This window comes from Arthrobacter sp. UYP6, from assembly GCF_040547315.1.
In the GTDB taxonomy this organism is placed as follows: Bacteria; Actinomycetota; Actinomycetes; order Actinomycetales; family Micrococcaceae; genus Arthrobacter_B.
On sequence record NZ_JBEPPM010000027.1, the window covers coordinates 1 to 43998 of the forward strand.

Annotated in this window: 47 protein-coding genes; 24 read left to right on the forward strand and 23 right to left on the reverse strand. The window is 63.1% G+C overall.

Going from position 1 to position 43998, the window contains the following annotated elements:
• Positions 1-329: 329 nt before the first annotated feature.
• From otsB to ABIB35_RS17645, 4 genes are all read right to left on the reverse strand, one after another.
• A complete protein-coding gene (gene otsB, locus ABIB35_RS17630) occupies positions 330-1106 on the reverse strand; it encodes a trehalose-phosphatase (RefSeq protein WP_354183035.1) in 777 nt (258 codons plus the stop codon).
• Between the two features lie 83 nt (positions 1107-1189).
• Positions 1190-1474 carry a hypothetical protein gene (locus ABIB35_RS17635; RefSeq protein ID WP_354183036.1) on the reverse strand — a complete coding sequence of 95 codons (285 nt, stop codon included), beginning with the start codon at positions 1472-1474 and terminating at the stop codon, positions 1190-1192.
• Between the two features lie 162 nt (positions 1475-1636).
• On the reverse strand, positions 1637-1840 hold the full coding sequence (locus ABIB35_RS17640) for a hypothetical protein (protein ID WP_354183037.1): 204 nt from the start codon (positions 1838-1840) through the stop codon (positions 1637-1639).
• A 75-nt stretch (positions 1841-1915) separates the two neighbouring features.
• Positions 1916-3202 carry an MFS transporter gene (locus ABIB35_RS17645; protein WP_354183038.1) on the reverse strand — a complete coding sequence of 429 codons (1287 nt, stop codon included), beginning with the start codon at positions 3200-3202 and terminating at the stop codon, positions 1916-1918.
• A gap of 38 nt (positions 3203-3240) precedes the next feature.
• Between ABIB35_RS17645 and ABIB35_RS17650 the strand changes: the two genes are divergently transcribed.
• Complete coding sequence (locus ABIB35_RS17650) at positions 3241-3819, forward strand: ArsR/SmtB family transcription factor (RefSeq protein ID WP_354183039.1); 579 nt, start codon at positions 3241-3243, stop codon at positions 3817-3819.
• A 48-nt stretch (positions 3820-3867) separates the two neighbouring features.
• On the opposite strand, the gene ABIB35_RS17655 is transcribed toward ABIB35_RS17650, so the two are convergent.
• From ABIB35_RS17655 to ABIB35_RS17675, 5 genes are all read right to left on the reverse strand, one after another.
• On the reverse strand, positions 3868-4323 hold the full coding sequence (locus tag ABIB35_RS17655; protein WP_354183040.1) for an ATP-binding protein: 456 nt from the start codon (positions 4321-4323) through the stop codon (positions 3868-3870).
• 154 nt (positions 4324-4477) lie between these two features.
• Positions 4478-5341, reverse strand: a complete 864-nt coding sequence (locus ABIB35_RS17660) for a hypothetical protein (protein ID WP_354183041.1) — start codon at positions 5339-5341, stop codon at positions 4478-4480.
• Between the two features lie 86 nt (positions 5342-5427).
• Positions 5428-6102 carry a response regulator gene (locus ABIB35_RS17665; RefSeq protein ID WP_354183042.1) on the reverse strand — a complete coding sequence of 225 codons (675 nt, stop codon included), beginning with the start codon at positions 6100-6102 and terminating at the stop codon, positions 5428-5430.
• Positions 6099-7283, reverse strand: a complete 1185-nt coding sequence (locus ABIB35_RS17670) for a sensor histidine kinase (protein WP_354183043.1) — start codon at positions 7281-7283, stop codon at positions 6099-6101. Before ABIB35_RS17670 ends, ABIB35_RS17665 begins: the two co-directional genes overlap by 4 nt.
• Positions 7284-7910: 627 nt before the next feature.
• Positions 7911-8330 carry an NUDIX domain-containing protein gene (locus ABIB35_RS17675; RefSeq protein WP_354183044.1) on the reverse strand — a complete coding sequence of 140 codons (420 nt, stop codon included), beginning with the start codon at positions 8328-8330 and terminating at the stop codon, positions 7911-7913.
• Between the two features lie 234 nt (positions 8331-8564).
• Here ABIB35_RS17675 and ABIB35_RS17680 point away from each other — a divergent pair, with 234 nt between their 5' ends.
• From ABIB35_RS17680 to ABIB35_RS17700, 5 genes are all read left to right on the forward strand, one after another.
• The gene (locus ABIB35_RS17680; RefSeq protein WP_354183045.1) at positions 8565-9092 is read left to right on the forward strand and encodes a PadR family transcriptional regulator; all 528 of its coding nucleotides are present in this window, start codon (positions 8565-8567) and stop codon (positions 9090-9092) included.
• Complete coding sequence (locus ABIB35_RS17685) at positions 9089-9796, forward strand: ABC transporter ATP-binding protein (RefSeq protein WP_354183046.1); 708 nt, start codon at positions 9089-9091, stop codon at positions 9794-9796. Before ABIB35_RS17680 ends, ABIB35_RS17685 begins: the two co-directional genes overlap by 4 nt.
• Positions 9793-12048 carry an FtsX-like permease family protein gene (locus ABIB35_RS17690; protein WP_354183047.1) on the forward strand — a complete coding sequence of 752 codons (2256 nt, stop codon included), beginning with the start codon at positions 9793-9795 and terminating at the stop codon, positions 12046-12048. Before ABIB35_RS17685 ends, ABIB35_RS17690 begins: the two co-directional genes overlap by 4 nt.
• 955 nt (positions 12049-13003) lie before the next feature.
• Positions 13004-13555 carry an RNA polymerase sigma factor gene (locus ABIB35_RS17695; RefSeq protein ID WP_354183048.1) on the forward strand — a complete coding sequence of 184 codons (552 nt, stop codon included), beginning with the start codon at positions 13004-13006 and terminating at the stop codon, positions 13553-13555.
• A complete protein-coding gene (locus ABIB35_RS17700; RefSeq protein ID WP_354183049.1) occupies positions 13521-14579 on the forward strand; it encodes a CU044_5270 family protein in 1059 nt (352 codons plus the stop codon). Before ABIB35_RS17695 ends, ABIB35_RS17700 begins: the two co-directional genes overlap by 35 nt.
• A 320-nt stretch (positions 14580-14899) precedes the next feature.
• Here ABIB35_RS17700 and ABIB35_RS17705 read toward each other — a convergent pair whose 3' ends face one another.
• Positions 14900-15301: a GntR family transcriptional regulator gene (locus tag ABIB35_RS17705; protein ID WP_354183050.1), complete on the reverse strand. Its 402-nt coding sequence runs from the start codon at positions 15299-15301 to the stop codon at positions 14900-14902.
• Positions 15301-15933 carry a hypothetical protein gene (locus tag ABIB35_RS17710; protein ID WP_354183051.1) on the reverse strand — a complete coding sequence of 211 codons (633 nt, stop codon included), beginning with the start codon at positions 15931-15933 and terminating at the stop codon, positions 15301-15303. The genes ABIB35_RS17705 and ABIB35_RS17710 overlap by 1 nt, the downstream gene beginning before the upstream one ends.
• 658 nt (positions 15934-16591) lie before the next feature.
• On the opposite strand from ABIB35_RS17710, the gene ABIB35_RS17715 reads away from it, so the two are divergent.
• The 3 genes from ABIB35_RS17715 (at position 16592) to ABIB35_RS17725 (ending at position 19651) form a co-directional block, all read left to right on the forward strand.
• On the forward strand, positions 16592-17167 hold the full coding sequence (locus ABIB35_RS17715) for a recombinase family protein (protein WP_354183052.1): 576 nt from the start codon (positions 16592-16594) through the stop codon (positions 17165-17167).
• An 88-nt stretch (positions 17168-17255) separates the two neighbouring features.
• Positions 17256-18686 (forward strand): lipase maturation factor family protein, encoded by a 1431-nt coding sequence (locus ABIB35_RS17720; RefSeq protein ID WP_354183053.1) that lies wholly within the window; start codon positions 17256-17258, stop codon positions 18684-18686.
• Positions 18687-18775: 89 nt separating this feature from the next.
• Positions 18776-19651 carry an alpha/beta hydrolase gene (locus tag ABIB35_RS17725; protein WP_354183054.1) on the forward strand — a complete coding sequence of 292 codons (876 nt, stop codon included), beginning with the start codon at positions 18776-18778 and terminating at the stop codon, positions 19649-19651.
• Between the two features lie 9 nt (positions 19652-19660).
• On the opposite strand, the gene ABIB35_RS17730 is transcribed toward ABIB35_RS17725, so the two are convergent.
• The 4 genes from ABIB35_RS17730 to ABIB35_RS17745 form a co-directional block, all read right to left on the reverse strand.
• Complete coding sequence (locus ABIB35_RS17730) at positions 19661-20482, reverse strand: pullulanase X25 domain-containing protein (protein WP_354183055.1); 822 nt, start codon at positions 20480-20482, stop codon at positions 19661-19663.
• A 58-nt stretch (positions 20483-20540) separates the two neighbouring features.
• Entirely contained in the window at positions 20541-21311 is a 771-nt protein-coding gene (locus tag ABIB35_RS17735; RefSeq protein WP_354183081.1) for a lipoate--protein ligase family protein, read from the reverse strand.
• 67 nt (positions 21312-21378) lie between these two features.
• Positions 21379-22167 (reverse strand): thioesterase family protein, encoded by a 789-nt coding sequence (locus ABIB35_RS17740; RefSeq protein WP_354183056.1) that lies wholly within the window; start codon positions 22165-22167, stop codon positions 21379-21381.
• Between the two features lie 118 nt (positions 22168-22285).
• Positions 22286-23122: an aldo/keto reductase gene (locus tag ABIB35_RS17745; protein WP_354183057.1), complete on the reverse strand. Its 837-nt coding sequence runs from the start codon at positions 23120-23122 to the stop codon at positions 22286-22288.
• A 158-nt stretch (positions 23123-23280) separates the two neighbouring features.
• Here ABIB35_RS17745 and ABIB35_RS17750 point away from each other — a divergent pair, with 158 nt between their 5' ends.
• The gene (locus ABIB35_RS17750; protein ID WP_354183058.1) at positions 23281-24249 is read left to right on the forward strand and encodes an aldo/keto reductase; all 969 of its coding nucleotides are present in this window, start codon (positions 23281-23283) and stop codon (positions 24247-24249) included.
• Between the two features lie 16 nt (positions 24250-24265).
• Here the strand turns inward: ABIB35_RS17750 and ABIB35_RS17755 are convergent, their stop codons facing one another.
• Positions 24266-25051, reverse strand: coding sequence for an SOS response-associated peptidase (locus ABIB35_RS17755; protein WP_354183059.1), 786 nt, complete (start codon positions 25049-25051; stop codon positions 24266-24268).
• Between the two features lie 72 nt (positions 25052-25123).
• On the opposite strand from ABIB35_RS17755, the gene ABIB35_RS17760 reads away from it, so the two are divergent.
• Positions 25124-25462 (forward strand): hypothetical protein, encoded by a 339-nt coding sequence (locus ABIB35_RS17760; RefSeq protein ID WP_354183060.1) that lies wholly within the window; start codon positions 25124-25126, stop codon positions 25460-25462.
• Between the two features lie 119 nt (positions 25463-25581).
• A complete protein-coding gene (locus ABIB35_RS17765; RefSeq protein ID WP_354183061.1) occupies positions 25582-26562 on the forward strand; it encodes an NAD-dependent epimerase/dehydratase family protein in 981 nt (326 codons plus the stop codon).
• A gap of 27 nt (positions 26563-26589) precedes the next feature.
• Here the strand turns inward: ABIB35_RS17765 and ABIB35_RS17770 are convergent, their stop codons facing one another.
• From ABIB35_RS17770 to ABIB35_RS17780, 3 genes are all read right to left on the reverse strand, one after another.
• Positions 26590-28020, reverse strand: a complete 1431-nt coding sequence (locus tag ABIB35_RS17770; RefSeq protein WP_354183062.1) for a CAP and S-layer homology domain-containing protein — start codon at positions 28018-28020, stop codon at positions 26590-26592.
• Between the two features lie 160 nt (positions 28021-28180).
• Positions 28181-28327: a toxin-antitoxin system HicB family antitoxin gene (locus ABIB35_RS17775; RefSeq protein ID WP_354183063.1), complete on the reverse strand. Its 147-nt coding sequence runs from the start codon at positions 28325-28327 to the stop codon at positions 28181-28183.
• 122 nt (positions 28328-28449) lie between these two features.
• Positions 28450-30036 (reverse strand): GH25 family lysozyme, encoded by a 1587-nt coding sequence (locus ABIB35_RS17780; protein ID WP_354183064.1) that lies wholly within the window; start codon positions 30034-30036, stop codon positions 28450-28452.
• 423 nt (positions 30037-30459) lie between these two features.
• On the opposite strand from ABIB35_RS17780, the gene ABIB35_RS17785 reads away from it, so the two are divergent.
• From ABIB35_RS17785 to ABIB35_RS17795, 3 genes are all read left to right on the forward strand, one after another.
• Positions 30460-30828 (forward strand): SdpI family protein, encoded by a 369-nt coding sequence (locus ABIB35_RS17785; RefSeq protein ID WP_354183065.1) that lies wholly within the window; start codon positions 30460-30462, stop codon positions 30826-30828.
• A gap of 158 nt (positions 30829-30986) precedes the next feature.
• Positions 30987-31550, forward strand: a complete 564-nt coding sequence (locus ABIB35_RS17790; protein ID WP_354183066.1) for a TM2 domain-containing protein — start codon at positions 30987-30989, stop codon at positions 31548-31550.
• Between the two features lie 104 nt (positions 31551-31654).
• The gene (locus ABIB35_RS17795; protein WP_354183067.1) at positions 31655-32485 is read left to right on the forward strand and encodes an SDR family oxidoreductase; all 831 of its coding nucleotides are present in this window, start codon (positions 31655-31657) and stop codon (positions 32483-32485) included.
• Between the two features lie 127 nt (positions 32486-32612).
• On the opposite strand, the gene ABIB35_RS17800 is transcribed toward ABIB35_RS17795, so the two are convergent.
• Positions 32613-33995: a CoA transferase gene (locus ABIB35_RS17800; protein ID WP_354183068.1), complete on the reverse strand. Its 1383-nt coding sequence runs from the start codon at positions 33993-33995 to the stop codon at positions 32613-32615.
• 97 nt (positions 33996-34092) lie between these two features.
• Between ABIB35_RS17800 and ABIB35_RS17805 the strand changes: the two genes are divergently transcribed.
• Positions 34093-34737, forward strand: coding sequence for an FMN-binding negative transcriptional regulator (locus ABIB35_RS17805; RefSeq protein ID WP_354183069.1), 645 nt, complete (start codon positions 34093-34095; stop codon positions 34735-34737).
• Positions 34734-36212: an amidohydrolase gene (locus ABIB35_RS17810; protein WP_354183070.1), complete on the forward strand. Its 1479-nt coding sequence runs from the start codon at positions 34734-34736 to the stop codon at positions 36210-36212. Before ABIB35_RS17805 ends, ABIB35_RS17810 begins: the two co-directional genes overlap by 4 nt.
• 93 nt (positions 36213-36305) lie before the next feature.
• Here ABIB35_RS17810 and ABIB35_RS17815 read toward each other — a convergent pair whose 3' ends face one another.
• A complete protein-coding gene (locus ABIB35_RS17815; RefSeq protein ID WP_354183071.1) occupies positions 36306-37397 on the reverse strand; it encodes a hypothetical protein in 1092 nt (363 codons plus the stop codon).
• 127 nt (positions 37398-37524) lie between these two features.
• Between ABIB35_RS17815 and ABIB35_RS17820 the strand changes: the two genes are divergently transcribed.
• The gene (locus ABIB35_RS17820) at positions 37525-37971 is read left to right on the forward strand and encodes a MarR family winged helix-turn-helix transcriptional regulator (RefSeq protein ID WP_354183072.1); all 447 of its coding nucleotides are present in this window, start codon (positions 37525-37527) and stop codon (positions 37969-37971) included.
• Between the two features lie 8 nt (positions 37972-37979).
• Here ABIB35_RS17820 and ABIB35_RS17825 read toward each other — a convergent pair whose 3' ends face one another.
• Both ABIB35_RS17825 and ABIB35_RS17830 read right to left on the reverse strand, forming a co-directional pair.
• Positions 37980-38177, reverse strand: a complete 198-nt coding sequence (locus ABIB35_RS17825) for a hypothetical protein (RefSeq protein WP_354183073.1) — start codon at positions 38175-38177, stop codon at positions 37980-37982.
• A 19-nt stretch (positions 38178-38196) separates the two neighbouring features.
• Positions 38197-38895: a M15 family metallopeptidase gene (locus tag ABIB35_RS17830; protein WP_354183074.1), complete on the reverse strand. Its 699-nt coding sequence runs from the start codon at positions 38893-38895 to the stop codon at positions 38197-38199.
• Between the two features lie 105 nt (positions 38896-39000).
• Between ABIB35_RS17830 and ABIB35_RS17835 the strand changes: the two genes are divergently transcribed.
• From ABIB35_RS17835 to ABIB35_RS17860, 6 genes are all read left to right on the forward strand, one after another.
• Positions 39001-39384, forward strand: a complete 384-nt coding sequence (locus tag ABIB35_RS17835; RefSeq protein WP_354183075.1) for a serine/threonine protein phosphatase — start codon at positions 39001-39003, stop codon at positions 39382-39384.
• 1 nt (position 39385) lies between these two features.
• The gene (locus ABIB35_RS17840) at positions 39386-39934 is read left to right on the forward strand and encodes a DUF1697 domain-containing protein (protein ID WP_354183076.1); all 549 of its coding nucleotides are present in this window, start codon (positions 39386-39388) and stop codon (positions 39932-39934) included.
• Between the two features lie 65 nt (positions 39935-39999).
• Complete coding sequence (locus ABIB35_RS17845) at positions 40000-40566, forward strand: MOSC domain-containing protein (RefSeq protein WP_354183077.1); 567 nt, start codon at positions 40000-40002, stop codon at positions 40564-40566.
• Between the two features lie 131 nt (positions 40567-40697).
• A complete protein-coding gene (locus tag ABIB35_RS17850) occupies positions 40698-41072 on the forward strand; it encodes a DUF6507 family protein (RefSeq protein ID WP_354183078.1) in 375 nt (124 codons plus the stop codon).
• A 2-nt stretch (positions 41073-41074) separates the two neighbouring features.
• Positions 41075-43264 (forward strand): alpha/beta hydrolase, encoded by a 2190-nt coding sequence (locus tag ABIB35_RS17855; RefSeq protein WP_354183079.1) that lies wholly within the window; start codon positions 41075-41077, stop codon positions 43262-43264.
• A gap of 52 nt (positions 43265-43316) precedes the next feature.
• On the forward strand, positions 43317-43823 hold the full coding sequence (locus ABIB35_RS17860) for a hypothetical protein (RefSeq protein ID WP_354183080.1): 507 nt from the start codon (positions 43317-43319) through the stop codon (positions 43821-43823).
• The last annotated feature ends 175 nt before the right edge of the window (positions 43824-43998 follow it).

Sequence of the window (43998 nt, forward strand, 5' to 3'; positions counted from 1 at the left end):
TCAGCCCCGTGGACTTTGAGCTGGAATACTCATCACAGGGCGCAGGGATCGACCTCGCCGCTTAGCCCCTGTCCACCATCCGGGGTCAAGGCCACAAGAAGAAGGCGGGGCCCTATATGGCGGGTGCCCCTGCGGACAAGAATATGGTTCGCTGTCACGATCTTGGGCGGGTTGCTTATGGGCTGGGGTATAGTTTGGCTGCTCACTGGCGAGATTTCTTGGCCCCTCGCTGCAGTGTTTCTGCTCGTTGGTGCAGTGTTGCTCGTCCTCGTTTATCGCTACAGAGGTCAGTGGAGGGACGAGACGGATCCATGTCCGGACAGCCCTCGCTATCGCATTGCGTCGCTGAGTTGCTGCAGCCAGGCCTGAAACTGTTCGGGGCTGTCGAAGTGGGCTCCGGCTATCTTGCTTACGTCCGGAGCGATGTCAGGGGCATCAATGACTAGCGCATGCCCTCCAGCTGCGGTTGCCGCTTCGAATGCCGGCATGTCTCCTCGATCATCACCTGCGTATGCGACCGCCTGGATATTCCTAGTGCTGATGATCCTTTGAAGGGCAGTGCCTTTGTCCTGTTTCAGGGGCATTCGGAGTTCCTCGACAAACTTGCCGGGTTCGTGGCGCAGTCCATGAGTACTGATCATTTCCTGAACGAGCGGTGCGATTCGTTTCGTGGCGCTGTCACGGTCTGGTACGCGCCGCCAGTGGACGGCGACCGCGAGGGACTTGTCTTCGACGTAAATGCCTTCAATATCGTCTAGTTCTCGGTGCAACGCCTGAGTGGCTGCGCTCACTGCTGTCATCCACTGTTGGGCTTCGGGGTCAACCTCGATGCCGTTTTCAGTGAGGTGTTCAAGACCGTAGGAACCATAAAGTTCTACCCCTGGGATGGATGCCCGCGCCGCGAGGAAGCCGGCAGGTCGTCCGGAGAGGAGCGCGACAACCGAGAGTCTGGTCGCCAAGCCGGCGAGGATTTCCTTGGTGCCTGGCAGCAACTCGCTGGCATCGGGATCATCGGTTATTCGAGAGAGAACGCCGTCGAAATCCATGACCAGCCCAGCGTTCTCATTGGCTGTCAGAGCTTGTATCGCTGCGGTCGCTGCATCCATACACCCACACTAACCGAGAGCATGCAGCGTTACTCGACTGACATCAGGAGCCCGCTGGGCGATCCCCCTGAGCGGGATTCTATCTAATAGGTCATTCCGGCCCAGGCTGGCCAGGATTCAGCATTTGCGTCCAGATCAATCCCCTGGAGACGTATAAGGCAGACATTACCCGGAGACCGTGTAGTGACCCAAAGGCTGTACGACCGGCCGCTGGCTGTGGAACGTATCCATTCGAGCACCTCGTAAAGGTCCGCTCCTGAGAGCTCCCACTCTTCTTTGGCTCCGTCTTCAGTCCAGAAGTACACCCGGTAGGAGGGAGTATCGATCTGCAGGGTTTGGTCCCGCGGGTCAATCAGTTCTGCTCGCATTCATCGACAGTACCGCCAGGCAAATAATCGCGCGGTAGCGTGCCTGTCAGCCTGTGAATCGTCACACGCTCTGGTGTCCGTTCCGGGATCGACTTACGGGCGCCGCCACGGAGATTGACCCTGACGCGACGTCGAAGTGCAGCTCTTCATCACAGGTCAAGATCAAGCCGACTTCCACGCGAAGGTCACATAACCGGCAACGTCTCCACCCACCTCTGTGAGCACGGCGTAACGGGTCTGTGAAACATGATCCTGGTGGTACCGCTCGAACAACGTGACCGGCTTTTCCCAGCCAACAGCCGTGAACGCTGCATGCAGTCTGGCTGGGTCACCAGGGTTGAAGGGGCGGATCACGATTCTGCTCATACCCGAAATCAAAGCAGTTCTACTTTTCACAAGCGGATCCCCCACCGCAGCAGGATTCTGTCTCAAAATTTGGTTTTAGTCGCTTGCCTCGGCAGCAGTGATTGCGTTGTCTGTCAGGATGGGCATCGCCACCAGTAGTGCGAGGGTTAGTGATCCCATAATGCCGAACATGGCTTGTAATCCCAGCCATTGTGCCAGCAGTCCCCCGGCTGCCGCCCCAAGGGGCATGGTTCCCCACGCCAGAAGGCGGTAGGCGCTGTTAACACGGCCCAATAAACGGTTCGGGGCGATACGTTGACGCAGCGAGACTGTGATGACGTTCCACAGCACAATTAGCATGCCGCCCACGAAGAGAATGGGCCCTAAGACATAGGGGTTACTGGTTAGTGCTGGTGCTCCGACGAACAGTGCGCAACCAAGGATGGTGAGCGCCAGGGATTTGGATCGGCCCAGTTTCGCTTCCACCGATTCCGCGATGAACGAACCCACGAAGGCACCGGCAGCGGACGTCGTCAGAAGTAGGCCAAACCCGGCTTCGGAGAGCCCCATTTCTGAGCCGGGCCCGACGGCGAACAGAACGAGGACGGCGAAGGCCGCGCTGGACGCGAAGTTGACGACCCCGGTCATCAGCGCAAGTGTGCGAAGAATCTTCTGATTCCAGAGGAACTTCAGTCCTTCCCTGACGTCGAACCGCAGTGTCGTCTTTTGTTCTCGTTCTATCCGGAAGCTGCCCTGCAGCAGGAGCAAACCACCGACCGCCGCAAGCCATAGGGCTGCCGGAACGGCGAAGCCCGCAACCACGCCAATGCCCACCAGCAGCCCACCCAATGGCGGTCCAAGGAACTGATTAGCGGTGAGTTCAACGGCGTAGAGCCGGCCATTGGCGCGTGAAAGCTGATCTTTGTCCACCACTTGGGGCAGGATCGACTGCGCCGAGGTGTCGTACATGGTTTCAGCCACCCCCACCATCAGCGCGACGACGTATAGAGCCCAGATCGACCCGAGGTCGAGAAGAATCACCGCTATCAGCAAAGCGGGCAGGACAGCACGACCAAGGTTGGCCCACAGCATCAGCTTCCGACGGTCTAATCGGTCTGCCAGTGCTCCGGCGGTCAACGCGAAGAGAAGCCACGGAAGGGTTGCGGCGACAGTGAGTCCAGCGATCAGCGTCGGGGACTGTGTGAGCTGAATCGCCATCAGCGGTAGCGCGATCTTGAAGACCCCATCCGCAAGGTTGGACAGCCCCGATGAGGTCCACAGCTTCCAAAAGGAAGCCCCGAGGGACAACCCACCCGTCGTTTTCGCTTGCGGTGCGCTATTTGTCATGCCCTGAACCATGACACACTGATTTATAAAGTTCAAGGGGGTTGATTTTACTAAACAACATCTAGGATGAGGGTATGACCGACTCGAAACGGCGGGACGCGAAACGGAAGAATCCCGCTGCCAACGCTCAGGAAATCAAGGCGCTGGCTCATCCGCTGCGCCTGAGAATACTTCGCTTGTGCGAGCTCCATGAGCTGACGAATAAGCAGCTCGCTGACCGCTTAGGACACGATCCGGGGACAGTTCTTTATCACGTGCGACAGCTGCTCGCCGCGGGATTCCTTGAACCTGCCAAGGTCCGTACAGGCGTCAGCGGTGCACTGGAGAAGCCATATCGCTCGACAGGGCGATCGTGGAACCTGGATAGGGCTCTACATGATGCAGGCCCAGAAGGACCTCTTGCCCCGTTGGACGCATTGCGCGAGGAGTTGACCGAAGCAGGTCCGGATGCACTCGCCACCCTTTCACGCTTCGCACTGCACCTCTCGCCGCAAGATGCCGAGGATCTCAGCACCCGGATCTTCGCCGTGCTCAGCGAATACACAGACACCGACCAGCAGCGTTCCGACCAGCCCTCTTACGGAGGCCTATTCATTCTTCACAAAGCAGCGGGCCAGGTTGACGACCAAAGCGAAGCAGCGGCCGAAGAATAAACGGACTACACCGAGATGGCCCCCCCGTAAGCCGATCCTCCAGCGGGCTCAGGTCTGATCAGACGCCACGATTAGGCGTTCCACTTCATCGGCTAGCTCTGGGACCGGTCGACAGCCATCGAGTTCGAGGGTCGCCCCGTTTCGAAGCAGCGGTTCGACGTCGAGAACGTGCTGGCGGATCTGGGATTGGTCAGCCCCGGAGCTACCGTATGAATTGTTCGTACGAACCGAGACTCGCTCGATGAGAACTTCTACCGGCGCACTCAAGAGAACAACAACGGAGAAGCGATCATAGAAGTGTCCCTGATTCTCGACGGTTCCCGAGACAACCAGGGACGCTTCAGACTCGAGAAGGGCCGACATGCGCGGTTCATCCCAGGTTCCGTTGGGAAGGACCCACGCGTCGTAATCGGTGTCGATCGTTTGGTGTCCCCGTCTGGACAGCTCATTCAGCAAGGTCGTTTTTCCCGCCCCTGACATGCCGGTGATCAGGATTCGAGACATGAGAGCCAGCGTAACCGATGCGCCAGGGTATCCGTAGGCCGATCCTTCACCCGAAAACCGCCCGCAGCCACGGGCAGGAGAACAACCCTGTCAGGGACGAGGGAGGCGCCGGGGCCATCGTGGTCCCGCCACCTCCCCTATATCGGCCGGAAGATCAGCTGGAGGACCTACTGATTTCCTGAGCCCGCTGGGCGGCCTGAGTCTTAATTTCCGTTACTTCTGCCATCTCCGTCGCCATTTGCTGCATTTCGGTGGTCAGGTATTTATCGAAAACTGCGTCGATGCGGGTTTGGAGATTCGTTTCTTCGCGGCAGACGGCGTCTGTGACAGCTATCTTGATTTCTTCCTGGCCATCTGCAGCCTCGCCGGCTGTCCTGGCCTCGCCCGGGGTCCGAAGTGAACTGTAGGGAGTCTGGGCCATGCAGTCCTGCCAGTCTTGGTTGGCGGCCTCGATTTCAGGATCCCATGAGGCAGCGTCCCTCGATGCAGGGAAGGCGTTCATGGAGGCGACTGTGGCCAGGGTGTACCTCTCCATGTCCCCATAGATGGCGGTCACAGCTTCACCCCGGCAGCCGCCGGCCCGGGTTCCATAACTTCCTGTTTCGGCAAGCTCATCAGCCGGACCGTACAGCGCCGTATCGAAGGCAGGGTCGCTGAACATGATTGCCTGAACACTGCCCGGTGCCGGCTCACTACCCGCTACAGGACCGCCGTAGCCCTCCGCCTTTGCAACAGCAGTATCAAGGCGCTCGAAGCCGATCCATTCACTGAGGCCCCTGGCGCCTTCCGTTTCAGCGGGCGGCGTGTAGTCGAATCCGGCGTTAGCCATGCATTCGGAAATTAGCTGCCGCACACCTTCTTCGGCAATCGGATCCGATGCCATGTAAGCCTCGGCGTCGCGCACAATACCTGATACGGGTTCCGGTGCAGCCACCACCGGAGCGTTGGGTAAGGCTGCCGCAATGAGAGTTGCGGCACCGCCGGCGACGAGAATAGCCGCGGCAGCCACGCGCTTCATTGGAAGGGCTTTTCTGCTTGTCTGATTTCCATGGTTTTGCATGTCAGAACTCCTCGGTTTGGATTGAGATAGCGAGTGGGAAACGGCTAGACCAGTCCGTTTTGGTAAGCGAAGGCAACAAGCTGGATCCGATTGCGCAGCTTGAGTTTGGCGAGGATTGCGCCGATGTGGGACTTCACCGTGGTTTCACCCAGAACTAATGTCGAGGCAATTTCGGTGTTGCCCAGCCCCGTTGCCGCCAGCCGGAAGACCTCCCGCTCCCTTTCGGATAAGGGCGCCAACGCCTGCGTGTTCCGTCTGGTTGGCGCGCTGTAGTCCCGCAGCAGTTCCCGGGTAGTGGCAGGCGCGATGACCGATTGTCCGGAATGCACCGTCCGGATGGCCGCGAGAAGGAATTCCGGCGTCGCATCTTTGGTGAGGAATCCCGCGGCCCCGCACTGGATGGCACGCACCACGGCCTGGTCGTGCGCGATCGTGGTCAGGACAATGACCCGGGTCTGGGGGCAGGATTCCCCAATCCTGCGGGTGGCCTCACAACCATCCAGCACAGGCATGCGGATGTCCATCAGCATGACGTCGGGACGCGTTTCCTCGGCCAGCCGCACAGCGTCCTCACCGTTGACTGCGTCGCCTGTCAGCTCGATGTCCGGCTGGCTGCGCAGGATCATCTTCAAGCCCGCGCTGAACAGCGGTTGATCATCAGCCATCGCGACCCGAATGGTGGACGCTGACTGGATACCGTCGGCGGTAGGGGCCTTCATGCGCCTACCTCCTCAAGTTCGAGCTTTCCTGCTGCCAGAGGGAGGAATGCCCGCACGAGGAAGGTGCCGCCATCAGCCGTGGCTGTGAACCACCCGCCGGCTTCGGCTGCCCGCCGCTCCATCCCCCGCATTCCCTGTCCAGGCGGTGGCAGTGGCCGTCCCGGCTGTCGACCGTTCTCCGTTGATGAGGAAATACCCAATTCAAGGCCGTCCGGCGTCCAGGTGCGGAAAATTTCGACGCCGGCCTCCCTATCGCCGTGTTTAAAGGCGTTGGTCAGACTTTCCTGGACTAGCCGGTAGACCACATGGCGGGTTTCCGGCGAGGCGGCCGGGGCGATGCCTGCAGTCGGACACAGGGTGACGGGCATACCACTGGTCGAAAACTGGACTGCCAGTGCAGCGAGGCGCTGTTCCAACGGATCTTGGGAATTTGTTTGGAGGCCGGCGAGGACATCGCGGGTCTCCGTGAGGGCTTTGCGGGCAGCGTCGGCAATCACAGATGCCGACTCGTCCACCGCCTCCGGTTCACTTCGATGGATATAGCGCAGTCCCTCAGCCTGAGCGATGATCACCGCCAAGGAATGTGCCAGCACGTCGTGCAACTCGCGCGAAATCCTGTTGCGGTCCTGCTCTACTTCCAGAGCTGTGGTCGTCCGCTCGAGCCGGCTTTCCGCCTCGGCCTGCGCCCGGGCGCTAGCCGAAGCGTTTCGCACCGCATACGCGGCTGTCCAAGCACCGAGGTTCAGGACCAGGAAGGCAGCAAAAACGAGGAACATTTGAAGACCGATGCGTGCTGCGGAGCCTTCGCGCACCTGGCTCCCGAAGAGGTAGTTGATCCATGTGCTGTCCAAGAACCACACAGCAGTAGTCAAGGCGGCCAAAACTACTCCCGTGAAAAGGCCAAGCCAACGTCTTTGCGACGGCAGTCCAAGGACAGCGAAAAACACCAACAGTGGTAGGGCCGTATATGTCAGGGCACCCGACTCGAGCACGCCGGGAAACAGACCCAGCGCCTGGCCAGTCAGCGAGACCAGCGCAAAAGAAATGGACGCTGTCGGTAACTCCCGAGCAGCAGCCAAGGCTGCTGCCAAAGCGATTAATAGAGCGCTGCCACTATTGAATCCACGATTTTCAACTGCGAATAGTGCGAGCAGCACAATAATTGCGGATGCAGGTGCCATAAGTGGCCCTAGGAAAGAATGGAAGCGAGACCGGGACGTAAACATGGTTTCACCCTAGGCTGGCGTTGCCGTCAAACAGGCCATTCATCGTCAGGTTCCCCCCGGAGGATGAGCTTTTCCCACCTCCTGGAGGACGCTGCAGCCATGTTTGAAGTGATCCGGAGGTAAGCAGACCGAACTCTCGCTTCTGGCGCCAAGAGTGCCTTTGTTGCCGCTCTGTAAGCCGGTCCATGACCGGACGCGTCACCGTCACCCGCTCGTCTTGGCACTCCCCCACTTTCTATGGCCCGCCTTCATACTCGTCTATCGTCGCCCCACCATACGTAGAGAAGCCCCACCGCCGGGCCCCAAAGAAGTACCGCCACGATGATGGTGGACAGCGACGGCCCAAGACTGATTTCACCCGCCACGCCCACTAAGTCAGTACGACGTTTCCCCCGCTTGATCACAATTTCCTCCTGACAAGGCAAGCATCTCTGACCTTGCTGTCCGCACATTACGGTGCGTCCGCCGCCGAAGAAACCTCTGCTTGGATAAGGCTCCAAGCAGCCGATCTTGCAGGTTTCCGCAGTCACTCGAACTAATCGTTTCTGGAGACGATCACTGGGGGATTCCCTACCGCGACGCCTAATTTGCTTGAAAAACACCGGTTTCCTGGAACAGCGCATACAGCTTCAGCACTGCCAGAGTCGGGACATGAGTGGGAGACGGCGGATCAACCAGCGGGAAGAACCCAAGGTCACTCACCTCGGACTCCTCTGCAGACAGGCTTCCCTCCCAGCAAGCGAGTACAAAACACATAGCGAAGGCTTGAACCTGATCGCCGTTGGGGTAGGTCAGAGTGTGAACCGACGGATCGGACAGACTCGCGAACGGTTCAAGGTCTTCTGCTTTAGCGACGATGCCCGTTTCTTCAAACAACTCGGATACGGCCGCTGTTCGGAAACTCTGGCCAGGTTCGCAGCCGCCAGCCGGCAGCTCCCACACTCCGTTGTCCGCTCGGCGCTGGAACAAAGCATGGCCTTCTTGTCCTCCTAGCACGAGCACTTGAGCGCCTGGCAGAAGAACGAGTTGAGATCCGAGGTGTTGCCGAATCTTCCATAGATATGACCCAATGTGCCCCATGCCCTCAACATAACAGGACACCCGAACACGTTCTTCCTTATGGGGATCCCGCAGCGGGACGCCTTTCGGGTTGCCGTCCCTACTGTCCGGCGCACTCTCCCTAGCTATTGTCGAGCCTTCTGGTTTTAACTATGAACTGAGTGTATAGATAGGTCTGTGAACAACACACTGACCTTGTTAGGCCTCCTCGGCCGCGAGCCGAGCTACGGCTACGACCTGAAGCATTCCTATGACCGGTACTTCGGGATTGAGAAAGCCCTGGCCTTCGGCCAGGTGTACGCGACTCTCGCCCGGATGGTTCGTGACGAACTAATCCTCGCGGTGGGCGAGGAAACGGGCGGGGGGCCGGATCGCAAGAAGTACGAGATCACCGCCGCAGGACAGGACAAGGTACACACCTGGCTGTTCACCCCGGATGTGCCGTCCGAGACCCTGCAAAGCAATCTTTTCGCCAAGACGGTCATCGCCTTGTTGCTTGATGATGATGCCGACCGGTTGCTGGATCTGCAGCGCGCGGAGCACATGGCACGGATGCGTGAGCTGACCCGGGCCAAGAAAGATGCCCAGTTGCTGCAGGTCCTGATGTGCGATCACGGGCTGTTCCATATCGAGGCGGACCTGCGCTGGATCGACTTGACGACTGCCAGGCTGACCCAGCTCAAGAAGGAGTTGCAGCACGCATGAATACCACGAACACCCCTATTCTCCGTGCACGCGACCTCCGTCACTCGTTCGGTCCGACGGACGCGTTGCGCGGGATCGACCTCGACGTCCAGACCGGTGAGGTCCTCGCTGTCATGGGGCCATCGGGGTCCGGTAAGTCGACCCTCCTGCATTGCCTCGCCGGTGTCCTCACCCCTGATAGCGGCACCGTCACCTACTCCCCGGCCCACCAGGTCCCGCGGGAGATTGGTGGGCTGAGCGAGAAAGATCGGTCCCGGTTGCGGCTGACCGACTTCGGGTTCGTGTTCCAGTTCGGTCAGCTGCTGCCCGAGCTCACTGCCCTGGACAACGTGAGCATCCCTCTCCTACTCGCAGGTACCAAACGGCCCGAGGCGCTCCGGCGATCGACCGAGCTGCTCGAACGCCTCGACCTGGCGACCATGTCAGGGAAGCTGCCCGGCGAGCTCTCCGGCGGGCAGGCCCAGCGGGTCGCCGTCGCACGCGCCCTGGTCACCACGCCCTCGGTCCTGTTCGCTGATGAGCCGACCGGCTCGCTGGATTCCCTCGCCTCAGAGAACGTTCTGACACTGATGCTCGAACTCGTCCGGGAAGCAGGGACAACGGTCGTGATGATCACCCACGACCCCCGGTCAGCTGCCTATGCGGACCGGGAAGTCATCGTCCGCGATGGAGCCATCAGCGCCGGCTACCGGGTTTCAGCATGAACACCGTAGTGCTCAAACTCGCGATCACGGGCAGCAGATCCGCCTACGGACGCCTCGCCGGTATAGCTGCCGGTGTCGCGGTCGGCGTGTGTTTGCTCCTGCTGCTCTGGGGTGGCGCGAACGGGCTCAATGCCCGCGATGACCGCGGCGCCTGGCTACGCGAAATGGGTGCACCTTCCGTCGCCTTCTCCTCCGAGGCCACATCATCATCGTCCTCATCTGCGGACGGAGCCGCATCGTCGGAAGCCCCAGTGCCTATCCCGCTCACCACCGACACGGTGTTGATGCGTTCCAACCCTGTGGAAGTGTTCCGTGACCGGCTCATCAACCGCCGGGACGTCGCTGCCCTCGACACGACGACTGTGAAGATTCCAGGGTTGGGCGCACCGCCGGCACCGGGTGAGTACTACGCCTCACCGGCCCTGCAGCGACTCATCGAGACGACTCCGCGTGATCAGCTCGGAGACCGGTATGGGATATTTGCCGGCACCATTGATGACTCCGCCCTTCCCGGGCCGGACTCCCTGGTCATCGTCACCGGCGGCACGGAAGCCGAGATCCGTGAAGGAGGCCTCGCCTCGCTGGTGACCGGTTTCACCACTGACCCCTACGGCGGGAACGCCGCCACCTATACGACAGTGCTGTCCATCGGCGCGATCGCTGTGTTTTTCCCCGTCCTGCTGCTGATCAGCATCGTCACCGGACTCGGTGCCGCCGAGCGACGCGAACGCTTCGCCACACTGCGCCTCATCGGGGCTTCACCCCGGGCAGTCGCACGGATAGCTGCCGCCGAAACCGCCATCCCAAGTCTTATCGGCGCCCTCCTCGGTGTGGTGCTGGCCGTCCTTCTCCGACCGGTCGCCGCGCAACTACAGATCAACGGCACCCGGATGTTCATCTCCGACCTCTCTACCGGGTGGGTTGCCGGCCTCAGCGTCGTCGCGGTTGTTGTCGTCGCGTCCGCGCTCACCGCCGCGCACCGGACCAGTCGTGCCGGCATAGGACCGCTGGGTGTCACGCAATCTGCACCCGAAACACCACCACGAGGAAGAAGGCTCGCACCGCTCCTGGGCGGGCTTGCCGCCATGATCCTCGCCGCACTCCTCAGCCGTGCAAACAACGACTTCTCAGCGCAGCTGCAAACACCTCTGCTCCTTGGCGGATTCGTGCTGATCCTCATCGGCATGGTCACCGCCGGTCCGTGGCTGACGCTGCTTGTCAGCAGGACAGGTGCGCATCGGGCCCGTACCGCTACCTCTGTGATCGCTCTGAACCGCATCCAAAGGACACCCGCGGCGACCTTTCGTTCTGTGTCAGGGCTGGTCATTGCGGTGTTCGTCGTGTCCGTCTTCGCGGGCGCTTCCAGTGTCATCGAAACCCGGCCCACACCAACAGCCGTCCCGGGCTTGCCACACCCGACAAGTCTCAACGCGACCATCAGCGCCGATCACACCGCGGCCGACGCCACCCGTACCGAGAACCGCTTAGAGCAGCTTCCCGGTATCAGGAACGCCACCATTGGCTACGGAGCAGCTGCCTTCACCGAAGCCGGCGCCGAACGCGACATTCACATCCAAGCCCAAGACGCACCAAGCCTTGGCTTCGCCACCATCCCCACGACCGACGTCGTCACCCTCGATATGTCCTTCCTCGAGAGCTGGGCAACGGCTCCTGTTCCACTGCTGCCAGCCACCACCACCTTCGACCAGCTGGTACCGGTCGCAATCATGATCGAAACCGACGGGACGCCGGAGGCGATCGATCGGGCCCGGACAGCACTGAACACCTCCGGCATCACAGGCACACCGGGAACCACTCCAACTGACCTTGAGCTGCAGTCCTCCGCCCGCCTCGTACAGGGACTCGCCGTCCTTGCCTACCTGGGCATGGTCATCGCCGTTGTTATCGCAGGGGTCTCCCTCGCCATCGGCACGGCCTCCGCAATCCTTGACCGCAAGAAAGTCCTCGGTCTCATGCGACTCATGGGCATGCCGGCATCAGCACTTCGTAGGATTATCCTTGGCGAAGCCGCCGTACCACTCCTGACCGTTCTAGCACTCTCCATCGGACTGGGTTTCCTCGTAGCCTGGCTCATGGTCACAGGCATCAACGACTCCTACCAAGTCACCTGGCCCGGAACCAACTACTTCATAGCTCTCAGTATCAGCCTGGTCCTCGCCCTGGCCGCCGTCACCGCGACCTTCGGACTCATCCAACGCAACACCACACCCAACACCACACGCTTCACCTAAACGACGGACAGTGGAGGATCCATTATCGGGAGGGGTGATCGCCTTCGCAGGCGTTCCAGGTGCCGGCCAGGCAACGGCGGCGCTGGTTGATGTCTATAAGCAGTGACTTCCGATGCTTCGTCGAGCGGAATCTGGCGGACACACAACGGGACCATGGGTTTCTCGAACTTGACTCCCATCGTGGTCGTTCATGGCGTTCCTGTTGTAGGAGAATCCTCTGTTCGCGCCCGACGGGTCTGCGATACTCACTAGTGAGTGCCCCGAACAAAAGGAGGACGCGCTAGTGGAAGACTTTCCTCCGGCCGCATTCGTGCGGCAACGCAGGATGAAGCGTGTTGCGCGATGCTTTTTCGCCGCCGCAGTCTTGACGGTCTTCCTACCCCTGATTGCCGGGCTTTTTAATCAAAATATAGCTTTCCCAATCGGGGTGATTGTTGCAGCTCTGATGATGATAGGAGTCGTCATTCAAGCCCGGTCCGACCCGATCTTTGCTCGGAGGTCGGTAGATCAAGAAGATCCCGCATGACGATCACTGGATATTGGCAGTTATCGCCCTAAGAAGATCCGCTGACACCTACAGGTACTTCGCCCCTTGGTAGGTTCAGCCAATGTCCCGGTGACGGATCCCCCACAGCGGAAGCGCAGGACTTTAGGGCCAACGAGTCTCGTTGCTTAAATCTCTAAGCTAGCCAGCCAGTGGATGACCTGTCGCGCAACCCCGGAGTTCATCTACACGAAGGGGATGCGGAAAATCCTCCATCACGCCTCCGAGTGCCACCACAATCGGCTCTAGTAACGATAAATACTCCGATCATTCGTCGGAGGGTAGGCTCCAGTGGCTTATCAGACATAGCCGAAGGGAAGAGGCCGTGAACCCTAATACGGTGTACGGGCAATACATAGTGTGAGGACAGAAACAGACAGCGAAATAATTCGCTTAGCCCGGGACAGCCCAGTGGTTTTTGGGGAACTATACGACAGACATGCGGCCTCGGTTTACCGGTACGCCGCCAGGCGGGCGGGAGAGTTCGCAGCAGATGACGTTACCGGTGAAACGTTCCTGGTTGCATGGGAACGGCTGGGAAGTTACGACCTGAACCATCCGGACGCCCGCCCCTGGCTTTTTGGCATAGCTACCAATCTGCTTCGCCGGCACCACCGGACCGAGTCCAGGATGCTCAAATCCGCGGCCAAGGCAGCCCTGCGGGATGCGGTACCCGATGAATCCGAACGTATTGCCTCCCGAACAGACGCATTCGTCGCCACCGGGAAAATCGCCGCCGCGCTGAAAGCCATGCCTGCCATTGATAGGGACACCCTGCTGCTGTACGCCTGGGGTGACCTGACCTACGAGGGCATCGCCGAAGCGCTCGAGGTCCCTATCGGAACGGTTCGATCCCGGTTGAACAGAGCCCGTCGCACGCTGCGCAACGACATCGGCCTGCTGGAATTTGATGACAAGGAGAAGAAGCATGGACGAGTTAACACTGCTCCGCGGAATGCGTAACGACATCGGTTCGGCCCCCGCGACCACCCTGGCCCGTAACCGCAGGAAAGTCATGGCGACAGTCGGCGCCGCTCCAACCGCACCCACAGAGATTCCGGGCCAACCAGCTGGAACGACGGTCCGGCCATTTATGATCCGGCGGCGTTTAGTTTTGGCATCGGCTGCGGCCGTCTTCCTCGTCGGCGTGATGGTTGCCGCTGATGTTGTCCTGCCCAGTCACCCGGGGGCCACTGCCGAAGCTGTGGAAGTGCTTGACGACGCTGCCGCGGCAACCCTGAAGACGTCCAACCCGCTGGTGTCTCCGGGACAGTACCTCAAGATAGAGACTCTTGAACTCACCGGTTCCAGTTTTGTCGGCGATGATGGCCGCCAGCTGTCCTGGCAGGAAACCACTGCTGCCCAGATTTATGTTCCGGCTGATCTTGAGGGTGAATGGGTGTGGAACCGCGAAGACCGCTTCCCCATCGATTCCGCCAGCCCGGAGGCAAAGGCCGCGGCGGCCATGCTTCGAGATAGCCGCAGAACGGAGGGACCTGGACTCATTGTGGGCATTCACCGTGCACCCGGAGGTGCCTTTTACGGACAGGCGCAAACCATTCTTGGGTCTCCCCTCACAGATACCAGTGAGCTGCCGCGCGATCCGCAGAAGTTGCTGGACCACATCTATGACTTCACCAAGGGGCAGGGGAAAACACCTGACCTGCGGGCATTCGGCGCCATCGCCGAGTCGCTGCGCACCGGCGTTGTTCCGGCCGACCTCCGTGCTTCCCTTTTCCAGGCCGCTGCCCTGATCCCGGGTGTCGTTGTCGCTGACCGACAAGCCACTATAGGTGGAAGGGAGGGAATCGCTGTCGGGATAACGACGCCGGATGGGAGCAACCGGAATGACCTTCTCTTCGACCCGAGCACAGGCCTGATGATTGGTGAACGGTGGGTTCTGCTGGTGGATGTTCCCGACACCTCCGCAGGCACAGTCACGGAATGGAGCTCCGTCCGGACATCCGTGGTCGATTCCGCACCATGAGGAACTGAGACCACCGTTGCGAGGACGGGCTGGCAATCCACCCTTAGCAGCGGTGCACTAATCTTGGACTCGCAAACGGCGGACCATGACCTTCAAGAATCCGGGACACCATATTGGAGGGCGATGGCTGCTGATCGTCGTCGCGGCCCCAAACAGCGATCCGGCGAGGGTGAATGATTTTGGCAGCGCCGAGTATTGAGTCTTGGCGCTGCCGGACGACAGATGACTGCCACGCAGTGTTCTAGGACAGAGTAAAAAGCGCGAGTTTGCACTGCAGTTACGTCCTGTTAGAGACCCCTCTACTAATGCTCTTCTTCCTGCTATGGAGTCGGCGGCTTTTCTGGGTTCGGGTGTGCACCGGGTTCTGTGTGTAGCTGTTTCCACGCATGTGCGAGGAGGTCTTGTGCCTCTCTGAGGGTGAGTCCTTCTTGGATTGCTTGGTGCGCGAGGTCTGCCGAGATTTTGATGAGAGGTTGTGTGCTTGTGTGACCTGGGTTGACTCTGGTGCCTGCCGCCCGCATGGTGCGGATGAGCCCCGCCTTCTCGAGCTCTTTGTACGCCTTCGCCACGGATCCTGGTGCTACTCGAAGGTCAGCGGCGAGCTGCCGGACCGGGGGCAGCCGCGTATCGGCTGCAAGCTGACCGGCCCGAATCCGAGCGGCTATCTGGGAACGGATTTGTTCCACCGGTGAAACCGCTGATGAGGAATCGATGCTGATCATCACGCTGGTCCGGGGTCAGAGGTGCGGGCGATTCTTTCCGCGAACCGCAGGTCCGCTACGACGGTAAGAGCCTTAATGAGGAGGATACCCGCGGCCACGGCGACGACCAGGGAGGACAAAATCGCAATCAGTGCGAGTGTGTGTCCAGGCTCAACCGGGACCGTGTTAGCAGTTGCGAAGGTATCGGCAGTAGGGACTGCGTCAAGGTGACTAACCCGTAAAACGTTGCCAGCAATGGCCAGGAGCCCTGCGACTTGGAACGCGAGGGCCGCGCTGGAGGTGGCCATGACGAACACGGTTCTTAGCGATCTAAGAGCCGTATCCACGTGGAAAAGCCCAGGTGAGGTTGGTCTGGCTGCGGCGGCGATCCTGCGTAGCGACCAGTACACGACGATGATCAGCAGGACCGTGCTGATCATGACGGGGACGCCGTAATACCAACCGGGGAAAGGACCGGTCGAGGACAAGTTGTAATGCACGTCCACTACCCGTCCGTCCTCGATACCCCAGCCCGAGAGCCCGCGGCGCTGGTAAATGCGATGCAGCCCGTTTTCGTCGGCCGATGAGTACAACCCGGTGAGCACCAGTCCGAGAATGAGGGTGAGTGCCGTAGCAAGCGGAAGGGCGAACACCCACTGCCGGGCAAAGGAGGCTGGCCTTCTAGGTGTGAGCTCCGCATGAGTCCGCTCCCCTGGAGATGAGTCCCAACCTGTCCGTCGATACAGGTTGTAAGCGCTAAGTCCTGCGAGAGCGCCAACTGACCCGGCGAGAGCGTACGGGAGGCCGTACCACTGCGGCCACCAGGTGCCGATCTGGCACATCAGAACAGTGACTGACACCCCGATGAGTAAAGCTGTCAGGGATGCCCGAACCTCACTGCGGTACACCGAAGCACCGTAACGTTCCCCCGCCGCAGATGAAGGCACGGGTACGAAGGTCATTTGGGAGCCCTTGATGGCACGTCGGACGAGAACCCACAACCCGGCTCCGATCAAGGCTGCTACAGCGACCGCTAAAACTACCGCTATCGACCCCATGGAATGTCCTCCTAGGACTGCTTGTATCTTGACGCCAATACAAGCGGAAGGCCATCTCTTGTGTCAAGCGGGTGATACAAGAGGTTCCTGACCGTTTCCGTATTGAGGTCCGCAAGCCGGTCCCATACCGCGACCCGTCCCACCCACTCACCCGCCTAGGACATTTCCATATACCTGCTTGACCTCGTCATTCGCGTATACCCCGCCCACGCATCTGCCCGGTGAAGGTAGCTCAACCGCTACGTTGGGAACCATGAGTGCCCTTAGTATCGGTTACGCGCGCGTATCCACCAGCGAGCAGGACCTCACAGCCCAGCGCAACCAACTCGCTACGCTCGGGGTGCCGAAAGACCGGGTCTATACCGATCACGGGCTGACTGGCACCAACCGCGACCGGCCCGGTCTGAGTCAGGCCCTGGCCGCGGTACGCGACGGGGACACCCTGGTCATCACCAAACTCGACCGGCTCGCCCGTTCCTTGCCCGATGCGCGAAACATCATCGAAGAACTCACCCAGAAAAACGTGAAGCTGAGTATCGGCGGATCCATCCACGATCCGGCCGACCCTGTTGGCCGGCTGCTGTTCAATGTCCTCGCCATGGTTGCCGAGTTCGAATCCGACCTCATACGAGCCCGCACCCGGGAAGGCATGCAGATCGCCAAAGCCAAGGGGCGGCTTCGCGGCAAGCAGCCCAAACTCTCCAAATTGCAGGAAGCACATGTGGTCTCCCTGTATACCGCCGGAGAACATACCACCACCGAGATCGCCGAACTCTTCAACGTCGCTCGAAGCACGGTGTACCGCATCGTCCAACGAACACCACGCTGACAACACCCCGCCGCAGCGCACTAAATCCAGGGACTTTGCCGGCAACCGCTCCCGGTGCAGGACCCCACCCGCTACGGTGGACCGTGCCATGGAACTGTTCAGCGCCGAAGGATACGAATTTGCGCGGCAGGTGCTGCAGCGCGGCATAGCCGCCGTTTATCTGATTGCCTTCATCTCGGCCGCCAACCAGTTCCCCGCCCTGCTGGGCGAGCACGGGCTGCTCCCAGCCCCGCGCTTTCTGGCGCGGATCAAGGGCCGAGGCATTCCCACCCTCTTCCACTGGCACTACTCGGACCGGTTCCTGCTCGCCGTAGCCTGGACCGGCGCGGCCGGCGCTGCCCTGCTGGTGGCAGGGCTGCCGCAGGCCGGGCCGCCGTGGCTGCCGATGGTGGCCTTCGGGTTGCTGTTCGGGCTCTACCTGTCAATCGTGAACGTCGGCCAGACGTTCTACGGCTTCGGCTGGGAGTCCCTGCTGCTGGAGGCCGGCTTCCTGGCCGCGTTCCTGGGCTCCAACGAGGTGGCTCCCCCGGTCACCGTTCTATTCCTCTTCCGCTGGCTGGTGTTCCGGCTGGAATTCGGCGCCGGGCTGATCAAGATGCGCGGGGATCCGGAGTGGAGGAACCTCACCGCCCTGTACTACCACCACGAAACCCAGCCCATGCCCAACCCGGCCAGCTGGTACTTCCACCACCTGCCCAGGCCCCTGCACAAGGCCGAAGTCCTCGGCAACCACTTTGCCCAGCTGGTGGTGCCCTTTTTCCTGTTCTTTCCACAGCCCATCGCCGGGATTGCCGCACTTCTTGTCATCGTCACCCAGCTCTGGCTGGTGCTGTCCGGGAACTTCGCCTGGCTGAACGTGCTGACCATCCTGATCGCGTTCAGCGCGGTGGCCGATTCCAACCTCCAGCCACTGCTTCCTAAAGCTGCCATAACCACCCCCGATCCGGAGGCAACTCCGGTGTGGTTCGCCGTCGTCGTCCTGACGGTGACGGCACTGATGCTCTATTGGGCGTGGGAGCCGCTGCGGAACCTGTTCAGCCGGAACCAGCTGATGAACGCGAGTTTCAACCGCTGGCACCTCTCCAACGCCTACGGCGCGTTCGGCAGCATCACCCGGACCCGGAACGAGGTGATCATTGAGGGCACCCTGGACGAGCCGGGCCCGCACGCCCGCTGGCTCGAGTATGACTTCAAGGGAAAGCCCGGCGACCCGTCCCGGATGCCGCGCCAGTTCGCGCCGTACCATCTGCGGCTGGACTGGCTGATGTGGTTTTTGGCGCTGGGCGCCTCGGGCGGTTCCTGGTTTCCGGTGCTCCTGCAGAGACTGCTCGACGGCGACCGCCGGACCCTCGCGCTGCTGCGCGCCGATCCCTTCGCCGGCACGCCGCCCCGGTGGGTGCGGGCGCGGGTGTACCGGTACAGGTTTTCCACGCCGGCGGAACGCCGGGCCGACGGCGTGTGGTGGGTGCGCGAACCGGCGGGCTTCCTCAGCGATCCGGTCCGGAAAATCGAACCCTGACATCTACCGCTGCGGAAGCCTGAAATGGCAGACTTGCCAGCACGGCCCAGCCTGCGGCCCGGATCACAGCCGATGCGAGGAGCACTGCCATGACCCCTGTCGGAAGCCCTCCGATTCCCCTGGCCACTCTGGATTCGGATCCGCTGCAGTCCGAGGACCGCGTTCCCGTGGTCTTCATCCACGGTTTGTGGCTGCATTCCACCAGCTGGGACCCCTGGGTGGACCTCTTCCAGGAGTACGGCTATGCGGCGGCGTCACCCGGCTGGCCGGGGGAACCGGACAATCTACCGGCGGCCAACGCCTTCCCGGGCCCCATGGCCGGAACGGGCGTGGCCCAAGTGTTGGACCACTATGAGAGCTTTATCAGCGGACTGCCGCAGCCGCCGGTGCTGGTGGGCCATTCCTTTGGCGGCCTGCTGGCACAGCAGCTCCTGGCCCGCGGGGCGGCAGCAGCGGCGGTTGCCATTGCGCCCACCCAGTTCCGCGGTGTGCTGCGCCTGCCTCCGGTCCAGCTCAGATCCACCCTGCCGGTGCTGTGGAACCCGCTGAATATCCGCCGGATCACCCGCCAGTCGCCGCAGCATTTCCGGCGGACGTTCGCCAACGCCGTCTCCGAACGCGAGTCCAATGACCTGCACGCCACCTGCGTGATGCCGGCGCCGGGCCGGCCGCTGTTCCAGGCAGCAGTGGCGAACCTGTTTCCGCGCACTCCGGTTCGGGTGGACACCTCGGTGGGCAGGGGGCCGCTGCTCCTGGTGGGGGCCGGCCGGGACCGGGTGGTTCCTGCCTCGGTGGTCCGTGCAGCCGCCCACCGCTACCGTTTTTCGCCGTCCTTCACCGAGTATTTGGAGATCGAAGGCAGCGGACACTCACTGGTGATTGACCACGGCTGGCAGATTGTGGCCCAGACCGTCCTGGATTTCCTGTCCCGCCACGGGCTCTCCCCGGAACCCATGGACCGCTAGCAGTGTGCGTTAGGAGTTGACGTCCGGCTTGGTGACCACCGTGTGCGTCGCATGGTCGTACAGGAAGGTGAGCGGGCCGCCGTCGTGCGCCATGTCCAGGTTGGCGCCGTCCCGGTGCCCGTACCTGCCATAGTTCTCCTCCCAGGAGCCGTTCAGCGCAACCTTGTATTCATAGTGCCCGGCGGGGAGGTCGGCGGTGAGCTTCCACAGCTCGTCACTGCGGTCAAAGGTGAGGTGCAGGGCCTCGCCGGACGGATCCCAGTCGGCTCCGCCCAGGGCGCTGCCCAGGTTTCCGGCCACGACGACGGCGTCAGGCTGCGGGAAGGAGGGATCCGGCAGGTCCGTACCCCGGTGGGCGCCGTGGTGTTCCCGAGGAACCTCCGGAACGGCCACCGCCTCCTGCAGCGCCTCTTCAATGACGTTTTCCACATCATCGGCGGCAGCGGACGCGTCCGGTGCCGCCGCCGTGCCGGCGCCCGCCGCAGCAGCCGGCGCCGTACCGTTCATCGCCGCGAGCAGATCGGCCGTGTCCGGGAAATCCTGCAGCGCCTGCCGGCCGGGCACTGTGATGCTCCAGCCGGCCCGTCCTTCCTTGGTGATCCAGCCGGCCTTGACCAGTTTGCTGCTGGCGTTGGACAGGGCCCGTTCGCCCCGGGCTGCGCCGCTGGCCAGCAGCTCGGACTCGCCGCCCGTCAACGGCACCTGCGCCACAGCGGCGGCCAGTACTTCCCCCCGGCTGATCCTGCGTTCTACAGCCGGATCTTCAGCTGCCAGGACTTCCAAGACGGCTTTGAGCCTCAGTGCAGTGTTTTCAATGGTGTTTTTGGCCAATGTCCCTACCCTTTCAAACGGTGTGTGCAGATCCTTTACTGAGCTTACTGATCGCCGCTCAGGATACGGGACAGGCAGCAGTGTTGGACACAGTGGCACCGCCGCGGCGGAGGGAATCTGCCAGCTCGCCGAACTCCACGGCGACCAGCGGTGAACGGGCACTGTACGCCTGAAGCAGGGCTGCTTCGACAATGTCCACATCAACGTCTGCCGCATCCTCCGCAGCGCCGGCAGTGTCCGGGTTCCACTCCAGGCCCAGCGCGGAGTAGCAGTCCGCCAGGACGCTGCGCAGCGGTGCGGCATCCTGCACCACCACTACCGAGGAGAAGAGCCAGGCTCCGGACACCACCCGCTGGGCAGTGCCAACAAGCTTGATTTTTCGACCGGCCCCTGTGACGCCGTGAACGGTGAACTCCCCCGGGCAGTACTCCCCCCGGATCTCACCCACTGCCGCATCCACTCCGGCCTGCCGCAGGGCTGACGCGTATAACTCGCCGAACGCAGCGAATCTCCCCCGCGACCCCGTCACCGCCTCGAGTCCGGGTTCCACATGGTCCAGGACGAGGCAGCCCTGATGGTAGGCCGCTGCCCGTCCTCCGGCCTTGCGGGTCAGCGGCTCAAATCCGTGTGCTCGGCAGGCCCGGGCGGCGGCGTCGAATCCGGGGAGGCGGGCATCGCGCTGGCCCAGCGCCACGGTGGGCTGCGGACGGTAGATACGCAGCGTCGGCCCGATCCCGCCGGTACGGGCGGCGGCCAGCATGGACAGAGCAAAGTCCAGGTCCTCCGCAGCACCCAGCGTCCGGTTCTGGCGCACCACCGTGAGGGGCACCGCCGCGGCGGCGCTGCCGGCGGAACTGCCGGCGGAACAGAGCGAATCCTCGGGCACGGCCGGCTTCCTAGGGCTGCCCGCCCAGACGGCGGACCGTCAGGATCTGTTCGCTGCGGCCAAAGGGACCCTCGGTGTCGTGCAGTACGGAGGAGGTCAGTCCAATCCCGTCAGTGCCGAAGGTAACCCGGGTATCCAGGCCCAGCCATTCGCCCCGGGGGGCGCGGTAAAGGTGGATCTGCAGGTCAACGTTGGGGAACATGTAGCTGTCCCCGCCCGGAGGAACCCTGGCCGCAACACCGTTGGCCGTATCCACCAGGCCCACCAGCCGCACAAGGTCCGACGTCGTTTCCCCCTCCAGCATGGAGTGGGGTGTGCGGATCCATACCTGGCCGCGTCCGGGCCGCAGGCCCTCAACGGCGCGGAAATCCAGCGACCCGATATAGTCTCCGGGCCACGCGGTCATCCCCCAGGCCTCTGCCAGGCCGTCAGGTCCGGGCATCGGGGCGTCCTCCAGGGCCGCCACCTCGCCGGTTGAACCCAGCGCCAGCCGCCACCCCGTAGCCCGCACCGCCGCCCGTCCCCCGGCAATCAACTCTGCTTCCAGCAGCTCAATGGTGCGGCCGGGGCGCAGGACCTTGGTTCGCACATCGAAGGTTCCCCGAGGAATCACCCCCAGGATGTCGTAGCTGATGCGGGCCAGCCGCATATCCGGCCGGGGACTGCAGGTTTCCAGCGCATGCGCCAACAGACCCGCAACCGGAGCCATGTGCTGCTCATGCTCGTTCCAGGCGCCCTGCGTATGAAGGGTGGATTCAAAACTCTCCTCGCCCAGGGCGCGGTAATACGACTCGGCCACAGCTGTGCCCTCCTTGCGGTTCAGGTTTGTGTCTCAGGCTACATGAGCACGGCCTCGGCGCCGGCCCGGTCCACCGGCAACTGCCGGGCCGGCGGTAAGGCCGATGGTCCGGGCCGGCTCAGTACTGGCTGAAGGAAGCGGTGGCGGGGTCCGCCCCCAGCCTTCTGCCGGCGTCGAGCTCGTTGATCTGTTCCATGTCACGGGGCGTTAGCTCCACGCTCACCGAGGCGAGGTTTTCCCGCATCCGCGCCGGCGTGGCCGTTTTGGGAATGGCGATATTTCCGGACGCCAGCTGCCAGGCCAGCACCACCTGGGCCGGTGTTGCCCCGTGGCGCAGTGAAATCTCGATCACCGCACTGTTCTCCAGATCCTCGCTTTGCCCCAGCGGGCTGTAGGCCTCAACCGCCATGCCATGGCGTCGGGAAGCATCCGCGAGCGCCCGCTGCTGGAAGGTGGGATGCAGTTCAATCTGATTGACCACGGGAGGGACAGCGGCCGCGTGGATAAGTTCATCCAGATGCTCGGGCAGGAAGTTGGAGACGCCGATGGCGCGGGCCAGCCCGTCGGAGTAAATCTGCTCCAGATCCCGCCAGGCCTGCAGGAACAGTCCCTGTGAGGGAACCGGCCAGTGAATCAGGTACAGGTCCACGCGGTCCAGTCCCAAGGCCGCCCGGCTCTCCTCGAACGCGGCACGCGCCCGCCCCTGGTCTCCGTTGCGCAGTTTGGTGGTAATAAAAAGGTCTTCCCGGGCAATGCCGGAGGCTGCGACGGCGGCTCCCACCGCGGCTTCGTTCTGATAGGCAGCGGCAGTGTCAATGTGGCGGTAGCCGGCCTCGAGGGCACCTTCGACGGCTTCCTGGGTACTCTCCGGCGGGATCTGGAAAACTCCGTAACCCAACTGGGGAATGCGGACCCCGTTGTCCAGATCCATTCCCGGGACATGTTCATGCGTCATGGCTGCCTTTCCTCGTGTTGGCCTCCACCCTATTTCCCTCAGGAAGTGTTGGGTACCCCTAGGCGAAGGGGCCGGCGGCGAGCAGAATGGGTCCTGCATCCGGTGCCTGCTTGCGCGGGACGGCTGCTCAGTCACCGACTACTTCGAATGAGGATTTCATGCAGTACACCCATCTGGGCCGTTCCGGCCTGAGCGTTTCCCGGCTATGCCTGGGCACCATGAACTTTGGCCCCAAGACCGAGGAGGCGGACGCCCATGCCATCATGGACTCCGCCCGAGAAGCAGGCATCAATTTTTTTGATACCGCCAACGTCTACGGCTGGGACAAAAAGGGCTGGACGGAGGAAATTGTGGGCCGCTGGTTCGCCAAAGGCGGCGGCCGGCGCGAAGATACGGTTATTGCCACCAAGCTGTACGGGTCCATGAGTGAGCGCCCCAATGACACCTTTCTTTCGGCGCTGAACATCCGCAGGGCCCTGGATGCCAGCCTGTCGCGCCTGCAAACCGATTACATTGACCTCTACCAGTTCCATCACATTGACCGGAACACCCCGTGGGACGAGATCTGGCAGGCCATGGACGTGGCGGTGCAGCAGGGCAAGATTATTTACAACGGCAGTTCCAACTTTGCCGGCTGGCACATTGCCCGCGCTCAGGAGGCTGCGCAGCGGCGGAATTTCAACGGCCTGGTCAGCGAGCAGTCCATTTATAACCTCATCAGCCGCACAGTGGAACTGGAAGTCATTCCGGCAGCGCAGCAGTACGGACTGGGTCTGCTGCCCTGGTCACCGCTGGAGGGCGGGCTGCTGGGCGGAGTACTCAAAAAAACCGAGCAGGGCGGGCGGCGCACCGAGGGCCGGGCCAAAGAGGCACTGGAAACGCACCGCGAGGCGCTGGTGCAATATGAGGATTACGCCGATGAGATTGGTGTTGCCCCGGGCATCCTGGCCCTGGCCTGGCTGCTGCACCAGCCCGCCGTTACGGCGCCGATCGTGGGACCGAGGGTCCAGTCACAGCTCGACGACGCCCTCAAGGCCCTCGACACCGAACTGGACGCCGAGGTGCTCGCGAAGCTCGACACCATCTTCCCCGGCCACCGCACCGCACCGGAGGACTATGCCTGGTAACGGGCGGCGACTGCCTCTACTCCGCTGACGCACCATCCGCCGGAAGAATCAGTTCGGGACCGTTATTGCGCACCGAGTTGACCTCGCTGGATACCACCCGCGGGGTCAACACCGGTTCCGGTATGGCGTCCAGCAGCTGCTGCACGCCTGAAGTCTCCGTCAGCTGCGGGTCCAGCCAGTCCGCGTAAAGATCAGGGGGCACAATCAACGGCGTGCGGTCGTGGATATGCCCCAGGGCGTCACTGGCTGCCGTGGTGATGATGGTGAAGCTGAGCAGCCATTTGTGGTCATGGTCTTCGGGCAGTGAGGGGTCGGGCCAGAACTCGTACAGGCCGGCAAAGGCCAGCGGACCCTCGGAGGGCGAATACAGATACGTGGGAATCTTGGTGCCGCCGGATTTTTCCCACTCGTAGTAGCCGTCTGCGGGAACCAGTGCCCGGCGCTTGACCGCAGCCTTGCGGAAGGCCGGCTTCTCCAGAACGGTTTCCCGGCGGGCGTTGATCATCCGTGCTCCGATTTTCGAGTCCTTCGCCCACACCGGCACCAGACCCCACTTGGCCGTGGCCAGGCGGCGCACCGCCGCCGGCGGTCCGCCGTCGTCGGCTCCTTCGCTGCTGCCGCCGGCGGTGACGGTTCCCCCGGCCGCCCCGGAGCCGCGGTGGACGCGCTCCGTGACGATGCGCACATTGTCGGTGGGCGCCACGTTCCAGGACGGGGCGACGTCCTCCCCCACTGCCTGATCGGCAGCAAAGGCAGCCACCAGGTCAGATGTTGCCTTGGCCATCACGTATCGTCCGCACATTCTCCCATTGTGCCTGCCCCGGCGGGGAACGCAGAGGACTCCCGCATTCGAATATGTGTTCTAATTTTAACTATGGACCAGGATGCGGCTGCACGGATCGCCGCCCGCTATGCCCGGCGGGCGGAGCCGATCGAGCTGACCCCGGAGGAGCTGGACTTTGAGCACTATCCGGCCGCCACCGCGGTACCGGGAATCCCCGTCTGGGCCTGGATCCGGTTTCCCAACTCCGCCGAAAGGGTCAAGGGCGAAGCCTGCACCTGGAATGCCAAAGCGGTGCAGGTGCTGTGGGCCGACGCCGGAATCCGGCGTGCCACCTGGGTCTGGGCATCGGCCGTCACCCGGCGGGTCAGCGGCGGCAGGAAGAGCGGACTCGGCGAGCGCACGGCCGGCAACAGCCAGGAGAGTGCGTAATCCACGGGGCGGCGGACGGGACAGAACCGTCGGCATCCTGCAGAATGGGCGCGGCGGAACAAAACTCCGCGCGGTGCCGGGAGGTCCCGCTGCCGTGAACATCACATCAGGGAGCGCACGTGGACATTCTTCTCATCGGCGGAACCGGGGTCATCAGCTCCGCCGTGGCCGAGCAGGCAGCCGGGCTGGGCCACCGGGTGACCCTGCTGAACCGCGGCGCCTCGACTGTCCGTCCGGTTCCGGCAGGGGCAGAGGTGCTGCATGCGGATATCCGCGATGCGCAGGCGGCCTCCGCTGTTTTGCGCGGACGCGAGTTCGACGCCGTCGCGGACTTCATCTCCTTTGTTCCGGATCAGCTGGCCGCGAGTATGCAGCTGTTCCGCGGCCGCATGGGGCAGTATGTGTTCATCAGTTCGGCCTCCGCCTACCAAAAGCCGCCGGCCCGGCTGCCCATCGTGGAGTCCACTCCCCTGCGCAACCCTTTCTGGCAGTATTCCCGGGACAAAATCGCCTGCGAGGATCTGCTGACCGCCGCCTACCGGGACGAGGGCTTTCCGGGAACCGTGGTCCGTCCCTCGCACACGTATGACCGGACCATGATCCCGCTGACCGGAGGCTGGACGGACCTGCACCGGATGCGGGCGGGATTGCCGGTGCTTGTCCATGGGGACGGAACATCGTTGTGGACACTGACCCACAGCCGCGACTTTGCACAGGCCTTCACCGGATTGCTGGGACGTCCCGCGGCCGTGGGGGACGCCTACACCATCACTTCCGACGAGTTTCTGCCGTGGAACGAGGTCTACCGGATCATGGCTGCGGCCGCCGGCGTGCCCGAGCCGGAACTGGTGCATGTCTCCTCGGACACCATTGCCGCCCACGATCCGGGCCGCGGACCGGGCCTGCTCGGCGACAAGTCCCACTCCGTAATTTTCGACAACACGAAGATCAAGTCACTGGTGCCCGGATTCCAGGCCCGGATCCCGTTTGTGGAAGGAGCCGCGGAGATCCTGAACTGGTACGACGCCCACCCCGGAGAACAGAAACTCGATGAGGACTATATGGCCCTCTCCGACAAACTTGCCGCTTCGGCGGGCTGAACGGTCCGGCCGGCCGCGGAGCGTTGGCTAGGAAGCCCAGCGCTTCATGAAGGCAGCCATGGCATCACGGGCAATAATCTCTCCCGGGCGGTATTCAGACTTTCCGTTGGCTGCCGGCCACCCGGTGGACACTCCGCTTGACGCCAGCCAGGAGATTTCCTTATAAAACTGGGTGGACTTGGTGACGTCGGCAAAGGGCGACGTCTTGGGTGCAGTGTATTTGGGCGAACCCTTTAACCGGTAGAGAAAGGCGGCCATGGCATCACGGCTGACCGCGGCGGTGGGGCGGAACACTTTAGTGCCGTTCTTTTGGGACCAGCCTTTGGAAATACCCTGGGCTGAGAGCCAGGCTATTTCCTTGTAATAGGGGTGGGTGGTCTTTACATCCTTGAAGGGTGATTTCTTTGGCGGCGTGTATGCCGGCGAGCCCTTCAGCCGGTACATGAAGGCGGCCATGGCCTCACGGGACACTGCTTGGAGAGGGCGGTACGTTTTGGTGCCGTTCTTCTCGGCCCACCCGGTGGAGATCCTCTTGCTGTACATCCAGTTCATATCGGCCAGGAACTTCTGCCCGCTGCGCAGATCGCTGAAGGGGGAGACCTGGGCGGGCGGTTTTGCCTTCGGATAGCCAGCCAGGTTGGACACCACCAGATGCCATCCCTTGTAGGGTCCGCTGGTAGGCACCACATACCCCACTCCGGCGTGCGTTTCCCGGGGATCGAGCATGGCCGCCCGGTGAGCGGGGGAATTCATCCACCAATCCACCACGGACGCAGCCGAAAAGTTAAAGGCGATGATTTCTCCGTACCAGTTGGCTCCGGCCGGGATCATCGACCCTCCGGCGTCGGGCCGGTGGATGCCTGCCCAGTCAAATTTCGGATCAGCGGTGGCGACCAGTAAGTGATCCGCCCAGCCCTGGGACACATCTGCGATCTTTTGGTTCCAGACCAAAGCGGGAACACCTGCCGCCCGCCGCTCGGCATTCATCAGGTTAAATACCTGATTGGCAAAGGGATCGCTGCGAACCGATTCAGCGGATGCATCCGGGGCAGCGGATCTCGGACCAAGCAGCCCCTCGGCTGCTGCCGCGTCAACGGAAGCCTGAGCCGCCTCCGGAGACAACAGGCCCGGGTCCGGCTTGGGAGTATCCGGCATGACGGGCGGAACATCGGCAACCGGTGGCTGCTCACCGTCCGGTACGGGAGGACCTGCTGGGGCCGTCGTTTCAGCAGGTTCGGGCACTTCAGCTGGAGTTGCAGCAGCGGGGGGATCCTGCGCATCGGACGGTTCCGCCACCACAGGTGCCGGGATATCGGGGGCCTCAACGGCCGGCTCCGAAACGGACGGCAGCGGCTGCAACGTGGCGGCTGCGGCGCTGCTCGGAACGGCAATGGCTGCGAGGATAAAGGCAGCGGTGACGCGGACGGCACAGGTACGGAAAGCGGTGTTCTTGTTCATGATTGTGAGTATCGTAACCGCACTACTGCACTTTCCGCCCATTCACCCCGGGCATCGAAGAAAATACACCGGAATGAGGATAGGTGCTTGACCGTATTTGATCCGGACACCAAGTTATCCGGACGATTTGTCCGGCCGGATTTGAGCGCCTGAATATCACCTAGGTCAGATGATTGCGGCGATTGCGGTGTTCCAAGAGCAGCCGGGCACCGTTAACTACAAGAGTTTCCAACGAAACGCCCTGTTCCTCTGCCAGCTCCTCCAGCTCCCGTCCCAGCTTCGGCGGGATCCGCAGTTCAATGTTCATGCGTTAAATCGTATCGGCGTTGTAAGGTCGCCGCCGACCGGCCGGGCGTTCATTACGTCACCTGCCGAGCACGTTTTCCAGGGCTCCAGGGTCCACTCTGGAAAACGTGCCGCCGAAGATGGTTAGAACTTCGCGTCGTAGCGCTGCAGGAAGGCCGCCATTGCGTCACGCTTGATCGGCTCGTAGGGCCGGAAGGTGCGGTCCTCCCAGCCGGTGGAAATCCCGGTGGCAGCCAGCCAGCTGATCTCCTTGTAGTACTTGTTGTTGACTGCAACATCCCTAAACGGTGAAACTTTGGGAGCGGTATAGGCGGGGCTTCCGGCCAGACGGTAGAGGAACGCCGCCATCGCGTCACGATTAATGGCCAGCTTTGGTCCAAAGGTGTTGCCGTTCCAACCGGTGGCCACCTTCCGGGCATCAAGCCAGTTGATCTCCTTATAGAACGCACTTCCCGCAAGGTCACTGAACTTGGACTTGGCCGGCGGTGTATAGGCAGGACTGCCGCTGAGCCGGTAGAGGAAGGCGGCCATGGCCTCACGGGTGACGGGTTGGAAAGGCCGGTAGGTCCCGTCTGCCCACCCCGTGGTCACCTTTGAGTTCTTCAGCCAGGTGATCTCCTTGGCGAACTGCATTGTGGAGGGAACATCCGTGTACGGACCCGGAACCGGGGCCGGTTTCACCGGTGCCTGCACAGCAGTGTTCCGCGCAAACGCCGTCAGTCCTGCTGCGGTCCCGTTCCACACGTTCGAGTCGCCCACGAACGGCCCGGTGCTGCTGTATTGCCACACGCTGTAGTACCGCCAGCTGGCGGGAAGCTGCCCGGCACCCACTTCGTTGTAGCTGGCAATATGCAGGGGATTGTCGGCGAAGGCCGCGCTGTTTCCGGTGCAATATGACCACCAGTCCGTGGTCGTGTAAATCATGGGAGTGCGGCCTGTCCGGGCCTTAACCTGGTTGGAGAACGCCTTGATCCAGTTGACCATCTGGGTCTGGCTCATGTCGTAGCAGGTATTGCCCAGGGACGTGTAGGGGTTGTACTCAATATCCAGGAGCGGGGGGAGCGTTTTGCCGTCTGCTGACCAGCCGCCGCCGTTGTTGACAAAATAGTTCGCCTGATCCACGGCCGATGAGACGTTGGGGAGCGCAAAGTGGTAGGCGCCGCGGACCATGCCCACGTTGTAGGAGCCGCCATACTGCTGGTTGAAGTTCGGGTTCTTGTACCCTGTTCCCTCCGTGGCCTTCACATAGGCAAACTTGGAGCCCTGCGCCCAGGCGCGGTTCCAATCGACGTTGCCCTGGTGGCTGGAGACATCCATGCCCTGAATGCCGGCCGGACGCCAGTTTCCGCCCAAAGGCTCAGCAATCTCACCCTCCGCGGCACCGGACTCAACGTCAGCCGCGGCGCCATCGGGAACATCCGCATCGGGAACATCCGCTTCGGGAACACCGGGCTGAGGCTCCTCCCCTGTCTCCATGCTGCCTGCTTCGCCGGGGGCCGGCAGCTGCGCATCGCCGGACACATCGAGCCGGTACATCCCCTGTCCCATCCGGGCGCCGCCCTCACCAATGATTCGGGCCTGCTCGGCCTCGCTGAGGCCATTGGCTGGACTTTCAGCACCCACGGCAGGGGCGGCCGCCGCCGGACCTGCCAAGCATGTGACCGCCAGCAACGCCGCGAGCGCTGCAGAGGTGAGACCGGTGGAAAGCATTGTTGTTTTCATTATGTCCTGGATGAGATGTCGGTGATGATCACGCGTTTTGCACGGAGGTGAAGAACCCCCCAAGGTTCTTCTTTTGTGTTGTGCCGTACTGACGGCCACTACGGCGGCTGATCCCGGTGAAGTCTCCCGCACCGGTAAAACCTGCTTGCCTTTTCGCATCAACGGGATTCGTTCCCGCGCGCTACTTATACCGTAGGTCACGATTTTTCCGGGCATCAGACCGGCGTAGCTGAATTGAGTATTTTGCAGGTAAATCGTTACATACCCTACATTTGGCCGACGGCGGCACCTGCGGCACGGAGAAGCCATTTTCCCGGCGCCGTGGCTAGAGCCAAGACAATGGTGGGCCGCCTTCAACAGCAACGGCGGCAGAACATATCAGCGAAAGTCCGGTCCGGTAGGGTGTCCGCCATGGAGATACTTGGAGCTGTCACGATTATTGTTGGCATGGTTCTCTCGACAGCGGTGGAATGTGCGGCGCGGGGGAAAATCGGGATCAATCCGATTGTGGGAATCAGGGTCGGCTATGTCACCCATTCGCCGGCGGCCTGGCAGGCTGGCCACCGGGCCGCTCGCTGGCCAACCCACGCCGGCGCTGCCGCATACATCACGGTTGGAGTTTTGCTGATGACACTACCCATGTCGGAGACGACAGCCGGGGTGCTCGGAATAGCGGCCGCTGCGGTGCTGCTGGGAATGATCGGGTTTGGAGCTTTCCGCGCCAACCGGGCAGCCGAAACAGTAGTAGTCCGGACGGTCTCGGCCGCGCAGGGCTCCTAGCCCCTCACGTCCCTTACCGCCACGACGTATCACCGGCTGTTACAGTGCTTCAGGACTGCAGCCGCGCGCATAAAAATCGACTTCCACCGCACCTGCCGCAGCCCACACTAGAAGATAGAAAGCAGCGGTCCTTTGGGGGAACGCAGTGAAAGGAACGTATGCCCGAGAATAAGCCTGATCCTACGCCCGATAATGAACTGCGGGACGACACTATTCCGCCGCTGCCGCCGCACCCTGATGCCAATTCTTCGGGTCAGGAGTACCCACAGGCTCCGGGCGGGCAGAGCTACCCGCAGCAGGGCTATCCCGCCCCCGGGCAGGGCTACCCGCAACAGGGCTACCCCGCCCCCGGGCAGAGCTACCCGCAGCAGGGCTACCCCGCCCCCGGGCAGAGCTACCCGCAGCAGGGCTACCCCGCCCCCGGCCAGAGCTACCCGCAGCAGGGCTACCCCGCCCCGGGCCAGATGCCTCAGGGCCCCTACGGTCAACCCTATGTGGAGCAGAAGTCCCGTCTCGCGGCTGGCCTGCTCGGTATCTTCCTCGGCGGAATGGGGATCCACCGTTTCTACCTTGGCCATATTGGCCTGGGAGTCATACAACTGGTCCTGACGCTCTTGACCTTTGGTTTCGCCTCGCTTTGGGGCTTCATCGAGGGAATCATGATTCTCTGCGGTGCACAGAGTTTCCAGAGGGATGCAAAAGGCGTTCCGCTCCGGCCGTAGCTGCGCTTCGACCGAACCGGGACGACCGCTGGACCCCGGAACGCTAGTGTCGGAGTACCGGGACACCTTTCCTCCGCCCGGACCCCTGCGAACATTGGAGCATCATGGCTGAGGTACTGGTAATTGTGGGAATGGGCGGCATGGGCCAGGCCGTCCTGCGCCGTTCGGGCGCCGGCCGGAAAGTGCTGCTGGCTGATTTCGACGAATCCCTCCTGGAAACCGTGGTGGCTTCCGCATTGGGTGACGGGTACGACGTCGTGTCCCAGCGGGTGGATGTGTCCTCACGGAATTCTGTGGCGGCGCTGGCCGCAACGGCGGCGGAGCTGGGGACGGTCACCGGCGTCGTGCATACCGCGGGGCTCTCCCCCGTCCAGGCGCCGGTGGACGCCATCTGGAAAGTGGATTTGTTCGGTACCGCAGTGGTCCTGGACGAGTTCCAAAAGGTCATCGCTCCGGGCGGGTCAGGCGTCTTCATCTCCAGCATGTCCGGTTACATGGTGGGCAGCCAGATTCCCGCTGACGCCCTGGCCAGCCTTGCGGCGGTGCCCACAGATGATCTGCTTCTGGTGCCGTTCCTCGCCGAAATTGACAATCCCGGCTACGCCTATGGCATCGCCAAGCGGGCCAATCAGGTGCGGGTGCAGACGGCGAGCCTGGCCTGGGGTGCCCGCGGGGCGCGGGTGAACACCATCAGCCCCGGCGTCATTTCCACGCCCATGGGCCAGCAGGAGCTCGCCGGTGAATCGGGTGCGCAGATGCGGGCCATGATTGAAGGCTCCGGCACCAAGCGGGTGGGCACCCCGGGCGACATTGCCAACGCTGCGGCCTTCCTGCTGGGGCACGATGCCAGCTTCGTCACCGGTGTGGATCTGCTGGTCGACGGCGGTGCGGTAGCCGCCGTCGACACCTCCCAGCGCGCCCGGTTGGTCGGCTAAGCGGGCCTGGACGGCGGGCTGCAACCGGCGGAAAGCCGGCCTCAGCCCGTCATCTTGCTGAAGACCCGGCTGCCGCCGGGGTAGTTGTCCCCCGAACAACTGTCACTGTTGCTGTCGGACTGCACGTTCACCGATCCTGCTCCATCCACGCCAGTTCGGCACTGCCGTAGCGCGGCGGAGGCCAGCGGTGCTCAAGCTGCGTTCCGGCAATCAGCAGCGGTGGCGGCACGTACACCAGCTCACCGTAATCACTCCGGCAGCTGCGCACCGCAGGTTCGGCCACCACCGTTTCGGCGCCGGGCGGCGGGCCGGGCAGCCGCATCAGTTCCTGGGCCGTCCGCGCCAATGACAAATGAGCCGATCCGATCACTCCGCGGATACGTGCGCCCGCCAGTGCGACGGCGGCAGCAGACATCCCCAGTCCGGTGGCATAGTCGAGGGCCTGCACCGGCAGGGCACCGGGCTGCCATTGCCCGGTGTCCCCCGCGCTTCCATAGAGGTGGGAGAGACCCGTGGCAGCCTGCACAATACTGTCGAAACCGCGCCGCCCGGCCCACGCCCCGCGGTTCCCCCATGCGTCCACGGAAACTACCGCCAGCCCGGGGTAATCAGCACGCAGCGACGCAGCGTCAAGCCCAAAGCGGGACAGGGATCCGGCGCGGTAGGCGGTGAGTACGACGTCGGCGTCCACCAGCAGCGAGCGCAGCCTCCGGTAGGCATCCGGGTCCCCGAAGTCCGCGACGGCACTGCGTTTGGAGAACCCGGTATCCAGGTACTGGTCCTCCAGCTCGGGAAGAGCGGGCGGATCCACGCGCAGCACATCGGCCCCCAAAGCGCCGACGATCCGGCTGCCGGACGGGCCGGCAATGACCCGGGTCAGGTCCAGGACGCGCAGTCCCGCCAGAATCCCATCTCCGCCGCTCGACAGAGCCGGCGGAGCGGGAGCGGTTTCCTCGAGGTCCAGCCGGAGCCAGGGCTCATCGAGAAGCACCCGGCCCTGCTCGGAGGCTTTCCACTGCTCGGGAGTCCGCACCGCCGCAGCCAACCCGCCGTGCGCCGTCACCGCGTCTTCAACCCCTGCAGAGGTTAGCCTGCGGACGGCGTCGTCCACCTCCGCCGGTCCCGCCACCTCCAGGGCGGCCAGCAGGGCGCGCTCATGATGCGGATAGTTGGCGTGCAGCCGGACCCAGCCGTCTGCGGTGCGCCGGAACCCTGACAACGGGGCGAATCCCCTGGCTGCCTCACCGTTGATGCGCAGGTGGGTAAACGAGGAGAACGAGGAGGCCACGCCGTCGGACGTTAGACTGACCTGCTCCGGACGCCCGGCCGGGGACGCATAGGCGGCGACGGCGGTTGCCAGCGCCTGCAGCGCACCCAGGCCAAGGCCTTCGACGTCGAGCCGGCCCGCCCACCACCAGCGCGGCCCTGACCACCGTGCCGGCTCGAAGCCGTTGGGCAACAGCGGTTCCAGGCTGCGCCAGAGCGCCGGGACGGGGGTGTTCATCGTCATATCCGAAGTATGCACGTCATCCCCGGCGGCTGCGCAGCGGCGCCGGTGGCCTGTGCTGTTAGGGTGACCCGGACGCGGCGAGCCATTGGAAGGACCCATGAGAGACAATCCCGACTACGCACTCTATGACGCCGAGGCCATCAAGGACCTCATCCGCGGTAATCCCTGGTGCACCTTCGTCAGCCACGTGGAAGGCCGCGGAATGGTGGCCTCACACTACCCGGTCCTGCTGGAGGAGGATGCTGAAGGAATTGTCCTGCTCAGCCATATCGGGCGGCCGGACGAGGTCAAGCACGGGCTGGGGCAGCACGAGATGCTGGCCGTCATTCAGGGTCCCCACGGCTACATTTCACCCGGCTGGTACGGTTCCCAACCCAATGTGCCCACCTGGAACTTCGCCGTCGCCCATCTCTGGGGTACACCGGAAATCCTGTCCGATGACGAAAACCTGGCAGTTTTGGACCGGCTGGTGGAACACTTCGAGGCTCCGCTGCCCGAACCCCATCTGCTGCACGCAACCAGCGAGAACAGCGAGTATGCGCACCGCATCGTCCGGGGCACCGTGGGGTTCCGCCTTCGGATTACGCGGATTGAGGCCAAAGAAAAGATGAGCCAGGGGAAAAGTCCTGAAACCATCCACAGCGTCATTGACCATCTGCAGCAGCCCGGGCCGTATGCCAACCCCGCACTGGCTGACCGGATGCGGCAGGTCAACGTGGAAGCCCTTGGCGGACTTTCGTGAACCCTCCTAACATCCTGCTTCAGGACGCTTCGCTCCCGGGCCGCCCGGGGCGGTATGACATTTCGCTGCACGGCGGACGCATCGCCTCCATTCTTCCGGCGCAGGCAACTGCTCCGGGGCCGGGCACGGATGTTTGCAGCCTTGACGGACGTTTTGTGATCCCGGGCTTGTGGGACAACCACGTCCACTTCAGCCAGTGGGTGATCCGGCAGCAGCGGCTGGACCTGACGGGTGCCGGCAGCGCGGCGGAGTTGCTGGCGCGGGTTGCGGCTGCCGTTGGGGCCGCGGGCGGCAGGGAAACCCTGGTGGGATTCGGCTTCCGCGATGCGCTCTGGCCGGACGGGCCCACGCTGGCGGGCCTGGATGCCGTCACGGGCGCGACGCCGGTGGTCCTGATCAGCGCAGATCTGCACTGTGCTTGGGTCAACACCCCAGCGCTCGGCGCTCTGGGCATCGCCGGGCACGACGACGGGATGGTCCGGGAGTCGGAGTGCTTCCGGACGCTGGAAAAGCTTGAAGATCCGGACGCCATCTCGTTTGATGCCTACCGCCGGGCCGCTGACGCGGCGGCCCGCCGCGGAGTCGTCGGCATTGTGGACTTTGAAAACGCGGACAACCTGCGGCTGTGGCCCGAGCGCGTGCTCCACGGCGTTGACGCACTGCGGGTTGAGGTCTCCGTGTGGCCGGACCGGCTGGCAGCCACCGTCGGACTCGGGGTGAAGACCGGCGATGTGCTGGACGAGCAGGGACTCATCACCATGGGCCCGCTCAAGGTCATAGTTGATGGCTCGCTAAACACCCGCACCGCCTGGTGCTGGGACCCCTATCCCGGGCTTTCCGCAGACCGGGAATATGCCTGCGGCCAGAACCCGGTTCCGATGAACGAACTGCGGACGCTCATGGGCACCGCCCGCGACGCCGGGATCAGCGCGGCGATTCACGCCATCGGCGACCGTGCCAACGCCATGGTCCTGGACACCTTCGGCGAACTGGGCATGACCGGAGTGATCGAGCATGCGCAGCTGATGAGGGAGGAGGACTTTGTCCGTTTCCGGAAGCTGGGCCTGGCGGCCAGCGTCCAGCCCGAACACGCGATGGATGACCGGGACGTAGCCGACATGTTCTGGCCCGGCCGGACCGGCCGGGCCTTCGCCCTTGGCTCCCTGCACCGAGCCGGAGCGCCCCTGCGGCTTGGTTCCGATGCCCCGGTGGCTCCCCTTGACCCGTGGTTTGCGCTGGCATCCGCGGTCAGCCGGAGCAGGGACGGCCGTCAGCCGTGGCACCCCGAGCAATGTGTGCCGGCCGAGGTTGCCCTTGCAGCGAGCGCCCGCGGGCGGTCAGAGGTGCAGGTGGGTGAGGCGGCGGACCTTGCCGTGACCGAGATGGATCCCTTGAACACGCCCGCGGAAAAACTGCGCACCATGCCGGTGGCTGCGACCCTGCTCGGCGGCCGGTTCACCTGGAGTGACCTCTAACGGACCGTTGCCGATCCCTCGTCCCGGCCTCCGCCTCCGCCGCCTCCGCCTCCGCCGCCTCCGCCGCCGTCGTCGTCGTCGTCCCGGGGAACCTTAGGCGGCAACCATTTCTTCCTCTTCCCGGACCCGTGCGCGTTCATCGGACAGCCGGATCCGGCGGACACTCCACAGATGGGTCAGGACCAGCAGGATGCCCCCGAAGACCAGCCACAGCGCCAGCTTTAGCCCATCAATACCGAAGGACTGGCCCGGAAAGTACACCAGGCTCTGCGCCGCGTGCAGCCAGGCTGCGCCGTTCCAGAAGGTCCCCAGTGCGGCAAAGAACGGCGGCAGCGTTTCGGCCGTAAAGATGCCCCCGCAGCTGGTGAAGTTCAGCATGACAAACAGCAGCGTGAGGGTGGGCGTGGTCCATTTGCGCAGCACCGGATGCAGAGCGACGCCCAGCAGGGCAATCGTGGTGACGTAAAGCCAGGACAACAACCACATGCTCCCGAGCCCGTTTTCGAGGATTCCGTAGATCGGTCCGGCGATGACCACGCCGATCCCCGCAATCACCGCGGAGCTGCCGAGAACGACGGCGGCCCGCCACAAGATGGAGACCCGTCCGGCAACAGCGGAGATGGCCACCGCACTGGAGTAGGCGCCTACGCTCAGCCCGACCAGCAGGAAGAAGAGCCCCTGGGAGGTCGGGTCATGCTCGTTCGTGGGAACCACGTCCACAATGTCCAGCGGCAGATGCTGGTCGAAAGCCAGCGGCTGGAAGATTTTCTTGGCCACCTCCGCCGTTGTGGCCGATGCAGCCGAGGCAACATACAGCGTGGCCGCATCCTCGCCGGGCTCGTAGGCCGCTGAAATCTCGCGGTCAGTCATCAGTTGTTGGGCCTGCTCCGCGTCCCCCACCACCCGGGTATCCAGCCGGCCGGGCTCCGCGTCGTTGAGCTGCTGGGCGAAGACCTCCGCTGAGGTTCCGGTACCGATCACGCCCAGGGACAAATGGTTCGGTTCGGGCTCGTGGAAGGCACCCAGATAGGCCAGCCCCATCCCCGCAGCCAGAAAGAACGGAATCAGCAGGTGCAGCCCCAGCGCTTTCCAAAACGGAGCTCCCGGCATGCCGCCGGCACGTCCCGGTGGCAGATCAGCGTGGACAACTTCAGGTGACGGAACGGATGCGGACGGCTCGGACATGGGACCTCTCTGGATACAGGCGGAGAATTCCGACGTAAGTTGCACTATGCAACGTTCCATTGTTGCATAGTGCAACATGGAGCGGATGCCGCGGTTCGGCTGCCGCAGGAGAAGGTAAGTTGGAGACGTGGGACAACAGGACAAATCCAGGGACACGGCAATAGGAAGCGTCTACGACCAAATCGACGCAATCTATCGCCGCGCGGTTGCACGCTCCCGGCGGATCAACGCGCCGCTGTCGCAGGTGGAGCAGTCACTGCTGGCCTTTATCGGCAGCAATCCCGGGTGCCGCGCCACGGACATTGCTTCCGCCTTCTCGCTGAACCGCTCCACCGTCTCGCGTCAGGTGCATGCGCTGGCGGACCTTGGCCTGGTGGTAGAGGGCGACGACGGCGATCACCAGCCGCGCCGCGGCCGCGCCCTGTCCGTCACGGATGAGGGTGCAGACCGTCTCAAGCGGTCCCTAGCCATTCACCGGGAGGCCGTGCGCAACCGTCTGGACGGCTGGAGTGAACCCGAGCTGAAGGATTTCGCTGCCGCCTTGGAGCGGTTCAACGCTGCCAAGGACGAATAGCAAACCCTTCACTCCAGAAGCCACCATCCGGTGACTGCGAACGCCGCTCCGGATACTCCCATGCCAACAAACACGGCTCCGGATCGTCCGGTGACAACACTGAACAGGAATCCGGCCAAGACTGCCGCATAACCGATCCAGAGCCCGCTCCGGGCCGGCTGGGGAAGCTCCATAAGAAGCCGGCCGAAGCCCTTCACCGTTTTCATGACACCTCCCTGAAAGTGGTCAGTAACCCGGCGCGGCAGGAAGTCCCAGGAATTCTTCCAAGGTGGTGCCGGCCTCGTGCATTGTGCGGGCGTGTTCCGTCCCCACATAGCGCAGGTGCCAGGGTTCGTGGGCGTACCCGGTGATGTGTTCGGCTCCGGCCGGATAGCGGATGATGAAGCCGTAGTGTTGGGCGTTGGTGGCGGCCCAGGAACCCGCCAGCGTCTCGGCGAAGCAGGACTCCAGGCCGCAGGTTCCGTCCGGGTTGGCGATGTCGATGGCCAGCCCGGTCTGGTGCTCGCTGTATCCGGGGCGGGCCGAAATGGAATCCGCGGCCTCCGGCCCAAAGCTGTCCGTATAGGAGGTGTACAGGTGCTCCTGCTCGCCTCCGGTCCGGAAGCCGCTCACCGCGGAGATGGGAACTCCGGTGGCCCCCGCTTCCGCGGCCATCTGCAGGTACGCAGCTGCAGCCTCTGCCCGCAGAGGCACGCCAGCGGCATCGGCCAGGTCCTGCGGAATGTAGTCCGCGGGCAGCGGCCGGTGCTTATTGACTACGGCGAGGGCGCTGCCCGGGGAGTCAAACTCCAGTACGGCAGCCGCGGCGGGCTGCGCCGACGTCGCTGGGAGCTCTTTGGAACCGGACCAGGAAAGGTACATCAGCAGGCAGATGCATACTCCGGCGATGATAGCGATGTGCGTGGTGACGTGCTGACGCGGCATGGTTGTCCCTCCCCCCGCAAACTGTTCCATATCTGCCGCTGGCTCGGCGGCAGCGACGCGGTGAAGACACGCTCCGTCAGGGGCGGCCGATGCTAGGGTGCTCCCATGCCCCAGCACCTGCCGCCGGAAAACACCTTTGACCACCGTCGCTCCCTGGACGGTGAGCACGTGGGCTACATCCACATGACCGCTGACGGAGCCTTCATCCCGTACGACCTGCTGCATCGGCAGCAGGCGGAGGCTCTAGAGCTCGACGAGGCGGAGAACCTGCTGGATGACCTCGGACTGGCAATGTTCGTGGAGGATTGGTGGCTGGATCTGGACGGCGATCGGGTGCCGGTGCTTATCCAGGAAGTCCGTCGGGACCGGGTGTCCGTGGCTTTCGCCGCCGCAGGGGCGATCGCCAAGGCTGCCGATATGACCAGCTCTATCGAAGTCCTGCTGCCGACAGACCGGCTCCACCAGACTGCTGCCAAGGAGGGGTCCTGACATGAATCCTTATCTGGTCCTCCTGCGCGGCATCAATGTGGGCGGCAGGAACAAGATCCCCATGAAAGCACTGCGGCAGGAGCTGGAGGATCTTGGCTATCAGCAGGTGTCGACCTATATTGCGAGTGGAAACGTCCTCCTGAACTCCCCCGGTCCCCCTGAGCAGCTGGGCGAAGACATCGAAGCGGTTCTAGTGGAGAAGTTCGATCTCGATGACGAGCTCGTCAAGGTGCTGGTGCTCACCCCGGAGCAGCTTCGGGGCATCGTGGACCACAAGCCGGAGGCGTTCGGTGAGCAGCCGGACAAGTACCACTCCGATGCGATCTTCCTGATGGGAATCGACGCCGAGACGGCTATGACCGCCTTTCGTCCGCGGGAGGGTGTCGACGTCGTCTGGCCCGGTAACGGCGTTATCTATTCACAGCGCCTGAGCGCTGAACGCACCCGAAGCAGGTTGGGTGCCATCGTGGCATCGCCGCTCTACAAGTCCATGACCATCCGCAGCTGGAGCACCACAATGAACTTGTGGGACCGCTTCCCACTGCACTAACGCAACAGTCACCGCAGCCAGCTTGTTTTCGAGAATAGGTGGCGGGGAGCGGCTAGCGTGGAGGCATGAACTACGCGTACGACGTCGAGATCCTGCACCTGCTCGTCTCCGGCGGTCACGCCTATTTTGGCCGCGCCCGGGACGGCGCAGCCGATGTTCCCAGCACCGACGCCGATCGGATGGACGTGGTGGCCGGAAAGGGCATCGTGGGTGACCGGTTCTTCGGCAAGGCGGCCCACATGGACGCGGCCGTAACCCTGTTTGCCGTTGAGTCACTGGAGGCAATTGCCGCCGAGCTCAACGCCGGACCCTTTGATCCGCTGCTCACGCGCCGAAATGTGGTGCTCCGCGGTGCTGAACTGGCGCCGCTCATTGGGCAGGACTTCACCCTTTCATCGCCCGGCGGCAGCGTCGAGTTTCACGGCGGCCGGCACGCCCACCCGTGTAGCTGGATGGACAGGGTCCTGGCCCCCGGTGCACATCACGCGATGCGGGGGCGGGGCGGCCTGCGCTGCCGGCCGCTGAGCAGCGGCGTTCTCCTGCGCGGTCCGGCGGTTCTCGTGAGCCCTGTTCCCCTGGATCCGGCGCGGGCCTTCAGTCCCTCGATCCCGAGGCCCGGCCGGCTCCCCTGAGCCCGCTGCCCTGTCCGGCGGGGCCATTCTAGCGGGGCCGTTCTAGCGGAGCCGTTAGGCAGATTCCCGGTTGTCCACAGGATGCCCGCACCTCATGGTCCCTGCCCGTTTCCTGCTCTAGTGTGTGCGGCATGGGGGAAAACTGGAACGTACAGGTGCCCGGAGCACTCTCGTTGCTGAAGGACGCGGAGACGCTGCTTGCTGGCTGCGAACCGGCGAAAGACGCCGCGCAGAAGGCGCTGAACGTGCTGGAAACGGCGTTCCTGCACTGCCCGGAACTTGCGGACGCCATTGACCACCTGCGGTTCGCTGTCATCGCCAACGATATGACCGACATTCTGCTCCGGTGCAACAATGCAGTGCACGGAACCCGGGAAAGCATCAACGCCTATGCCGAGGGGGACCGTGAGATGGCGGAGTCCGCCCGGAAAGCGGCGTCGCTGGCCGAGGCCGTTCCTGCACCTCCAGGAGTTTCCGGCGGCTCCGGATACTGGATGGTGCAGTAGAAATGGCCCTTATCTACATCGACCTCTCGGCCACCCAACGGGTTCCGGATCCCGAAGTCCTCCAGGAGCAGGCTCCGCTGTTGGCTGCCGCCGGAGCACGGTTTGAGTCGCCCGTCTCGGATGCGGCCAACAAGTGGCGTGCCCTCGACGGTATCTACAACGCCCCGCAGAAGTACCTTGTTCTCAGCGCCTTGACCGTCCCAGCGCGCCAGGCCGCCGATCTGGTGGACAGTACGGCCGCCGTCGCCCGGGCCATAACCACCTTTGCGGAAGCTGTCCGGACGGTACGCAGCGCCAGGGCCAACCTGCAGACCGAAATCACCGCGGCGGAAAGTGACCTGCTGTCCAGGCTCAGCAGCGAGGAAGACCCGCTGGGCACCGAATTTGAGAACACCCTGTTCCGCTATCAGTCGATATTTCAGGAGCGGGCCGACACCCTGGCGGCAGACTACGAACAGGCGCGCGCCGTCTGCCTGACGGCTTTGACAGCAGTCGGCCGGTCCGCCAACGATGTGTCCTCGTTCTACTCTTCGGACACACTCGACCTGCTCAGCCACCAAGCTGAAGCCCTGCATCGACGGGCACTCTCCCCCGGCGCCTCAGCCGAGGACGTGCAGCGTTACTACGATTACCTGGGCGGCATGGCCCCCGACGATTACCGGGCCTTCGCACGGGACTACCCGGAATCCGCTGTGTATCCGCCCAGGGCCGGCTTGGCGGCTGATCGGCAGGCCTCGTTCTGGCAGTCCCTGAGCACAGACCAGCAGGAGGCTCTCACGCAGGCTTTGCCCGCCGTCGTCGGAAATCTGGAGGGTGTGCCCTACAGCATCCGCGCCGCCGCGAATCTGACCACCCTGGGGTTGGTCATGGAACCGGCATGGCGGGCTACGGATGCGCAGCGGGCGGCCTACCAGAACATCAGGGCGGCCCTGCAGGAACGCGATACCAAGGCAACGCAGGTAATGCTCACCCTCATCGCCTTCGATCCGTCCGAACCGCCCCTCGCCGCCGTCGCCATCGGCAATATGGATACGGCAACCAATATCACCGTGAATGTGTCGGGCATGGGCAGCTCCACGCAGGATATGGAAGGGGCGGTGTCGGCGGCCAACAACATCTACACAGAGCAGACGAACTTCACCTCACGCCATGCCGTTCTGGCCTGGATCGGATACAACTCGCCGCACAACCCTCCCTCCACCGAAGTCTTGTTCTCGGACAAGGCGCGTATCGGAGGAGCCAGGCTTGCCTCGGCCCTGGACGGCGTTTTCTACACCCGGAACACAAATATCCCGTCGATCAGCGTGACTGCCCATTCTTACGGAACCACCACGGCGGCTTACGCGCTGAGCCAGACTATCCACACGGTGGACGCCGTGGTGTTCTACGGTTCGGCCGGCGTCGACCCCGAAGCTGCCAGTGCAGCTTCGGATCTGCACGCCCTGGAGGTGTACGCCGCCCAAGGAAGCGCGGATTTCCTTGCCCCCGTTGGCATCGCAGGGTCAAACCTGGGCGACCCGCGCGTGAGTCCCAGCGCGGCAGCCTGGGGCGCGAAGGTTTTCAGCGCGGACGTGCCGGAGCTTGGCGGCACGAACGGCGGCCACGGCATGCAGGGCACCCGCAAACACGCCGGTCTCCTGGACAATGAACTCGGCGGCGGTTACCTCGACTATGACACCGCGAGCCTGTTCCAAATCTCGGCAGCCAGCGCCGGAGGCGGGTCGTCCCTTGATCTCATTCCCCAGTCCGCCGCAGACGACCGGGTTGACCGTGTCAGGGACCTCGCTGAGACAGCCGAGGATATCTACTACGCTCCGGGGCGGAGCGTGGATGCGCTGCAGGTGGCAGCAGCACAAACTGTTGACGCACTTCAGGACGGTTACAACAGTGCAGGTGATTCAGTGCAGGACGGTTTGTTGTTTGTGTCAGACCGGCTGCAGAAGCACTATCTGCCGGATATCGGGCCCCTCGAGAATCCCTTGAACCCCTACATAGATAACGTGCAGCGCGTCGCTGCAGAGGAAGCAGAAGCGGGCCGGCGGCAGCTCAACGGGGTGGTAGATGTTTCGCAGTTTATGGTTGACAGAATTGTTGATTCCCAGCAGAGGGCGGCAGATGACTACTTTAAGACGCGATGGCGAATGCTCGAGTTTACGGCGGGCAGAATCGTTGAGACGTACCGCTATCGCTAGCGCCGCAATAGCTGCCCTGCTGACCCTGAGTTCATGTGTCCAAGGAGACCCCGTGCAGAACAACTCGCCCGCTGCCGACGGCGCAGCCGCTGAGTCCTCCGGCCGGCCGGCGGCCGAGATTTTCGACGATTTCATGGAACTGGCAGCCGACGCGGTTGATGCCACCGGGACAACGGGCTGGACGTACGCTGACGGTTCGCCGTGGAATCCGGAGGCTCCCGACATTGCCTTCAACCCGGCCCCCTGCCAAAAAACGGCCGACGGTGCTGAGCAGCGCTTTATGCAGTTTGGGCTGTTGGGACCTCCTGCCGATGTTGATCCCCGCGAAGCCCGGGAACAGATGAGGGCCTACATGGAAGAGCGGGGATATGACCTCGCCCGGTCCATGGACCCCCCGCCGGGGAACAAGACCAAGAACACCTACATCATCAGCGCCAACCGGTCGGACGGAGCGTTCATTGACTACGGTGCAAACGACGGGGAGCAGCGGCTGAACCTCCGAAGTGAGTGCTCTGACCATCCCTCGCTCAGGCGCCAGGTCAGTGCACAAACACGCTAAAAGCCCCACCGGACACGGCCGAAAGAACCCCTTATGGACACTTGGATGATGCATGGGCATATGAAAACTTCACCAGGTACTGAACCGTCCCGGGAATCATGCCGCCTGTTTGTTGGCGGCGTCGTCGGGTAACAAGCCGGTTTGTAGATCATAATATGTCTGCTCGTATTCCTCT

Excerpts from the sequence above, each read along its gene's own strand:
- ABIB35_RS17700 (WP_354183049.1), top strand. The coding sequence starts at position 13,521 with ATGGACGAGTTAACACTGCTCCGCGGAATGCGTAACGACATCGGTTCG.
- ABIB35_RS17755 (WP_354183059.1), bottom strand. The coding sequence starts at position 25,051 with ATGTGCGGACGATACGTGATGGCCAAGGCAACATCTGACCTGGTGGCT.
- ABIB35_RS17850 (WP_354183078.1), top strand. The coding sequence starts at position 40,698 with ATGGGGGAAAACTGGAACGTACAGGTGCCCGGAGCACTCTCGTTGCTG.
- ABIB35_RS17670 (WP_354183043.1), bottom strand. The coding sequence starts at position 7,283 with ATGGCACCTGCATCCGCAATTATTGTGCTGCTCGCACTATTCGCAGTT.
- ABIB35_RS17665 (WP_354183042.1), bottom strand. The coding sequence starts at position 6,102 with ATGAAGGCCCCTACCGCCGACGGTATCCAGTCAGCGTCCACCATTCGG.
- ABIB35_RS17725 (WP_354183054.1), top strand. The coding sequence starts at position 18,776 with ATGACCCCTGTCGGAAGCCCTCCGATTCCCCTGGCCACTCTGGATTCG.
- otsB (WP_354183035.1), bottom strand. The coding sequence starts at position 1,106 with ATGGATGCAGCGACCGCAGCGATACAAGCTCTGACAGCCAATGAGAAC.
- ABIB35_RS17785 (WP_354183065.1), top strand. The coding sequence starts at position 30,460 with ATGGAGATACTTGGAGCTGTCACGATTATTGTTGGCATGGTTCTCTCG.
- ABIB35_RS17840 (WP_354183076.1), top strand. The coding sequence starts at position 39,386 with ATGAATCCTTATCTGGTCCTCCTGCGCGGCATCAATGTGGGCGGCAGG.
- ABIB35_RS17825 (WP_354183073.1), bottom strand. The coding sequence starts at position 38,177 with ATGAAAACGGTGAAGGGCTTCGGCCGGCTTCTTATGGAGCTTCCCCAG.
- ABIB35_RS17760 (WP_354183060.1), top strand. The coding sequence starts at position 25,124 with ATGGACCAGGATGCGGCTGCACGGATCGCCGCCCGCTATGCCCGGCGG.
- ABIB35_RS17835 (WP_354183075.1), top strand. The coding sequence starts at position 39,001 with ATGCCCCAGCACCTGCCGCCGGAAAACACCTTTGACCACCGTCGCTCC.
- ABIB35_RS17750 (WP_354183058.1), top strand. The coding sequence starts at position 23,281 with ATGCAGTACACCCATCTGGGCCGTTCCGGCCTGAGCGTTTCCCGGCTA.
- ABIB35_RS17855 (WP_354183079.1), top strand. The coding sequence starts at position 41,075 with ATGGCCCTTATCTACATCGACCTCTCGGCCACCCAACGGGTTCCGGAT.
- ABIB35_RS17705 (WP_354183050.1), bottom strand. The coding sequence starts at position 15,301 with ATGATCAGCATCGATTCCTCATCAGCGGTTTCACCGGTGGAACAAATC.
- ABIB35_RS17800 (WP_354183068.1), bottom strand. The coding sequence starts at position 33,995 with ATGACGATGAACACCCCCGTCCCGGCGCTCTGGCGCAGCCTGGAACCG.
- ABIB35_RS17685 (WP_354183046.1), top strand. The coding sequence starts at position 9,089 with ATGAATACCACGAACACCCCTATTCTCCGTGCACGCGACCTCCGTCAC.
- ABIB35_RS17720 (WP_354183053.1), top strand. The coding sequence starts at position 17,256 with ATGGAACTGTTCAGCGCCGAAGGATACGAATTTGCGCGGCAGGTGCTG.
- ABIB35_RS17660 (WP_354183041.1), bottom strand. The coding sequence starts at position 5,341 with ATGAAGCGCGTGGCTGCCGCGGCTATTCTCGTCGCCGGCGGTGCCGCA.
- ABIB35_RS17635 (WP_354183036.1), bottom strand. The coding sequence starts at position 1,474 with ATGCGAGCAGAACTGATTGACCCGCGGGACCAAACCCTGCAGATCGAT.
- ABIB35_RS17770 (WP_354183062.1), bottom strand. The coding sequence starts at position 28,020 with ATGAACAAGAACACCGCTTTCCGTACCTGTGCCGTCCGCGTCACCGCT.
- ABIB35_RS17650 (WP_354183039.1), top strand. The coding sequence starts at position 3,241 with ATGACCGACTCGAAACGGCGGGACGCGAAACGGAAGAATCCCGCTGCC.
- ABIB35_RS17715 (WP_354183052.1), top strand. The coding sequence starts at position 16,592 with ATGAGTGCCCTTAGTATCGGTTACGCGCGCGTATCCACCAGCGAGCAG.
- ABIB35_RS17690 (WP_354183047.1), top strand. The coding sequence starts at position 9,793 with ATGAACACCGTAGTGCTCAAACTCGCGATCACGGGCAGCAGATCCGCC.
- ABIB35_RS17795 (WP_354183067.1), top strand. The coding sequence starts at position 31,655 with ATGGCTGAGGTACTGGTAATTGTGGGAATGGGCGGCATGGGCCAGGCC.
- ABIB35_RS17775 (WP_354183063.1), bottom strand. The coding sequence starts at position 28,327 with ATGAACATTGAACTGCGGATCCCGCCGAAGCTGGGACGGGAGCTGGAG.
- ABIB35_RS17830 (WP_354183074.1), bottom strand. The coding sequence starts at position 38,895 with ATGCCGCGTCAGCACGTCACCACGCACATCGCTATCATCGCCGGAGTA.
- ABIB35_RS17640 (WP_354183037.1), bottom strand. The coding sequence starts at position 1,840 with ATGAGCAGAATCGTGATCCGCCCCTTCAACCCTGGTGACCCAGCCAGA.
- ABIB35_RS17655 (WP_354183040.1), bottom strand. The coding sequence starts at position 4,323 with ATGTCTCGAATCCTGATCACCGGCATGTCAGGGGCGGGAAAAACGACC.
- ABIB35_RS17815 (WP_354183071.1), bottom strand. The coding sequence starts at position 37,397 with ATGTCCGAGCCGTCCGCATCCGTTCCGTCACCTGAAGTTGTCCACGCT.
- ABIB35_RS17805 (WP_354183069.1), top strand. The coding sequence starts at position 34,093 with ATGAGAGACAATCCCGACTACGCACTCTATGACGCCGAGGCCATCAAG.
- ABIB35_RS17845 (WP_354183077.1), top strand. The coding sequence starts at position 40,000 with ATGAACTACGCGTACGACGTCGAGATCCTGCACCTGCTCGTCTCCGGC.
- ABIB35_RS17790 (WP_354183066.1), top strand. The coding sequence starts at position 30,987 with ATGCCCGAGAATAAGCCTGATCCTACGCCCGATAATGAACTGCGGGAC.
- ABIB35_RS17745 (WP_354183057.1), bottom strand. The coding sequence starts at position 23,122 with ATGACGCATGAACATGTCCCGGGAATGGATCTGGACAACGGGGTCCGC.
- ABIB35_RS17780 (WP_354183064.1), bottom strand. The coding sequence starts at position 30,036 with ATGCTTTCCACCGGTCTCACCTCTGCAGCGCTCGCGGCGTTGCTGGCG.